Here is a 57,671-nt window from a genome sequence, read left to right on the forward strand (position 1 = left end):
AGGTAAAACTATCATTGAAAATGCGGCAAGAGAGCCTGAAATTGAAGATACAGCAAACTTTCTCAATACATTAGGCGCCAAAATCAGTGGAGCAGGTACTGATAGCATTACTATTGAAGGCGTAGAGCGCCTTGGCGGCGGTACTTATCAAATCCTACCAGATCGTATTGAAACGGGAACTTTCTTAGTTGCTGCTGCGATTTCTCGTGGTCGAGTTGTTTGTCGTAATGCTAAACCAGACACATTAGATGCGGTGTTGGCAAAATTACGTGAAGCTGGCGCAGATATTGAAGTAGGCGAAGATTGGATAAGCCTTGATATGCATGGTAAACGCCCTAAAGCAGTCACATTGCGTACAGCCCCACATCCCGGTTTTCCAACGGATATGCAAGCACAATTTAGCCTTTTAAACCTAGTGGCTGAAGGTGCTGGGATGATCACTGAAACTATTTTTGAAAATCGTTTTATGCACATTCCTGAGCTAATTCGTATGGGTGCTCATGCTGAAATCGAAAGTAATACTGTGTTATGCCACGGTGTTGAAAAACTTTCAGGTGCACAAGTGATGGCAACGGATTTACGTGCTTCTGCAAGTTTAGTCCTTGCGGGGTGTATCGCTGAAGGTACAACCATTGTTGATCGTATTTATCATATCGATCGTGGATATGAGAATATTGAAGCTAAATTACAAGGATTAGGGGCAAAAATAGAACGTTTGCACGCTAATGACTAATTTATTTTAGCTATCATTTTTTAGCCATTTAAAACCATGGTACATTGTTGTGCTATGGTTTTTTTTCGCATTATGCCAATAGAACTCTTAATAGAATAGGAGATTATTTTGATAGAGAAACGCAGTTGTCATCTTCCATTAGAAGTGAGTTGTGTTGCGTGTCATTATCTTGTTTTCAAAGATAAAGATGAGGCATTTTTTGAGATTTGTCCTGTATGTGGTTGGCAAAATGATGGTACTAAAGAAGGACAATATAGTGGCTGTAATCACAGTACCTTAGCGGATTATCGCAATACCGAAAGCTTTAAAGAAAGCTGCTTACAAAGTGCGACGTTTTATATGAAAGCTCCCTACTAGGCAAGAGTAGGGAGGATTTTTGTTAATTATGATTCAGGTTGGTATTCAGAAATAGTTACATCAACACTGATCTCATTACCTTCTCGTAATATCGTGACAGGTAATGCTGTACCTGGGGGGGTTTCTGCAATGTAATCCATCATTTCCATCGCGGAAGTTGCTGGTGCATGATTAATACTTAGGATGATATCGCCTGTTTTTATTCCTGCTTTATCTGCTGGTCCATTGGGTGTGATCCTAAAAATACGTAATCCTTGAATTTGCTTAATATCTGTATTGGATGAGCGAATTCGTGGTAATTCTTTTGCTGTAATACCAATAAAGCCACGGATAACACGACCATCACGAATTAGCTTATTCATAATTTTAACGGCAAGTTCGGTCGGAATGGCGAAGCCTAACCCTTCTGCCGTAGGGCGGTATCCGTTATAGGTTCCTGAGTCAAATGTCATGGTATTAATACCTACTAGTTCACCTTCAGTATTAATGAGGGCACCACCAGAGTTACCTTCATTAATTGAGGCATCTGTTTGTAGGAAATTTTGGTAACGGGTTGGGCTCAATCCAACACGCCCCGTGGCACTGATGATCCCTTGTGTAATAGTTTGTCCAATATTAAATGGGTTACCAATAGCCAGTACAACATCACCAACATGAGAGATCCGTTTAGTATTAATTGGGATCGTAGGAAGTTTATTGGCATCAATTTTTAAAACCGCAAGATCGGTTAAAGGATCGGATCCAACAAGCAAGCCTTCATAAAGATCACCATTTTGGAGCGCGATAAGGATCTGATCAGCATTATTAATAACATGTTGATTCGTCAGAATATAACCACGACCATCCATAATGACACCAGCACCTAAAGATGTTAGCTCTCTACCTTCTTGAGAAAAGCTCCCCATTGTACTGCTATAAACATTAACAACTGCAGGGGCTGCTCGTCGCACTGCTGTGTTATAGCTAAAAGGCGCATTAAGAAAATCGCCATTAAGTAGGCGCTCAATAAAAATAGGGCGAATTGAAGGAACTGCAATCAAAAGAATTGCTGCTGTGAGAAGACCAATTAGGGTTGATCGCAGTAACTTAGCTAACATAAAAATCCTGTATTTATGTCTGACTGTAAGATTATTCGCATAGGAGCGATGAGAATAGCACAGTTTAGCTTATGAAAGCATCGCTCAGCGCATAAAATTCCCTTTTAATCCAATGACTCTAAGTGACTGCTCCCCACGCATTGGGCGAGGGTTTACGGTGTTTATTGCTAAAAATAAGAATAAAAAAAGCCCTATAATGGAAATTATAGGGCTAAAGAAATCAATAAATTAGATAGGTGAAAAGCTTACTTCTTAGCGCGGTGTATTGCGTAACAGCAGGTAAATTTCTTCATTACCACGCTGAATATTCAATGCAAGAACAGGTGGTTTAGCATCAATTGCTTTGCGTAAATCACCGAGTGATGTAATCGGCGTATTATTGATACCAATAATAAGATCGCCTTTCTGTAAACCAGATGCTGCAGCCGCGGAGTCTTTCTCAACTGAATCAACAGCAACGGCTTTCACTTGTTTATTCACATAGTTACTTAATGTAGCGCCTTGTAGTGCAGGAGAGAAATTATCTGCGCGTGTTGCATCTGCTGATTGTTTCTCTAATGTCACTTTAACATCCATTGGCTTGCCTTGACGGATTAAGCCAATCAGGATCTCTTTACCCGGCGGTGTTGTACCCACTTTAGCTCTTAATTCCGCAAAGCTATTGATACGTTTACCATCAACTGAAATTAAAACGTCGCCTGGTTTAATACCTGCTTTTGCCGCGGATGAATCGGGTATTACTTCACTAACAAAAGCACCGCGTTGTGCATCAATATTAAAGGATTTCGCCAGATCAGAATTCATTTCTGTACCACGAATACCTAAGATGCCACGTTTAACTTCACCATGAGAAATCAGTTGTTGGCTAAGATCACGCGCCATATTACTTGGGATTGCGAAGCCGATACCGATGTTGCCACCGCCTGGCGCTAAAATAGCGGTATTAATTCCGATTAACTCACCATTTAAGTTAACGAGGGCACCACCAGAGTTACCACGGTTAATTGAAGCATCGGTCTGAATAAAGTTCTCTAAACCTTCCAGATTTAAACCGCTACGACCTAATGCGGAAATAATGCCGGATGTTGCTGTTTGACCTAAACCAAATGGGTTACCTACCGCAACGGCAAAGTCACCAACACGTAATTGGTCAGAGTCCGCCATTTTAATTGCGGTTAAGTTAGTTGGTTTTTCAATTTGCAGTAATGCGATATCGGTTTGTGGATCGCTACCAATTAATTTTGCACTAAATTCACGACCATCATTAATTTGCAGTTGAATTTTATCTGCACCATCAACAACGTGATTGTTTGTTAATACGTAGCCTTTTTGTGCATCAATAATGACACCAGAGCCTAAGCCTTCAAAAGGACGAATACTTTGTTGCTGTGATGGGAAGTTTGGACCAAAGAAGAATTTGAACTCTTCTGGTACCTGCTGGCTTTGTACTCGTGTTCCAGAAACATGCACACTCACAACAGCAGGTAACACTTTTTCTAACATGGGTGCAAGGCTTGGCAATTGTTCGCCTGATGGCATAACCGCAGGCAGCGCGGCCATACTGGTTGCTGGAATAGTAGAGAGTGAAAGTCCGACACTCATTGCTAATGCACTAAGTAATAATTTTCTTTTTTTAGTCAACATGAATTAGAGTCTCTTGATACAGTTATCAAAATAAAAGTTATTGCTCAAAGTGAGCTCGATGTCACTAAGACCTGTACTGACAAAGGAAAGTTCATTAAGACATAATGTGCTTTGCTTCCTTTTACACGGATTTACAAGACAAAAGCTATCTTTAAAACCATAGCAAATAATTGTCATTTTGTGATGTTTATTAAAATGAAAAACGCCACAAAAAATGTGGCGTTTTTTAACATTAACTGTCTTTTTTCTCTGTGGGTCTGAACAATCCAGATGCGCCTTCGGAGTAATCACGAGGTGGCATTTTTATTGGAGATTGATCATTCGCTGCTTCTGATTCACTTAATCGGTAATTAAATGGGTTTTCTTGAGCAGGCATATCGGGCATGAGCTCATTAGAGCTTTTTGCCATATGTTGATAAAGCTGACGGTAATCTTTCGCCATATTATCTAAGAGTTCAGCACTTCTAGCAAAGTGGCTGACAAGCTCATTGCGATAATTGTCCAGTTCTTCTTTTTTTGTGTCTAATTCTGCTTTGATCGCATCTTGTTGGCGAAGGGTGCTGTTACCGTAACGCATTGCAAGCGCGCCGATAATAAGACCGACAACTAATCCAATCAGTGCATAAACCCAAACCATGGCAACTCCTTTTCATCTAATAGTGAGGACGATGGATTCTTATAACATCATAACCGCTAAAAGGCATGGGTGGAATAATATCCTTAAGCTTAATCTAAAATTCGTGTGTTACGTTGATGTTAAAACAATTCTTAATGCTTATAATAGAGCCATTCGACAGAGACAAATCAGTATGTCAGAAATTAAGGGGAAGAGGGCATTCATGACTGTTAGTACGCCGTTATCACTTTATGAAGCCGCATTGAAGCAAGGTGATTATCAACCTGATGATGTCCAGCGAAAAACGGTTCTCCATCTTCAACAGATATACCATGCATTATTAAAAGAGACTCCACCAGAGAAAAATTCGTTAACACAACGATTATTCGGACGAATTCGCACAAAAAAACAGATTGTTGTACCAGAACGTGGTTTATATATGTGGGGCGGTGTTGGACGAGGTAAAACATGGTTGATGGATATGTTTTATCAAAGTTTGCCGACAGAGCGAAAGCTTCGCTTACACTTTCATCGCTTTATGTTACGTGTTCAAGAAGAACTGAAAAACTTACAAGGCCATGAAAATCCGTTAGAAATTATTGCTGACGGTTTTAAAGCACAAACCGATGTGCTCTGTTTTGATGAGTTTTTTGTTTCTGATATTACGGATGCAATGATTTTAGGGACCTTGCTTGAAGCACTATTTGCCAGAGGTATTACGTTGGTGGCAACATCAAATATTCCACCTGACGAGCTTTATCGTAACGGATTACAACGTTCTCGTTTTTTACCTGCAATAGAACAGATAAAACAGCATTGTGACATTTTAAATGTTGATGCAGGTATTGATTATCGTCTTAGAACATTAACGCAAGCCCATCTTTTTTTATCTCCACTTAACGATGAGAATCGTCAGGAGATGGATAGAATTTTTATGCACTTGGCAACCAACGAGCCACAAGTTGATTGTACCTTAACTATTAATCATCGCCCCATGAAAGTAAGAAAAGCATCTAATGGGGTGCTTGCTATTAATTTTTCAACTTTGTGTATAGAACCACGTAGCCAGCTTGATTATATTGAGCTTTCTAAGCATTACCATTCTGTTTTGTTATATGAGATGGAACAAATGGGGACATTAAATGAAGATGCTGCGCGTCGGTTTCTCGCGCTTGTTGATGAGTTTTATGAGCGTAAAGTGAAACTTATTATTAATGCAAATGTAGAAATGAACGAAATTTACCAAGGTGATTTTTTACGATTTGAATATCAACGTTGCTTATCTCGCTTACAAGAGATGCAAAGTGAAGAATATTTAGTACAACCCCATCTCGCTTAATTTTTAATTCTTGAAGCAAGTCATCTTTCATTATGGTAGGATGGCGCAGGTTAAGTTGCTTGATGTTTTTTCCTATGAAAATAGAAAGCATTAGGCAGCTTGCAAGCGCTCTGGAAAGGAACAATTCTTCTCTTCAGGTAGCAAGAATTTATCAGTCAAATCAGAAAAAAGTGCCAGATTCGTTTTTTTCGCTGAAATATTGAAAAAGAATTCAATTGTTTTTCAATTATGACTCGATTTTTTTTTCTGACTTCTCTATAATCTTGCGACCCCACGTTGCAGCAAGTTTTTTATTTCCCAAAAAACTCGCATTTTAGAGTCAGCAGTGCTACTCGAAGGGGTAGGTTTGCTGGACACAAGAGTCGTGTGAACCTCAATAGTATTTGAACCGAGCGTTCACCAACGTGTAACTAAACATTGGGTAATTTTCAATAATGAAAACTTTTACAGCTAAACCAGAAACCGTAAAACGCGACTGGTATGTTGTTGATGCAGACGGCAAAACTTTAGGCCGTTTAGCAACTGAAATTGCTAGCCGTTTACGCGGTAAGCACAAAGCGGAATACACTCCGCACGTTGATACTGGTGATTACATCATCGTTTTAAACGCTGAGAAAGTAGCGGTAACTGGTCATAAACGTACTGACAAAGTTTACTACCGTCATACTGGTCACGTAGGTGGTATCAAACAAGCGACTTTCGAAGAGATGATCGCCCGTAGTCCTGAGCGTGTAATCGAAATCGCGGTAAAAGGCATGCTGCCAAAAGGGCCTCTGGGTCGTGCGATGTACCGTAAACTGAAAGTTTACGCAGGATCTGAGCACAACCACGCGGCACAACAACCGCAAGTTCTGGACATTTAATCGGGATAATAGGCAATGGCTGATAATCAATACTACGGCACAGGTCGCCGCAAAAGTTCTTCCGCACGTGTCTTCATTAAGCCAGGTAGCGGTAATATCGTAATCAACAAACGTAGCCTAGAAGTTTACTTTGGCCGCGAAACAGCACGTATGGTTGTTCGTCAACCGCTGGAATTAGTTGATATGCTGGGTAAATTAGATTTATACATCACTGTTAAAGGTGGTGGTATTTCTGGTCAAGCTGGCGCGATCCGTCACGGTATCACTCGTGCACTGATGGAATATGATGAGACTCTACGTTCTGATCTGCGTAAAGCTGGTTTCGTAACCCGTGATGCGCGTTCTGTTGAACGTAAGAAAGTGGGTCTGCGTAAAGCACGTCGTCGTCCACAGTTCTCTAAACGTTAATTTGTTATCTTTTAGATATCAATTTGATGTTGAAAACCCGTCTTCACAGGCGGGTTTTTTATTTTTGACTTATTTGTGTTTATTAATAATAAAAACAGAATGTTGCTAATGCATGATACTATTATTGATAAAACAGGCTTTATGTAAGATAACGGTCGTATTGAAAAGTCTATTTTTTAGATGTTATCTCTAAAAAAAATTATTTTTTGATATTATAATCTTACTTTTAAGGCATTATGACATATTGTATTGAATTATTTGCATTAGCCCCCCTAAGTAACATGAATTCTGGTAGAATAACCCGCTTTGGTGTCTTTCTTTCTATGACTTCATCATTGTTGCCAATGGGTATATTGATAGTAATACCTGTGATGAGTTTGAAAGTCATACCAAAATTATTATGACAATAATGATTGTTGAATGATTATTTTGGTATTACTTGATAATGATATGTGCCGCAAAGACAGGTAAGTTTTTAACCCTGTAAAATATGATTATCCCACGATAACACTGTTATACAGGTAGTTACCCAATGCAGTTACTCCTTAAATATTTATTTAGGTCTACTGCGTTTGTGTGCTTGTCTTTTAGGAATGGGGAAATGGAAAAGGCATTGTGCTAATTCATTTCTTTAATTGATTAACTTGGAGGTTTTCATGGCTGTCGCTGCCAACAAACGTTCGGTAATGACTTTGTTTTCCGGTCCGACTGATATTTTCAGCCATCAGGTCAGAATTGTCCTAGCGGAGAAAGGTGTCAGTGTTGAAATTGAACAGGTTGAAGCTGGTAATCTTCCACAGGATCTTATCGATCTAAACCCTTACCAAAGTGTACCGACTTTGGTTGATCGTGAGCTGACTCTGTATGATTCACGTATCATCATGGAATATCTTGATGAACGCTTCCCTCATCCTCCTTTAATGCCCGTTTATCCTGTTGCTCGTGGTAGCAGCCGTTTAATGATGCATCGTATCGAGCATGATTGGTATTCTTTGATGAACACCATTGAAAAAGGCACTGACCAGCAAGCAAATGCAGCTCGTAAACAGTTAGCAGAAGAGCTACTGGCTGTATCTCCTGTGTTTAAAGAATATCCTTACTTTATGAGTGAAGAGTTTAGCTTAGTCGATTGCTACCTTGCTCCTCTGTTATGGCGTCTACCTGTACTCGGTGTAGATTTAAGTGGTGCAGGCGCTAAAGATGTACAAATTTATATGCAACGTGTTTTTGAGCGTGATTCTTTCCTCGCGTCATTAACCGAAGCAGAGCGTGAGATGCGCTTACCTTCAAGAGGGTAAAAGGTATGGAGATTATGGATATGTCTCCGCGTCGTCCGCATTTGTTACGTGCGCATTATGACTGGATCATCGAGAACGATTTAACACCACATTTAGTGGTTGATGTGAATATTGTTGGTGTTCAAGTCCCAATGGAATATGCGCACGATGGTCAAATTGTACTAAATATTTCATCTCGTGCAGTAGATGACTTAGAGTTAACGCCGTATCAGGTTTTATTTAGTGCAAGCTTTGGTGGCATACCTCGCAAAGTGCGAGTGCCTATGGCTGCTGTTATGGCTATTTATGCGAGAGAAAACGGTGCGGGAATGATGTTTGAGCCAGAGCCTGCTTATGAATCTGGTGCATCATTACAGTTTGCTGAAGATGATAGTGAAGAGAACAATATAGCTCCAGCTAGTGAAGGTTTATCTCTTGTCACTGATGAAGCTGTCGAAGCTGATACCTCTTCACCAGATGATGATCCTGAGCCACCTCGTCCAACAGGTCGCCCATCATTGCGTGTTGTGAAGTAAATAGCGTTTTTATTTTCATTGCATAAAGCCCAGTTCAAATGCTGGGCTTTTTTATATCTATTTGATTTTTAAATTAACGCTATTTTTGCACTAGTAAACTAATAGCCGTAAATAAATATTGACCAATCTCAGGTGTCATCCATGTACCTTTAGCGATTTCATGATCAGTTTGATAAATGGTACGGATCTTTGCCTGAATATCGCTATCACCCTGTGTAAACTGATTGAACATATTTAGCCACATCTTAGCGAGATTTTGTACCTGCTCTGAATCCGCTTTTTCTCCTGAAGTGAGTGCATTATATAATCCAGAAATAAGCTCAGGCCAGACACTACCAGCATCAAAATAGTGCTGATGTACGACTGCAAATTGTTCTGGGGTCAGATGAGATTTAAAAACAGATAATTGATATTCGCTAAAGCCTTTAGTAACAAAATCTATCATCTGTTTAGTAATACCAGTAGCAGTCGCAAACTCATCATCAGAAATATGCATTTTATTTAAACGGACAAAAAAGTCCGGATTACCCCCAGTATCTTGCTCTAAAGCTATCATCCACTCTCTTGAAACTTGCATGGCTTCATTTGAATCGGCAGATTTACCCTGTTTAATCAAATTATTGACGGTTGAAATACGCTGTTGCCATGCTTGGCTTTTTAATGTGTGCGCAGTATAGAGTGGTAACTGCGCTAATTCAGAATAAGTAAAATATTTATCGTACATAGACATCATCTCCAATAGAGAAAACCAGTCATGTTGCGTAAATGGCGTGCCTGTTTGTATTTGTTGTTGAACATGCTCTAGCTGATAACGCAATTTGGCAATTTGTTGCATTTGCGTGGTTAATTGGCTAATGCGCTCTTCAATTAAACAAGCTACCTTTGCACTATGACCATTAAGAATATGACCGATGTCTTTCAGTTTGACGCCAATTTGACGTAGCATTTGAATTTGTGTTAATCGCTCTATGCTTTTCATATCGTAGAGTCGATAACCTGCATCGGTTCTTGCAGTCGGTTGCAATAAACCTATCTCTTCATAATGATGGAGAGTACGGACCGTTAATCCCGTCTTTTTAGCGATCTCTCCTACTTGAAATAGCATATCTTCACCTCCTGTATGCCATGCAGGTTAAAACCTCACGTAACGTAAGGGTCAATAGGTTAATTTAAATTTTTTTGTACGATAAAACAGCATAAAAAAACGCCCTATAGTGATATAGAGCGTTTTAATGAGTCAATTAAATAAGAGAGATTATTTCAGCAGCTCTTCTAAACAACCCGTGTAAAGATTAACCGCAGTCATTAATTGTTTTTCGTCGAAATCAAAGCCTGCTTGGTGATGACCTGCTGTTCTATCAGCACCAACAACGAAATACAGTGATTTACCACCACAACGTTGTACTCGTTTCGCTAATACGGTTGCATCTTCACTACCACCGAATGGGCGAGTAGCAACGGCAGTTAGCTCAGGATGTTTACCAACCACTTTGGTCATAACATCAATGAGTTCTTGGTCATTCGTCAGGTCAACGGCTTCACCCATGATTTCGCTTTCCATTTCTAACTGGAAGCTATGTGCTGCACCTTCAGCCATACGCACTGCATTTGCAGCCATAAAGCTGTTGATCTCTTCGTTTTCACCACGCACTTCAATTTGCATTTCAGCATTCGCTGGAGTGACATTACGACCTTCACCGGCTTTTAATACACCGATGTTGATACGTGACATGCCTTTACCATGGCGAGAAATGCCCAGCATTTGTGTTGCTGCGTGGCAAGCACCGGCTAATGCATTACGGCCTAATTCTGGCTCTGCACCTGCGTGAGAGGGGGCACCTTTAAAACGGAAGTCATATTTAGTGGTACATAAGAAATGTGTTGGATTAATAACAATCTCACCACTATTGGCGATAAAGCCTAAGTGTGCACCTAAGAAGTAATCTGCATCATCGGCGATACCGCTTTCAGCCATCGCACGAGCGCCACGAACGCCTTCTTCTGCGGGTTGGAATAAGATTTTAACTTTACCAATGACTTTATCTTTATTTTCAACTAACCAGTGAGCAACGCCTAAACCGATAGAAATGTGTCCGTCGTGACCACAAGCGTGCATTTCACCAGCGTGACATGAAGCAAAGTTTTCGGCATGAGGACGGTGTTTAGTGTCGGTTGCTTCGTTAACACCCACACAGTCGATATCAAAACGCAGTGCAACTGTTGGACCTGCTTTACCGCTATCAAAGATAGCCACACAGCCAGTTAGCTCTTTCATTTCATCAAGTAGAGCTTCATCAACGTTATGCTCTCTTGCAACAGCTAGGCCTTTTTCTACAACTTGACGGCGGCGACCAAAAGCAAACTCTTGATTGATAACATCGGGGCCAACTTTAACGTCTAAACCTAAGCTACGTAGTTCTTTGACGATTTTTGCTGTGGTTAAAAATTCAGACCAACCAATTTCTGGATATTGGTGAAACTCACGACGCCATTTTATTAATTTTTCTAGTGTAATTGCTGACATATTCATTTCTCCACTTATAACATGAATAACGCAACAGCGATGACGCCGATAATCATACCCGGTGCAGTACGTTTTGCGATTTCCATAGGGTTTACATTTGCAAGGCCAGCACAAACAATTGCTGCACCCGCCAGTGGTGACATAGTACGACCTAACGCGCCAGATAATGCCGCAGCCATACCCATATCAGGGATTTCATAACCGAATTGTGCCGCATGAGGTGTGACTGTTTCGTTAAATGCGAATGCTGCTGCGTCACCAGAACCTGTAATAATACCCATTAAGAATGGCCCTAACGTCCCCCCCCAGCGAGCAAATTCAGGAGAATGAGTTAAGAAGTTGATGAACGCGTCGATTAAACCTGAAGCTTTCAAACCTGCTGCGAATACAGCGGCTGCAATGATGATACCTAATACATCACCATAAGCATTACCCATACCTTTAAAGAACTCTTTGGTAATTTGAGCAGGGTTAGTTAATGTGATGAACAGAGCATAGATAGAACCGATTAACATTGCCGCTGGTACAGACAGTTTAAATGTACTGAACGTCTCGAAGAACGGCAGAATTAACAGAATTAATGGAATGAAAGGTGCTGTTGCATATAAGTAGTTAGGGCGAACAGCTTCAGGGGTTGCTTGTGCTGATGAAGATGATGCATCACCAGTAGCAGAAGCCACTTTGAACTCTTTTTTGACTAACGCGACAACTGCCAGTGAAACGGCTGCGATACCACCAGCCATTAAGCTGTATGGGCTATGGCGAGCAATTAAATCAACTACTTCCATATTTGCCATATTAGCAACGAAGGCGTTATGCGACATACCTGGGCTTAACATTGAGCCGATAGTACCACATAACACGGCACCACCCGCGATAGCTGGATGAATACGTGCTGCAATTAATAATGGAATGAGCGTTGCACCTACTGCGGCTGCACAACCTGCTGCTGATGGGATTGCGATATTAATAAAATACGTTACGACAACCGTCGCAGGGATAAGAAAGAAGCCAAGACGAGTCATTACTTTTGATAAAACATGAACCAGATGCATATCACATTTGGTGTATTTCATCACATAAGCAAAACCCATACTCGAACAGATTGCTTGAATTAATGATGAAGATACCATGCGCTCACTAAATGCAGTAAATGCATCTAAGGGGGTTAGACTTAAAATACAGAGTAATAAGCCGGCACCAATGAGCACCATTCGGGTTTCATATTTTTTTATTAGCAAATAGACAGTTACGATAATAACGGCTACTGCTATCAGTTGCATCACCATAGTGATCCCCTAGTTAATTATGACAATAATATTAATTGTGAAAATGAACCTAACATCAATAAATTATATTTTTCTGTAAAGTTATTAGGTGACTCCATTATGAAGTTGGTAGGTTGACAATATTTGATTGTTATCAAATTTAATAGCCGAAATAAAATCTATTTTTTTAGACTGTGATGTTATTAACAAATGCTGTAAAACAATTATCATTAAAAGATGACGGAAAGGTTAAATAAAAAGTGATAAAGTAAAAAATACGGAAATAAATTATATTTAATATAGATCATGAGTGTTATTTTGATACAAAAAAGAATATTGCTTTTTATCAAAATATTATTCTATAAATGAGATTAAATGGTAATGAGAATGATTATTTCGTCTGATATCTTGATGATACTTAAATACTATTTATTAATTTTACCGATATTATTGAAAAATTATCCCACTTAAATTAAATGGGATAATAAATAAGAGAAATTGTTATTTTAAATAACGAATATAAAAAATATTTAACATGATAAATATCGCAATATTCCTTCTGCTGCCTCTCTTCCTTCTGCTATTGCTGTTACTACAAGATCAGAACCTCGTACAATATCGCCGCCAGCAAATACTTTAGGGTTTGTTGTTTGATGTGGTATTTCTTGATTATCTGAAATAATAATTCTGCCTGAAGATGCATATTCAATATTATTTTCATCTAACCATGGATAATGTGCAGGCTTAAAGCCAAATGCGAGGATAACTGCATCAGCAGATAATAAATGCTCACTTCCTTCAATCGGTATTAATGTTTTATCGCCTTGAGTTTTAATAACGTGAATACCAACAACATTATTTTGATTATCGACTTCAATATCTATAGGTTGAAGATTAAATAAAAATTCGCCGCCTTCTTCTTTGGCATTTTTTACTTCACGTTTTGAACCCGGCATATTGCTTTCATCACGACGATATACACAAGTGACTTTATTGGCGCTTTGGCGAATTGCAGTACGCACACAGTCCATTGCGGTATCACCACCTCCTAATATCACGACATTTTTATCTTTAAGGTCGATATAAGGTGTTTGAGGATCTTCATCATAACCCATTAAATAACGTGTATTACCAATTAAATAAGGTAGGGCGCTATAAACACCATTCGCATTTTCATTAGGAAAATGACCGCGTAAATTGTGATAAGTACCTAACCCTAAAAATACAGCGTCATAGTGTGTTATTAGGGTATTTAGAGAGATATCTTTACCTATTTCTGTATTAAGGCAAAACTCGATCCCCATTTCACTAAATAATTCGCGGCGTCGGATCATCAATGATTTTTCGAGTTTAAAAGAGGGGATACCAAACGTAAGTAATCCCCCAATTTCTGGATGTTTATCATAAACAATCGGTTTTACGCCTTGTCGAATAAGAACATCAGCACAGGCAAGACCCGCAGGGCCAGCACCAATAATGGCGACCTTTTTATCGGTCATTGTGACGTGAGAAAGATCGGGCCGCCATCCTTGTGCTAAGGCGGTGTCATTGATGTAACGCTCAATATTGCCGATGGTGACTGCGCCAAAATCATCATTAAGCGTACAAGCACCTTCACAAAGCCTATCTTGAGGGCAAACACGACCGCAAATTTCAGGCAAACTGTTTGTTTGATGAGAAAGCTCAGCCGCCTCAATAATACGTCCTTCGTTTGCCAGCTTTAACCAATTAGGAATGTAATTATGAACAGGGCATTTCCATTCACAATAAGGATTCCCGCAGCCTAAACAGCGATCAGCTTGTGCAGAAGCTTGCTGCGGTGAAAAAGCCTCATAGATTTCAATAAACTCAATTTTGCGAATTGCTAACGGTTTTTTAGTCGGCTCAACACGATTTAAGTCGATAAACTGATACACATTCTGACTCATCATATTCTCCTATTGTGCCTGAACGCGTAATTCAGCAGATGAACGACGGGGATGACCAAGTAACGCATTGACATCACTGGATTTTGGCTTAACCAATTTGAAATGTTGTGACCAATATTCCCACTGTGAAAGTAATTTTTCTCCATGCTGTGAGCCTGTCAGCCTGACATGTTCAGCAATCATGCCTCGTAGATGTTCTGCGAGGATGGCAAAGGATGCAACAGGAAGTAACTCAATCGATGAAGTATTGATACGTTGCGATAACGTGAGATCTTCATCGAGTAGGTAGGCAAATCCCCCCGTCATTCCTGCACCAAAGTTGATGCCTGTTTTACCCAAAACGCAGACAATACCGCCAGTCATATATTCACATCCATTATCGCCAACGCCTTCAACAACAGCAATGGCACCCGAGTTTCTGACGGCAAAACGTTCCCCAGCCAAGCCTGATGCATAGAGTTTTCCACCGGTTGCACCATAAAGGCAGGTATTACCCATAATGGTTGCATGATGACTTTTAAATGCAGAACCAACGGGAGGTGAAATGACAATACGACCACCTGCCATACCTTTACCAACATAATCATTAGCATCACCGACTAAGGTTAATTCAACGCCTTGCGCATTCCATACCCCAAAGCTTTGACCTGCGGTTCCCGTAAAATAAAGTTTAATGGGTGTGGCAGATAAGCCATTTTCACCCCATTTTTTGGCAATAATACCGGATAACGTTGCGCCTACTGAGCGATCTGTATTACGAATATCAAAATAGTATGTTTGGCTTTTTTGTTGCTCCACAGCATCTCTTGTTTGAGCAACAATATGCTGATTTAATTCGCCTTTATCATAAGTATTATTATTTTCCTGACAATAAAGCGCCTTACCTGATGGTGACGTCGCTGTTTCTAATAATCCCCCTAAAGAGAGTTTTTGTTGTTTACTGCTAACACCTTCTAGGCATGAAAGTAGATCGGTTCGACCGATTAAATCGGTGATTTTTCTTACGCCAAGTAATGCCATTAACTCACGGGTTTCTTGCGCAATAAAACGAAAGTAGTTAATAACGCGTTCTGGTAATCCGTGATAATGGTTACGACGGAGCGTTTCATCTTGAGTTGCCACACCCATTGCGCAATTATTTAAATGGCAAATGCGCAGGTATTTACAGCCTAATGCCACCATTGGTCCAGTACCAAATCCAAAGCTCTCTGCGCCTAAAATCGCCGCTTTAATAATATCTAGACCCGTTTTTAATCCTCCATCGACTTGCAAACGAATTTTATGACGTAGATTATTTGCTACTAATGCTTGTTGAGTTTCAACTAAGCCTAGTTCCCACGGGCTACCCGCATATTTTACGGAGGTTAAAGGGCTTGCACCGGTACCACCGTCATAACCAGCAATGGTGATCAAATCTGCGTAAGCTTTGGCAACACCCGTAGCAATGGTGCCCACACCGGGCTCTGACACGAGTTTTACAGAAATCAGTGCTGTTGGATTGATCTGTTTTAAGTCGAAAATAAGCTGTGCTAAATCTTCAATAGAGTAGATGTCGTGATGAGGTGGGGGGGATATTAGGGTAACACCCGGTACCGCATAACGCAGTTGCGCAATATAAGGTGTGACTTTATCTCCAGGGAGTTGCCCCCCTTCACCTGGTTTTGCCCCTTGTGCGACTTTAATTTGTAAAACATCTGCGCTCATTAGATAAGAAGGCGTCACGCCAAAGCGACCTGAGGCAATCTGTTTAATCCGTGAGACTTTATTGGTGCCGTAACGAGCCGGATCTTCGCCCCCTTCACCTGAATTTGAAAATCCCCCCAATGTATTCATTGCTTGCGCAAGCGCTTCATGCGCTTCTCGGCTCAGTGCCCCTATTGACATTGCAGCTGTATCAAAGCGTTTAAATAATTCTGTTTCAGGTTCGACTTCTTCAATCGCGATAGGCGTTGTTTTGTTATTCAGGATTAGCATATCGCGTAAGGTTGTTATTGGGCGCTGTTGCACAAGGTTTGCATAATGCTGATAATCGGTATATTCCCCGCTATTGACGGCTTTTTGTAGTGCTTGAACGACATCTGGATTATAAGCATGGTATTCCCCTTTATGGGCATATTTTAATAAGCCACCCGCTTCGAGAGGATGACGAATTAACCAAGCTCGCTTAGAAAGATTAAATAAATCGTGTTCAAAATCGCTGAAATCAGCGCCATTAATCCGATTATCAACGCCTGTAAAACAGAGCTCGACAACCCTATCATTTAATCCAACGGCTTCAAAAAGTTGAGAGCAACGGTAAGAGGCAATGGTTGAAATGCCCATTTTGGACATGATCTTATACAACCCTTTATTTATGCCGTTGCGGTAATTCAGCATGACTTGGGCATAGCTTGCTTGCAGGATTTTTTTATCAACACGTTGAGCTAACGATTCATAAGCAAGATAAGGATAAATAGCCGTAGCACCAAATCCGAGCAATACGGCAAAATGGTGAGGATCACGGGCACTGGCTGTTTCGACAATGATATTGGCATCACAACGTAAGTTATTATTTACCAATGTTTTTTGCACCGCACCAACAGCCATAGGCGCAGGGATAGGTAATCGCTCTTTAGTGATGTTTCTATCTGATAAAACCAATAATACCGCACCACGATTAACTTCCTGTTGTGCTTGTACGCATAATTGGCGTAACGCTGTTTCTAGGTTGCATTCTGTTGGTTGATAAGTGATATCGAGATGAACGGATTGGTAATAAGGATTTTCTTGATTAATAAGCTGTTGGAAGTCGCTATAAAGTAAAATAGGCGATGTAAAACTCAGTCGATGTGCTTGACCTTCCGCTTCACAAAATACATTCATCTCGCGGCCAATGCAGGTCGCTAAAGACATAACATGCGCTTCTCTCAATGGATCTATGGGCGGATTTGTGACTTGCGCAAATTTTTGTCTGAAATAGTCATAAATAAGACGAGGGCGTTGAGAAAGCACCGCAAATGGCGTGTCATCACCCATTGAGCCAGTTGCTTCTTGCCCATTCTCTGCGAGTACATGCAAAATGTTTTCAAGCTCTTCTTGGCTATAGGCAAATTGCTTTTGATAGGTCGCTAATAAAGTGTCATTAAAGGCACGTTGTCCTGTGGCTTGTTGTTCTGGTAAGTCTTCAAACGGCGTTAAACGTTTGACATTACGCTCTAACCACAGTTTATAAGGGTGGCGTCTTTTTAAATCTTCATCGGTTTCGGCAGAGTGTAAAATGCGCCCATGACGCGTATCAATGACCATCAGTTCACCGGGACCGACTCGTCCTTTTTCTCGCACTTCATCAGGTTGATAATCCCAAATACCTATTTCAGAAGCACAGGTGATGATGTTATCTGTAGTGATAACGTAGCGAGCAGGGCGCAAACCGTTTCTATCTAGCGTACATGCGGCATAACGACCATCTGATAATACAATACCTGCTGGACCATCCCAAGGCTCCATATGCATTGAGTTAAAATCAAAAAATGCCCGTAAATCCTCATCCATTTGTGGATTATTTTGCCATGCGGGGGGCACTAATAATCGCATGGCACGAACAATATCCATACCACCATTGAGAAAAAGCGCTAGCATATTATCGAGTGAACTTGAATCTGAGCCATTTTCATTCACAAAAGGGGCTGCACTTTGTAGATCAGGAATAAGGGGAGTATGGAATTTATAGGCACGAGCTTTAGCCCATTGGCGATTACCTGTAATGGTATTAATTTCACCGTTATGTGCTAAATAACGAAAAGGTTGTGCAAGTGGCCATCTAGGGGTGGTGTTAGTTGAAAAACGCTGGTGGAATAAACAAATTGAAGATTCCATACGTAGATCAGCAAGATCGGTAAAAAAACGGGGTAAATCAATGGCCATACAGAGGCCTTTATAAACTGTCACTAAATTAGAAAGGCTACAAATATAAAAATCATTGTCAGTAATGCGCTTTTCAATACGTCTGCGGGCAACAAAGAGTCGTCTCTCAATGTCATTTATCCGCCAGCCAGCAGGTGCATTAACAAACACTTGTTCGATTAAAGGAAGAGACGAAAGGGCAATAGCGCCTAAAATATCCGTGTTAATAGGCACTTTACGCCAGCCAACAAGAGAAAGTGTTTCACGTTGTAGTTCTTCTTCAACGATGAGACGGCATTGTTTGGCAATATTGGGATCTTGGCTTAGAAATAGCATTCCTACGGCGTAATTTTTAGTTAAATGCCAGCCTTTTTCTTGTGCAACTAATTGGAAAAAACGCGTTGGTTTTTGCAAGAGTAGTCCGCAACCATCGCCGGTTTTACCATCGGAAAGAATAGCGCCACGGTGTTGCATTCTGGCAAGACCATGGATGGCATTTCTGACAATCTTATGGCTGGCTTGTCCTTCAATATGCGCGATCAACCCAAACCCACAATTGTCTTTTTCCTGTGTCTTTTGATAGAGCATTTTTTGATCCCTACTTAGTTTACTGGACACCTCAAAAAAGAGCGCAAAAGGAACGTTTTGGCTCAAAGTATGTAGGTAAATTTATGGGTGCTCAGTCGGATGATGTTGTGTTTGCCTAGCTTGATGTGTTTTTTATATTGCTATGCAATGCCTTTTCAACTTATCGATAAATAAAAATCAGGTCAATGTGTAGGGATAGTTATCTGAGATACAATAGATAAGGAAATTTTTATTTTAATGTATTGATTAATAATCAAATTATTCTATTTTAAAATAGTATGTGATCGGTTTTTTTATGTGAGCTATATCACTTTATTTGAGCTATTTAGCTTTATCTCATCCTTTAATGATAAAAACGGGTAGTGAGTTATTCTAATGATTATTCTTATTTCAGAGTTTTATTGTTTTTGTACATTTTGTATAAAAAAAGACAAATTGCATTTTTTATAATAAGGTCTATTTATTGTTGATATCGCTTTCATTTATGTTGTTTGGTTTTGTATTGTTTTTATTAATGTATCTGTCTCAGATAGGCTCGTTGAGAGAAAATAGCGGAATTAAATCAAACAAAGTAATGAGAAATTACCACTCTTCGCAAGATTTCTGAATGTTCACCACTGCGCCAATTCATTTTTGGGTTATCATTCCATAGATTCAATATATTGGAGTTTTCAATGAAATTGCTCAAAGGGCTTGCCCAATACTACGTTGATTTAATGATGAGGCTGGGGTTAATTCGCTTCTCATTGTTATTAGCTTCTGCATTAGTTGTTTTAGCGATGGTTGTTCAAATGGCGGTGACATTCTTGCTTGCAGGTGATGTCACCAGTATTGACCTTGTTCGCTCTATTTTCTTTGGACTGATCATTACGCCTTGGGCTGTCTATTTTCTCTCTGTTGTGGTTGAACAGCTTGAAGAATCACGACGCCGTTTATCTCGTATGGTGGATAAGCTGGGTGTAATGCGACAGCGCGACTTAGAGTTAAATTCTCAATTAAAAGAGAATATTGAGCAATTGAACTTGGAAATACAAGAGCGTGAAAAAGTTGAAAAAGCGCATCTTGAACTATTAGAAAAATTAAAAAGCGAAATGAAGCGTCGTGAATTGACGCAAATTGAACTTGAGCAGCAATCTTCACTGTTACGCTCATTTTTAGATGCCTCTCCTGATTTAGTTTATTACCGCAATGAAGATAATGAATTTTCAGGATGTAATCGTGCGACGGAATTACTGACCGGTAAAAGTGAGAAACAACTTATCGGTTTAACACCACTTGATGTGTATGACGAAGATATTGCGGTAAAAGTGATGGAAACGGATGAAAAAGTTTTCCGTCATAATGTGTCACTCACTTATGAGCAGTGGCTAGTTTATCCTGATGGACGCAAGGCGTGTTTTGAACTGCGTAAAGTCCCATTTTATGATCGTATTGGTAAACGTCATGGCTTAATGGGCTTTGGACGTGACATTACAGAGCGTAAGCGCTATCAAGACGCGCTAGAGAACGCGAGCCGTGATAAAACCACCTTTATTTCAACAATCAGCCATGAATTGCGTACACCGCTAAATGGCATTGTTGGATTAAGCCGTATCTTATTGGATACCGAGCTTTCACCCGAACAACTCAATTACTTAAAAACGATCCATGTGAGTGCGATTACGTTAGGGAATATTTTTAATGACGTGATTGAAATGGACAAAATTGAGCGTAGAAAAATTCAGTTGGATAACCAGCCAATAGACTTCACAGAATTTATTTCTGATTTAGAAAATCTGTCTGGACTGTTAGTACAGCCAAAAGGATTGAAATTCACACTCGAAGCAGAAGAAACGCTACCGCATAAGATAACCTCTGATGGGACTCGACTACGCCAGATTTTATGGAATCTCATCGGTAATGCCGTGAAGTTTACTCAAGAAGGTGAAATCAAAGTACGTATTTGGCAAGAAGCGCCAGATAAGTTGTTCTTTGAAGTGAAAGATAGCGGAATTGGTATTCCAAAAAGTGAGCTTGAGAAAATCTTTGCCATGTACTATCAAGTCAATGATAGCCAAGGTGGTCGTTCTGCAACGGGAACGGGCATCGGACTTGCCGTCTCAAAACGTCTAGCACAGCATATGGGCGGTGATATTCGTGTCGAGAGTGAGTTAGGTAAGGGATCTACTTTTACCCTCTCTATCGTCGCTCCTGCGATTGAAGAGCATCACGATATCGAAAATGACGATGAGCTCTTATTACCTGCTTTAAATATTCTGCTTGTTGAAGATATTGAACTTAACGTGATTGTTGCCTGCTCTGTTTTAGAAAAGCTGGGTAATACTGTTGATGTTGCGATGACCGGAGCCGAAGCGTTATCGATGTTTAAGCCTAATGAATATGACTTAGTGCTATTAGACATTCAATTACCTGATATGACAGGTTTCGATATTTCAAGAAAATTACGCCAAGAATTCGACAGTAATGAACTCCCTCCTCTTATTGCGTTAACAGCAAATGTTTTGAAAGACAAAAAAGAGTATTTGGATGCGGGAATGAATGATGTGTTAAGTAAACCTCTTTCTGTGGACGCACTTACCGCGATTATCAATAAATTTTGGGGAGATGGTGCGGTTTCTGTGCCATGTAATGAGTCATCGGAATTGTTGAATAAAAATGAAGAATTATTAGATATAGACATGCTGAATCAATACATCGAACTCGTCGGACCTCAATTAATCACTGATGGTCTAGCGGTTTTTGAAAAGATGATGCCAAGTTATATGTCAGTCCTTGAATCTAACCTAACAGCTCGTGATGAGAAGGGTATTTCAGAAGAGGGGCATAAAATTAAAGGGGCAGCGGGTTCTATTGGTTTAAAACATTTACAGCAACTCGCTAAACAGATCCAATCATCAGAATTGCCTGCTTGGTGGGACAATGTACAAGAATGGGTTGATGAGTTAGAAAGAGATTGGAGAAAGGATGTGGAAAGTTTAAGAAACTGGTTATCAGACGCTACAAAAAAATAACCCCAACCGAAGGTTGGGGTGCGCGAATACTGCGCCAACACCAGGGAAACTTTTCTATCCGCTTTTTTGATTCTCATTACATAGGCGAATAGGATGAAACTATTCCATACATCATACAAGCAACAAAATAGCAAAGATAAGTTTTTTTGTTACAAGAAACATTTAAATATGTGATGCCGATTGGTGTTTACACCTATAAATGGGTAACTAGTAATCTACTACAAACGGAGAAAGATATGAAATCAATTGCGGTAATTTTAAGTGGCTGTGGTGTGTTCGATGGGAGTGAAATTCATGAATCAGTACTCACAATGCTTGCTTTAAGCCAAAATAATGCTGAAGTTCATTATTTTTCACCTAATGATTTACAACCAACTGTAATTAATCATATTACAGGTGAGGAAAAACCAGAAAAAAGGAATATGATGGAAGAATCTTCTCGTATTTCTCGTGGAAAAATCTCCCCTTTATCAGAAGCAAAGGCCGAAAACTTTGATGCTGTCATTATTCCTGGTGGTTTTGGTGCGGCGAAGAATCTGTGCGATTTTGCAACAAAAGGGGAGGGCTGTGAAATTAACAAAGATCTCTTAAGATTCGTACAAGCGATGCATCAGCAAAACAAACCATTAGGGTTAATGTGTATTGCACCTGTAATGTTACCAAAAATGTTAAATTCTCCAGTAAAATTAACAATTGGAAATGACGTGGAAACCGCTTGTGTGATTGAAAAAATGGGCGGCGTTCATATCGATTGCCCTGTCGATGATATTGTTGTTGATGAAAAATATCGTGTTGTCACAACGCCTGCGTATATGCTTGCACAATCTATTGCACAAGCACAGGTGGGGATTGAGAAACTGGTTAAGAAAGTCCTTGAAATGGCATAAAGAGTAGGCGAAAACAGCAGATGGTACTGGTGAGAAAGTTAAAGAAAGTATTAATTATTCTAATTGCTTTATGGCTGTTAACAGTTGTGCTGTTTTCTTTTTTACCTGTGCCTTTTTCTGCTGTTATGGTTCAAAGACAAATTTCTGCTTGGAGTGAATTTGATTTCTCTTATGTATCACATTCAACATGGGTAAGTGAAAAAGAGATCGCTCCCGTAATGTATTTAGCGGTTATTGCTTCTGAAGATCAAAATTTTCCTAAACATTGGGGATTCGATTTTGATGCTATTGAGAAAGTTTTCAAAAAAAATAATAACAACGGGAAAACATTACGTGGTGCATCAACGATTTCTCAGCAAACGGTCAAAAATCTCTTTTTATGGGATGGTCGTAGTTGGATAAGAAAAGGGCTTGAGGCAGGAATGACGCCTGTTGTCGAGCTTGTTTGGTCAAAAAAACGTATTTTAACGGTGTATCTGAATATTGTTGAGTTTGGTGATGGGATCTTTGGTGTAGAGCAGGCTTCTCAACACTATTTTAGAAAGCCTGCGAAACAACTTACCCGTCATGAAGCGGCATTATTAGCCGCAGTATTACCTAATCCGCATATTTATCACGTAAATAAACCTTCTGCTTACACCCTCAAACGACAGCAGTGGATCTTAAATCAAATGCGACTAATGGGGGGAACCTCCTTTTTAAAGAAAAATAATTTGTCATAACTTTATAAGGTTTGAAATATTTTTCTATTAGGCTCTGCAATCTTCTCCGATAACTTTGTTATCGCAGAGGGATCGTTAGATTGACGAGACTGGATGCGAAATTGTGAGGGGGTCATACCGTATTTACGTTTAAACGCATCGCAAAAATAAGCATTACTGCCAAAACCACAGCGATGACTTATTTGAAAAACAGAGTAATTGGAAAAGGTCAGGTAATTTAACGCAATACCCATTCTGACATCCAGTAATAGCTGGCAAAATGAGACGCCTTCTTTACTTAAATGTCGACGTAATGTTGATGGCGTTGTGAAAAGTGTTTTAGCCACATCTTCTAAATGCCATTTTCTTTGTGGATCTTGCGTAATTAAATGCGTAATTGCCTGATTTTTCGGCTCATCATAGTTAAATCTAAAGATATTTAAAATATCGATACCTTCTTGATACACCGCCATCAAAATAAAAAATAAGCATTGCTGCATAAACATGGTTTCTTGAGATGGAGAGCCATGTGGTAACGGTAAGCACTGTTTTAAAATGCCAAAATTACTTTTTATCACTTCAGGCGTTGATAAATGGTAAGCAGGAAGGTGGCTTGTCAGTGGCGAGCTAGATTTAATTAAAGGTTTTAGTAAAGAGAAAACAGATTGAAGCTCTGTTTCACATAATACAAGTGTGTGTAGTTCGATAGATTTATGCGTAAATTGACTGACTATGTCGCAAGAAACTTGACTGTATTTCGGAATAATAAGCGTTAAATGGCTAGAGACATCAATGGTTTGTCCATTGATGCAAATCGTACCTTTTGCGCCACTAACCATCGCTATCATCGGGTTTTCGATGTAAAACGTTTTTAAAGACATTTGGTTAGAGGACAGAATGTGTTTGTATTCCATGATTTCCGATATACCGTAGGCAAGTTAAGCATTCATCTTGCTTAAATGAACAATACTCAAAATGAGCGCATTTGTTGTATAAACTGATAAGCCACGACTAGAATAATAAATAGAAAGATTATTCTAATTTAAATTCGTGTTGTCATGCAAAGCAGAACGAGAGTGAAGCAGAATATAATCTTGTTGATAAAGCATGACAATATAGATATCTGCTCATTTTTTACATTTATTTTAAACAGTGTCATTTTTTCTAAATAAATTGTTATTTATTCAAAACGCATTTTTCGTAATAAGGTGTAGAATCGCGCGTCACAGACGGAGGAGATTATCCTGTTCTTAGGATATCACTGTTCGTCTTTTATCCACACCCTATCCAACATTCATTAGCTTATTTTCTATTTGATTTTGAATGATTCAATCTTATGGATAGCGCTGTATGTATTCACGTATTTTCCTGATTTATTGATAAATTTGCCGAGTTGGCAGGAGTGAGTATGTCTGACTTTTCAGGGAAGGGTTGGCTTGCTGAAATCGTTTTACGTTATGAAGTAAAACGCGAAATAACACGTCTTACAGAAAAGCGCCATATCGGCCCATTAATGGTTCAGCGCCCTTTTTACCCTGAGCAAGGTATTGCACACACTTATTTGCTTCATCCTCCAGGTGGCGTGGTGGGCGGCGATAAGTTATTGATTAATATTGATGTGCAGCCCCAAGCGCACGCACTGCTCACCACCCCTGGAGCCACTAAATTTTATCGCAGTGCAGGTGGTGTTGCTCAGCAAGTTCAAACCTTAAACGTGGCACCTAATGGCTTTTTAGAGTGGTTACCTCAAGAAAATATCTTTTTTCCTGAAGCGCAAGTTCGTTTGAAAACGGATATTCATATTGCATCTACGGCCAGATTTATTGGCTGGGAAATCCAATGTTTTGGTCGCCCCGTTTTAAATGAATGGTTTGATAATGGCAATGTAAAAGGGCGTTTAAATTTCTATATCGATGAAAAGTTGACATTAACTGAGTCGATTTTTGTTGATGGTTTACAAAAAAGATCGGCGGCAATGCGTGAATTTCCGATGTTGGGATCACTGTATATTTATCCCGCAACGGATAAGTTAAAAAGCCTTATTCAGCAAAGTATTGAGGCTTTCTCAGCTTCTTACGATCATATTATCGAATATGGTTTAACGGATGTAGACGGTATTTTAGTTTTACGGTTATTAGGCTCTCAAACAGAGCCAATGATGGCGTGTTTTGCCCAAGTTTGGCAAACCGTCAGACAACACTGGTTAGGGTATTGCCCTGAGCCGCCTCGTATATGGGCGACATAATCGTTAATTTTAGGAGCAGAAATGGAATTAACACCAAGAGAAAAAGATAAATTACTGCTTTTTACAGCGGGTCTTGTTGCTGAAAGACGTTTAGCGAAAGGGCTCAAGCTTAATTATCCTGAAGCGGTTGCACTGATTAGTTGCGCCATTATGGAAGGGGCGAGAGAGGGGAAAACCGTTGCCCAATTGATGAGTGAAGGACGCTCTGTTTTGACAGCAGAACAAGTTATGGAAGGTGTACCCGAAATGATAAAAGACATTCAAGTGGAATGTACATTCCCAGATGGTACAAAACTTGTTTCTATTCATGATCCTATTGTGTAGGTAACAACATGATACCCGGTGAAATTAGAGTTAACCAAGCATTAGGTGATATTGAACTTAATGCAGGTCGAGAGACAAAAACAATACAGGTTGCTAATCATGGCGATCGGCCCGTGCAAGTCGGCTCTCATTATCATTTTTATGAAGTGAATGACGCGTTGAAATTTGAACGAGAAGGCACATTAGGTTTTCGTTTAAATATTCCAGCAGGTATGGCGGTTCGTTTTGAACCAGGTCAAAGCCGTACTGTTGAATTAGTGGCTTTTGCAGGAAAGCGTGAGATTTACGGCTTTCATGGCAAAGTAATGGGTAAATTGGAGAGTGAGAAAAAATGAAAACTATCTCACGTCAAGCTTATGCAGATATGTTTGGTCCAACAACAGGTGACCGTCTGCGATTAGCCGATACTGCGCTTTTTCTTGAAATTGAAAAAGACTTCACCACTTATGGCGAAGAGGTCAAGTTTGGTGGTGGTAAAGTGATCCGTGATGGTATGGGGCAGAGCCAAGTTGTCAACGCTGAATGTGTTGATGTACTTATTACCAACGCCATTATTTTAGATCATTGGGGCATTGTAAAAGCGGATATCGGGATCAAAGATGGTCGCATTGTGGGTATCGGCAAAGCGGGTAATCCAGATGTACAACCTAATGTAAGTATTGTTGTAGGACCTGCCACAGAAGTCGTTGCGGGCGAAGGTAAAATCGTTACCGCAGGTGGTGTTGATACACATATTCACTTTATCTGCCCTCAACAAGCACAAGAAGGTTTAGTTTCTGGTGTCACCACGTTTATTGGCGGTGGCACAGGTCCCGTTGCAGGAACTAATGCAACCACAGTAACTCCTGGTATTTGGAACATGCACCGCATGTTAGAAGCGGTTGATGAACTTCCAATTAACGTCGGTTTATTTGGTAAAGGTTGTGTGAGCCAACCTGAAGCTGTTCGTGAACAAATTGAAGCGGGTGCTATTGGTCTAAAAATTCATGAAGACTGGGGCGCAACACCAATGGCAATTCATAACTGTCTTAATGTTGCCGATGAAATGGATGTGCAAGTTGCTATTCACTCTGACACCTTAAATGAAGGCGGTTTCTATGAAGAAACCGTGAAAGCGATAGCTGGCCGCGTGATCCACGTTTTCCACACAGAAGGCGCAGGTGGTGGGCACGCACCTGATGTCATTAAATCCGTCGGTGAGCCTAATATTCTACCCGCTTCCACTAACCCAACAATGCCCTATACCATTAACACGGTAGATGAGCATCTTGATATGTTGATGGTTTGTCATCACCTTGATCCTTCTATTCCCGAAGATGTGGCTTTTGCTGAATCTCGTATTCGCCGTGAAACCATCGCTGCAGAAGATATCTTACATGATATGGGAGCGATTTCTGTTATGTCATCGGACTCACAGGCTATGGGGCGCGTAGGTGAAGTTATTCTTCGTACTTGGCAGTGTGCACACAAAATGAAATTACAACGTGGCACATTAGAAGGTGATACCGCGGAAAGTGATAACCATCGCATTAAACGCTATGTGGCGAAGTATACGATTAATCCTGCTTTAGCGCATGGTATTGCACATGAAGTTGGTTCTATTGAAAAAGGGAAATTAGCTGATTTGGTTTTATGGGATCCGGCTTTCTTTGGTGTGAAACCCGCATTGATCATGAAAGGAGGCATGGTGGCTTATGCCCCAATGGGCGATATTAATGCGGCTATTCCAACGCCTCAGCCGGTGCATTATCGTCCAATGTATGCGTGTTTAGGTAAAGCCAAATATCAAACCTCGATGATCTTTATGTCGAAAGCAGGGATCGACGCAGGGGTGCCTGAAAAGCTGGGTTTAAAGAGCTTAATTGGTCGTGTTAAAGGCTGTCGTACTATTACTAAAGCGTCGATGATCCACAATAGTTATGTGCCTCATATCGAGCTTGATCCTCAAACCTATATTGTGAAAGCAGATGGTGTGCCATTAGTGTGTGAACCTGCAACGCAATTACCTATGGCACAACGCTATTTTCTCTTTTGATAAGCGTTTACCGAGAATATAGAGCATGAAAAGATTTACTCAACTTATTGATAAACAAAAAGCACTTGCAACAGCAACGTCCGAAAAACAGGCTCTTACTTTGTGTTTGACGATGGATGAAAGGACGAAAAGTCGTTTAAAAGTGACATTAAGTGATGGGCAAGAAGCTGGGTTATTTTTGCCTCGTGGTACGGTGCTAAAAGAGGGCGATATCTTACTGTCTGAAGATAATACGCAAGTAACGATTGAAGCTGCAAAAGAGCAAGTTTCAACCGTGTATAGTGACGATCCGCTATTATTGGCTCGTGTTTGTTACCACTTAGGTAATCGTCATGTTCCATTGCAAATTGAAGCGGGTTGGTGTCGTTATTTTCATGATCATGTTTTAGATGATATGGCGAGAGGTTTAGGTGCCAATGTCGTTGTGGGGTTAGAGAAATACCAACCCGAACCGGGCGCTTATGGGGGATCGTCAGGTGGTCATCATCATCATCACCATTCTCATGATGATCATCATCACTAATTATTTGAATAAGGGAGCCTATTGATGCTTGCAGATCTACGCTTATATCAATTAGTCAGTCCTTCTTTACCCGTGGGATCGTTTACTTATTCTCAAGGGGTAGAGTGGGCGATTGAAAAGGGGTGGGTTTGTTGTCCTCAAACATTAGCGGAGTGGCTAAGCACCCAAATGGCCGGTACGTTAGCAACGTTAGAGCTTCCTATCTTACGGCGATTACAAGAAAGTTTGGCACAAGCCAAAATGAGTGAAGTGAAATATTGGTGTGATTTTATTGTCGCAAGTCGTGAAACGAAAGAGTTAAGACAAGAAGAGCGCCAACGCGGTATCGCTTTTGCTCGTTTACTTCCTCAATTAGATATTGAGTTAGATGAGACGTTACAAGCGTGTGTAAAACAGACACAACTCATGGCATTTGCGTTAGCGGCTGTGAAATGGAGTATTTCCTCCGAAAAGTTATGTTGTGCTTACGCTTGGGGTTGGCTTGAAAATACGGTGATGTCAGGCGTAAAACTGATCCCATTAGGGCAGAGTGCGGGACAGAAAATATTGTTTACATTAGCCGAGCAGATCCCAGCAATTGTTGAGCAATCTGCACATTGGCCAACGGAAGATATTGGGAGTTTTACACCCGCGCAAATTATTGCCAGTAGTCGCCATGAAACACAATACACTCGACTTTTTCGTTCATGAGAAATCTATATGCAAGAATATAATCAACCACTACGTATTGGTGTTGGTGGTCCTGTTGGATCAGGAAAAACAGCACTGTTAGAAGTTCTTTGTAAAGCGATGCGCGACACTTATGAAATCGCGGTTGTGACTAACGATATTTATACTCAAGAAGATGCCAAAATCTTAACACGCGCTGAAGCATTAGATGCAGATCGTATTATTGGTGTTGAAACGGGAGGTTGTCCTCATACTGCTATTCGTGAAGATGCATCAATGAACCTTGCGGCGGTTGAAGAATTAGCAATGCGCCATAAACATCTTGATATCGTTTTCGTAGAGAGCGGGGGTGATAACTTAAGCGCGACATTTAGCCCAGAACTGGCTGATTTAACTATTTACGTGATTGATGTGGCTGAAGGGGAAAAAATTCCACGTAAAGGGGGGCCTGGTATTACACATTCAGATCTATTAGTGATTAATAAAATCGACCTAGCACCTTATGTTGGCGCCTCATTAGAGGTGATGGAAGCAGATACAGCAAGAATGCGTCCTGTGAAGCCTTATGTTTTCACAAATCTAAAAGAAAAAGTGGGTTTGGAAACGATTATCGATTTTATCATTGATAAAGGAATGTTAAGACGCTAATAGCTTGTTGTGAGCAAGGGCGAGTTTTAGTCAAGCAAGAAACTGTCAGTATCGGTCATTATTCACAAAGACCGATACTGTCAGGATAAGACAAAACGATATCAAAACGCGGGATTAATTAAGGTAAGTAAATGCGGTGGTGACTTTAACGACCCCTTTGGTTTCACTGGCAATTTTCGCAACAGCAGCGCCTTCTTGGCGGGTTAAAATACCAAATAAGAACACTTCACCATTTTCAGTGATCACTTTTACCGAAGAGGATTTTACTGAATCACTGCCTAAAATTTGAGAGCGAACTTTGGTGGTTAACCACGTGTCTGAAGATGCTGTACCTAATGTCACAGGCTCACCTTGGCGAATTTCGTTGTAGACGTTATTCACCCCTTCAACCTGACTTGCGACTTGTTTTGCCGTATTCGCAACAGACATATCAGGACTTTGACCTGTTAACAGAATATTGCCTTGATAAGCCGTTGCCACAATACGTGAATTGCTTTTCTTGATCTGTTCGTTTTTGTTTAGAGCACCAGAAACACGTGCTTCCAAAGTACCATCGTCAACTTGTTGCCCTAATGAGCGAGGATCGGTTGCCGTTTTTCCTGCAACTGCGGCAGTACCGACAACCGCTGCGCCGATACAACCTTGAAGTAAAAGTGCAGAACACAGCACTGCGGTGATAGGAAGCAATTTCATAGTAACTCCTTAGTCATCCTGATGTGGGAATAATGTATTATCAATTAAATCACAAAGACAATTGACTGTTAGCATCTGAACTTCCTGTATTCTGACGGTGCGTTGAGATGGAATACGAATTTCAACATCTTGAGGGCCTAATAATCCCGCAAGCTCTCCGCCATCATAACCTGTTAATGCCACAATGGTCATATCTCGTGTAACAGCGGCTTCAACGGCTTTAATAATACTTCTACTATTACCGTGAGTTGAGATAGCAAGTAGCACATCTCCAGCTTGTCCTAATGCACGCACTTGTTTTGCATAGATTTCATCATGCTGCTGATTTCCCATAATTGCAGTCATCACAACGCTATCTGTGTTTAACGATAGTGCAGGTAAGCTTGGACGCTCAGTTTCAAAACGATGGATCATGCTTGCGGCAAATCGTTGTGCTGTTGCTGCTGAGCTGCCGTTTCCACAGCTTAATATTTTATGGCCGTTTAACAAAGATTGAACCATCATCATGGCGGCTCTGGAAATGGCATCTGGTAATGCTTCTGCTGCTGCAATTTGAGTTTGAATACTCTCTGTAAAGCAGACTTTGATTCTATCAAGCACGTTAAGACCTATATAATCTAATTTAACGAATAAATTCCGTATAATCGAGAATGTTTTTTAACCATATTAACTGGCGTTGATCAAATGCACAAATATCAAAACGACAGTCTGAAGTCTCGATACTTTCTTGGTGTTGTGCTAACCAACATTTCGCTGTACGCCATAAGCGACGCCGTTTTGAGGTAGTAACAGAGCTTATTGCATCACCAAATAAGATGTTACGTCTAAAACGAACCTCAACAAATACCCATGTCCTCTTTTCCTGCATAATAAGATCAATTTCTCCACAGGGATATCGGACATTACGCTCAATCAATATTAATCCTTGTTGACGTAAATATTTTAGCGCTTTTTGTTCATAGTATCGCCCTAAAAAATAAGGGTTTTTAGAAAAAATCATCCATGATTTCCTTTTTTATCTCACTCATAAAATAAACCGCCTTTATGGCGGTTTATTTTATGATAACGCAATACGTGTATTACTGCGCAACGGGTTCAATCTTACCTTGTTTAAATTGCATCCAAGGAAGTTCTCTATAAACCGTACAGTTATTTTCAACACGTAATGAACCTGAAATACCATTAAAACGTAATGTACCTTTTGTCAGATCATTGTAATTGTTTGCTAATGACCAAGCATCAATTCCCATAGCATAAAGGCGCATTAATGAGTAATCGTTCGCAAATTTGCTTGATGCTTTTTGCATCAACGGCAAATTAGCGCCAGTCATCAATGGAATATCGCTAAATTGAATACCATCCATCTCCATACGGAAATCAGGACCTGTTCCACCTTGGTTACTGCGCGAACTAACATAAATAGGTGGACGCTTTTGGGTACTGATTGCCATATCAATCATTGGCTTAATTAAAGTTAATTCATCGCTAGTCGCAATGATATAAACCGAATCAATGGCACCACCTGTGGAGGGAATAGATTGCGTCTCTAATGGTAAAGGTGCATTAGCCGTCGGTAGAATAGGTGTACCTGTCATACGAATACCCACACCACGGTTAATAGAGGCTTTTAAGCTTTCAACAGAACTAAACGTTTGTTGTAAAACGGTGCCACCCCCTGTGCGTTGCCATTCATCAGCAAAGGTTTGTGCCATTCTTTGACCAAATTTATTATCAGGAACAATAATTAATGGATTAGATTTTTGTTGCTGACGTAAATGTTGTGCCGCATTACGGGTTTCATCTTCTGGTGAAAGAGAGAAGAAACAGACGGTTGTCGCTGAAGGGACATTATCTAATTCATTTAATGCCAAAACAGGTAAGCCACTTTGAAGCTCAATTGTCTTCATGACTTCAGGTTTTAGTAATGGACCAACGATTAGGTTGGCACCGTCTTGCTGTACTTTTTTCAGTAAAACGTCGATAGATTGGCTATTGGTATCATAAACAATCACTTGGCGAGAGTTTTGTGCAATAGGATCAAGTTGAACGGTCATATTACCTGAAAAAGTCTCAGTTTCTTTTTCTTCTTTTACTTGATTTGTTTCACTATTCTCAGCGGTATCTTTAGCTGTATCTGGATCCGTTGCTGGCGTTTCAGTATTGCTAATGCCTAATTCTTCTAAGATTGAGGCTAGGCTATCATCGTTTTTAGGGGCTTGGGGTTCAGGCATTGCTTGTGGTTGTGGTAAGCCACTTTGCGCATCAAGGAAGCCTTGACGAATAGCTTCACCAAAAACTTTCGCTTGTCCTGTTAAAGGTAATAATAATGCGATTTGGCTACTTGCACTGACAGACGGTTGTGAAAGACGTAATAATGATGCTGGAAGTGTTAATGCCGCTGGATTTCGAGGATAGCGAGTTTGCCATTCTCTGACCGCTATTGATAACTTATCAGCATCATCTTTGTTGTATTCATAGGTATTCAGTAAATCTAACCAACCTTGCAGTGTATTTTCATTAGCCTTGATAACAATACCACGGCGTTGTTCTGGTGTAAGTTTGGTTAGCGTGAGCCATGTATCATCAATATTTTTCTGATGCAGTTGAGGATCAGTAATTAATGTTTCTAACCCGATATAGGCTCTAATAACATCCAAAGATGCAAGCCCTTGAGCGTCATCAATCACTTTTTGAAATTGTTTCATCTCCATTTCTGCTTTTGCAGCGGGAGTGAGCGGTTGTTCTTGTTGCCCCGTCAGGGTACAACCTGACATAATCAATGCAGAGAGTATCGCAGTATAGGATAAACCTGTTTTAAAACGCACAAAAATTGAGGAAAGCATACTGTACCCAGTGATGTTTTATAATTATGCTCAATTTTAAATCGGTCATTCGGAATAAACAATGAATCAACCTAATCGAGCAGCGGTAACGACATCCACACTGTACATAGTACCCACACCTATTGGTAATCTGGGCGATATCACCCAGCGGGCACTTGATGTGCTGTCTCATGTCGATTTAATTGCTGCAGAAGATACCCGTCATACAGGGCTTCTATTACAGCACTTTGCCATTAACGCACGTTTGTATGCGTTACATGATCATAATGAACAGCAAAAAGCAGATCAATTAATTAGCAAATTACAACAGGGGCTAAGTATCGCATTAGTCTCTGATGCAGGTACACCATTAATTAACGATCCTGGCTATCATTTAGTCAATCAATGTCGTAAAAATGGCATAAATGTTGTGCCATTACCTGGCGCTTGTGCTGCTATTACGGCACTGTCTGCGGCAGGGCTTCCTTCAGATCGTTTTTGTTATGAAGGTTTTTTACCAGCCAAAACAAAAAGCCGTCAGGACTGTTTACGGGCGTTATCAGAAGAGCCTCGTACATTGATTTTTTATGAATCAACACATCGGCTGTTAGATAGTTTAGCTGATATGGTGACAGTTTGGGGGGAAGATCGCTACGTAGTATTAGCGAGAGAGCTCACAAAAACGTGGGAAACTATTCAAGGTATGCCTGTTGGTGAATTACTTAAATGGGTTCTTGAAGATGAAAATCGCCGTAAAGGTGAGATGGTATTAATTGTTGAGGGTTATGAAAAACCCGTTGATGATGATTTTTCCCCAGAAGTATTACGGACACTCGCGATTTTACAAAAAGAATTACCACTGAAAAAAGCGGCAGCAGTCACTGCTGAAATTTATGGTGTGAAGAAAAACGCACTCTATAAACATGTTATTGAGCAAAATGGCGAAGCTCACGACAAGTAAAGTGATTTTTTAGCTTCTTTTGCTATACATTTTATACCAAAATCCCTATAATCCGCACCCTGAGTTGACTAGACAACCGCTGCTTTATCGTTGTCCCTTCGGGGAGACGGATAGAGGGGAGGAAAGTCCGGGCTCCACAGGGCAGGGTGCCAGATAACGTCTGGGAGGCGCGAGCCTACGACAAGTGCAGCAGAGAGTAAACCGCCGATGGCCTGTTTACAGGATCAGGTAAGGGTGAAAGGGTGCGGTAAGAGCGCACCGCGCAACTGGTAACAGTTTGTGGCATGGTAAACTCCACCCGGAGCAAGACCAAATAGGGGTTCTTATGGTGCGGCCCGCATTGAACCCGGGTAGGTTGCTGGAGCCAGCGCGCAAGTTCTGGCCTAGATGAATGGTTGTCCACGACAGAACCCGGCTTAACGGTCAACTCACCTCATAAAAAACCCTCGATTCACCTTGTGTCTCGAGGGTTTTCTGTTTTTAAGTCCATTTAAATTAACTGTCACGAAATAATATCAATAAACAATCCACGAAACTCAGCCGAGCTTTTTAACGTGATACTATTGCTGTCTTGAATAAAAGCGCCATCACCACACTGAATTTGCCCATTTTCTTGTGTTGATGTTTGCAAATAGGTGCCACCTTTTATGGATTGTAAAAAGCCTTTTTGCCCTTTTATTGGCAGGGTAATTTCATCGCCAGCTTGCAAATGTATATGATAAAGCCAAATTGTTTGCCTTAACATTAACGAGCCATCATCACCGGTAGGTGAAGCTAACAATTGATATTTTAAGTTTTCATCTAATACCAATTTTTGTGAGGCTAAACTTTCTTGCTGTGGGCACGCATTTAACCATAACTGAATGCGGGTTAAAGGCGTATCAGGACTGCTGTTTTTCTCTATATATGTGTCCGTATTATGCGGTGAAATTAGTAAGCACTCATTTTCTTTTGCCGTTACGGTACGCCCCATATTATCAAGGTATGTTGCTTCCCCTTGAAGAATAAGATTAACCACATCAACATGAGGATAGGTCTTTGCTTTAAATTCAGAATTTGGGGCAAGCACTTCTTGGTTGAGAACTCTTAGGGTGCCATAGTCTAAAAAATGAGGGTCAAAGTAGTGGCCAAAGGAAAATGTGTAGCGAGCTTGTAGCCAACCATAATCCGCTTTACCACATTGTTGTGCTGTTCTGTATTTTATCATAGCGGTATTTTTCGAGTAGATTATCAATATATTTATCATAGAGGTATGGACTGTCTATTGTTAGCAAGTTAATCTGGTGCCTATAATCAAATTATTTGATAGAGATAAGTATAATGAGTAAAGACAAAGCCATTACGTTGGAATCTTTACGAGTGATGGATGCCATTGATCGTAGAGGGAGTTTTGCAGCAGCCGCTGATGAACTAAATCGAGTTCCATCGGCACTCAGTTATACCATGCAAAAATTAGAAGAAGATTTAGATGTTGTTCTTTTTGACCGTTCAGGTCATCGAACAAAATTTACCAATGTCGGTAGAATGTTACTTGAGAGAGGGCGCATATTACTTGAGGCGGCTGATAAATTAACATCAGACGCTGAAGCGTTAGCAAGAGGTTGGGAGCCACATATCACTATTGTTTGTGAAGCACTTACCCCTGCATCTCGACTTTTTCCTTTGGTTGATAAACTGGCTGAAAAATCCAATACCCAACTTTCGTTAGTCACTGAAGTACTTGCGGGGGCATGGGAAAGCTTAGAAAGTGGTAAATGTGATATTGTGATTTCACCTGATATGCATTTTCGCACGTCATCAGAAATCAATTTTCGCCCTCTATACAATACGACTAGCGTCTACGTTGCCAGCCCAGATCACCCCATCCATAACGAACCTGAGCCATTAGCCGAAGAAACACGTTTAAAGTATCGTGGTATTGCGATTGCAGATACCGCAAGAGAGCGCCCTGTTTTAACGGTATTATTATTGGATAAACAGCGTCGTTTAACAGTCAGTTCTATTGAAGATAAACGCCGTGCTTTAATTGCGGGGTTAGGTGTGGCGACGATGCCAATTGATTTAATTGAAGATGATATTAAAGAAGGGCGTTTACGTGTTGTTGGTCCTGAATATCATCATGAAAATAATATTATTATGGCATGGCGAAGAGATAGCATGGGAGAGGCAAAATCATGGTGTTTACGTGAAATACCTAAACTCTTTGCTAATGATAAAAAATAATTAAAACACGTTTGAATCATCAATATTTTTTATTTTAAGAAAACAAAAAAGATCCCCTTAGGGATCTTTTTTTAAAATTCGTTATTACCAATTTTTATTGAAAATACGATCTAAACTCCATTTACCAGGACCTGTGATAACCAGCAATAAATATCCGCCTGCAATTGTCATATTTTTCATAAACATTAATTGGTTCATACCTTCAGCAAAATTACTGTGGAACAGTAGCGCGGTTAGAAGTGTAAAGACCGCGGTAAAGATTGCTGTTGTGCGAGTTAAGAAACCAAATAAGATTGCTAACCCGCCGCCTAATTCTAATAAAATAGTCAGTGGTAATAAGAAACCTGGAACGCCCATTGCTTGCATATATTGCTGTGTTCCTTCGTAACCACCAATTTTTCCGTAGCCTGCGCTAATAAATAAAATAGGCATTAAAATACGGGCAACTAATAAGGCAATGTCTTCAAATTTTTTCATGGTGTTTATTCCTAATTAAACTCTATTATTCGCAATGTATATCGATTTGTATTGTATTTTCGTCGGCTATTTTTCTATTTTTAGATTTAATAACCACGGCTACGTTGTGAGATATACAATAATGCGAATTAAACAAAGAGGATATTAAGAAGAATTAACATTCTTAGACAAAAAAATTGAAGATTAATCAGAGGTTTTTTTGAAGGACTTTTGGATTGTACGTATTAAACCAATTGCACCGATAGCACGTTGCCCTAATCGTATGATTTTTTTAGGATGTTTAATGCTGTAAAGAGAAATAAAGCTGGCTCCCACTAAAAATGCAGGTTTTAAAGAGACTAAAATTCGCCATGCTTTATCATAAGGTTCTGTCACATCAAGCCAAGTTTGCGAGCTTTGCCCTAAATCAGAGCGCTGTTGCTGAATTTTATTCAACAACAGCTTTTTACGTCTTGTGAGGATAGCCTGCTTATTTTGTTTGTTCATCATGATATTGCTCCAAAAGACGTTTATCTAATTCCAATTGCTGACGAGTATCGCCTAGCAAGGTGGAATTCCGTGCTTTTCTTAATGTCATGATGGCGCCAATCAGTGCACAGAAAAGTAAAGTCGCGGTTGTGATGGCTAAAGCATAGACTCGATATTCAGGTGGAATAACCCAAAAAAGAAGTATAAGTAGGCTCATTAACCCAAAGGCGGTTAATAATAATGTGATGCCAGCCATTAAAATAAGCTGGATAAGTGTAGTTTTTTCTTCTTCCAGTTCAACGGCAATCAAGTTTAGGCGAGTTTCAACCATGCCTATAACAATAGCGCCAATCCTACTGAGAGAATTCAGAACCCCGGATGCGGGGCCCTGTGGTCTTTGAGTATCGCTCATTATCAATTAGCGTTTTGCTAGTAGAACACCAAGAACAACACCAACTGCGGCACCAATACCGATACCTGTCCATGGATTTTCACGGACATAATTATCTGCTTTTCCTGCCATTTCTTTGGTGTTATCGACAATTTCTCGGCCTGCATCACTGAGTTTTGCACGAGAACCTTTTATCGCAGACTCGGCTTTGGCGCGTAGGCTTTGGAGCTCTTCTTTGGATTTATCTGCAGAGGAGTTGAGTACTTCTTCTAGAGTATCAGCAAGAGATTTCAATTCACCGCGCAGATCTTCATTTGAATGTTGATGAGACATAAGTAACTCCTTTAATAGAGAGATGTGATATCTATAACAATAGACTAATTTTACTACTTAATGAAATTAAATAATGACTTAATAGTAAAAAAAAGAGATAAATCTTAATGGTTATTCATCGTTACAAGAGTGAAAGGGACTTAAGGTAAATTTATAACGAAATAAAACAAAGGCCTGTTCAAATAGATGAAACAGGCCTTTGTCGTTTTTTCTTATTACTTTTTATGGTAGTCGGAAAATCTTTATATTATTTGATAGATCTTATGCTTTTGCTTTTTTCTTTTTAATAACAACCCAGATGCTACCAATTAATCCCATAACTAATAGGCAAACAGGTAATAGCATAAGAATATTCATTAAATGATGTTCATATTGGCGAAATAGTGGGCTATTACCTAACATATAACCTAATGTGGTCAGTATACCAACCCACAAAAGTCCACTTAACCAATTGAAAATTTGAAAACGAGTATTATTCAATCCAGCAAGGCCGGCAATCGTTGGCAACAATGTCCTCACGAACGCTAAGAAGCGACCAATTAATAATGCGGCTAAGCCATGACGATGAAAAAGCCCATGAGCACGCTGGTGATAATGTTCTGGTAGATGTGATAACCAACTGCGTACTATTTTAGTATTTCCAAGCCATCGCCCTTGAAGATAACCCAACCAACAACCTAGGCTCGCTCCCGCGGTCAAAATAAGTAAGGTCAATGGAAAGTCCATTGTATCTTTAGCAATTAACACGCCCACTAAAATTAATAAGCTATCTCCTGGTAAGAAAGCCGCAGGCAATACTCCGTTTTCTAGGAATAGTATGGTGAATAATAAAATGTAGATAATCCATATTAATGAAGGATTAGCTAAGGTTTCGTAATCTTGATGCCATAGCGCCAAGAATAGCTCTCTTACGATTTCCATATAAAAGGCTTCCTAAAACTGAGTCATTGGGGGTAAATATAAAATCAATAGGTTTTGTCATCTATTTACCCGTTTTCTACTTGATCGGGTCTATTTTTCATTGTTTAAAACAGCAACACTCTAACAAAATCAGAAAAAACTAGACAGAAAATTTTTCAACTGGATAACGACACCTCTTACACATGGATATTGTATCTTGAAAAATAGACACCTAATCTCTTTTTGAATTCAGAGTAGGGGATTTTTAAAAAGAAAACCTTAAAAAGAAAACCTTAAAAAGAAAACCTTAAAAAGATAGATAATACCAAGAGGTATTCTCTATTTTATAACAATCATAAAAGATAAATTTTTAATATTAATTGAGAAAAATAAAGCGGTATCTTATTTATATTATTCGTCTTTTCTGTTCGTTATTTATACAAGATAAGAATAATTATAATGGATGATTGTTAGTGATAATGTTAATAAAAAAGACGATCGGTTGATTAAGAAAACGTAAAATAAGAGAAACAAAACAAAAAAATAAACAAGAGGGTTAAGCATAACTTACTGATAACAATAATTTCTTTCATTTCGTGTTGGTATCTTAAAAAGAACAAAACCCTATTATGATCACAGTTATGTTATTTTATTGTTAACAAATACGGTTAATGCTGTATATTTTTCATAATCAGCTTTTCAGCGCGATTCAATTCCTTATACTGGCATGGCAAACACTCAAAATTGCCTTTTTTAAATATTATTTTAAGTAATGGAATAGCTATGGATAAACAACAATCCAGAGTCTTCAGCCTGTTCTTTAAGGGAAGCCTCGTCAAACAAATACTCGTTGGTTTAGTTGCAGGGATCTTACTTGCTTGGTTAGCGCCAGAAGTAGCCAAGATGATGAGTCTATTAGGTACCCTGTTTATTAGTGCATTGAAAGCTGTCGCACCTATCTTAGTATGGGTACTGGTTATGGCTTCGATTGCTAATCACCGTCAAGGGCAAAAATCGAATATTCGCCCTGTATTAGTTTTATATCTGTTAGCAACATTCTTTGCTGCGTTAACCGCAGTTGTTGCCAGCTTTATGTTCCCATCAGTTTTAACGTTAGTTGTTAATGAATCACAACTCTCACCACCTGAAAATATTGCTGAAGTTCTTAAAGGCGTATTAATTAATGTGGTTGCTAATCCTGTTGATGCGCTGATCAATGGTAACTATATGGGCATCCTAGCGTGGTCTATCGGCCTAGGTTTAGCATTACGTCATGCAAGTGATACCACTAAAGCTTTAACGCAAGATTTAGCTGACGCAGTAACAAATCTAGTACGTGTTGTTATTCGTTTAGCGCCTATCGGTATTTTTGGTTTAGTGTCATCAACGATCGCAACAACAGGCTTTGAAGTGCTTGCAGGCTATTTACACGTTCTTGTGGTACTCATTGGCTGTATGCTGTTTGTCGCTTTAGTCGTGAATCCACTGATTGTATTTTGGAAAATTCGCAGTAACCCATATCCATTAGTATTGGCATGTTTGCGTGAAAGTGGTGTCACTGCGTTCTTTACTCGTAGTTCAGCAGCAAATATTCCGGTGAACATGGCAATGTGTCGTCGTATGAATTTAAACGAAGATACTTATTCTGTTTCAATTCCATTAGGTGCAACCATCAATATGGGTGGAGCAGCAATTACTATCACTATTTTGACATTAGCCGCAGTAAATACATTAGGTATGCCTGTTGATGTGCCAACCGCATTATTATTAAGCCTTGTTGCTGCAATTTGTGCTTGTGGTGCATCTGGTGTTGCTGGCGGTTCTTTACTGTTAATTCCACTGGCTTGTAGCATGTTTGGTATTAGTAATGATATTGCAATGCAAGTCGTTGCCGTAGGTGTGATGATTGGCGTGTTACAAGATTCAGCTGAAACGGCACTGAACTCATCAACGGATGTTCTCTTTACTGCAACAGTTTGTATCGCTGAAGATAATCGTATTTCAGATAATCCATTAACTGAAAAAAATAATGGGTAAAAAGGGTAAGTCGTAAGACAGGAAGCGCTGTAAAAATAATCATAATAAAAAAACAGAACCCCACATTTATGTGGGGTTTCTTTTTGCTATTTTAAGTTAATGATTTAGATGGTTAGCGCTAACTCAGTTCCTTGTCTAATAGCGCGTTTGGCATCTAATCCGCGAGCATCTTTTGCGCCACCAATAAGATGAACAGTTTTGTTTTCTTGTTCTAAAGGTGCAAATAGAGGATGGTAAGCGCGTTGCCCTGTACATAAGATAATATTATCAGCCATAAGAAGTCGTTGTTTTCCATCTTGTTCAATCACAAGGCCTTCTGGCGTAATTTTTTGATAATGACAATGTGTTAAGAATTTAACGCCTTTTTTCTCTAATGTGAGTCTGTGTATCCAACCTGTTGTTTTACCCAAGCTTAAACCTATTTTCCCTGCTTTACGCTGCGTCATAATAATGTGTTTAGTCTCGTCTCTAAGGTGGTCAGCGGGTTTAATGCCACCACGAGATGAAAGCGTCGGATCAATCCCCCATTCTTTGTTAAAAGCACAGGGGCTTAGGCTACTGCATTGTCCTTTTTGTGTCAGATAAAGACCCGTATCAAAGCCAATACCTCCGCTACCGATGATCACGACATTTTTACCTACAGGTTGATGGTGTTTTAAAACATCAAGGTAAGTTTTAACGATCTCATTATCTTGCCCTTCAATATCAGGACGATGAGGAGTAACTCCACTGGCTAGAATAACTTCGTCAAAGTTTTTAAGATGATCAGGGGTGGCTTCAATATTATTTTTTACAATCACACCTGTGAGTTGTAGTTGTCGTTTAAAGTAGCGTAAGGTTTCTTTAAACTCTTCTTTTCCGGGAATTTGGCTTGCAATATTCAGTTGCCCACCAATAACATCTTCTTTTTCAAACAGCGTGACATGATGGCCTCGTTTCGCAGCGGTTACCGCAAAAGATAATCCTGCGGGACCGGCTCCAACAACAGCCAGCCTTTTAGGTTGTTGAGTTGGAATAACGTGAAGCTCGGTTTCTCGACAAGCAAACGGATTCACTAAACAAGAGGCGGTTTGACCTGAAAAAATTTCATCAAGGCATGCTTGATTACACGCAATACAAGTATTGATTTCATCTTCGCGTTCCTGTTGTGCTTTACGCACAAACTCAGGATCAGCAAGAAAAGGGCGAGCCATTGAAACCATATCAGCACAGCCTTCCGCTAAAATAGCCTCTGCGGTTTGTGGTGTGTTAATTCGGTTGGATGTAATAAGTGGGATATTCACCTTTCCCATTAATTCACGCGTTACATTTGCAAATTGACCTCTTGGCACCATGGTGGCTATCGTGGGAATTCGCGCTTCATGCCAACCGATCCCTGTATTGATCATTGTCGCGCCCGCTTTTTCAACAGCTTTGGCAAGATAAAGTACCTCTGATGCATCTGAGCCATCTTTAATTAAATCCAGCATAGAAAGACGGTAAATAATAATAAACTGCTCACCGACAGCTTTTTTGATGCCTTCGAGAATACGTAAAGCGAAACGACAACGATTTTCAATATTTCCGCCCCATTGATCGTCTCGCAGATTAGTATGGCTGACTAAAAATTGATTAATTAAATAGCCTTCAGATCCCATAATCTCAACACCATCATAGCCCGCCTTTTGAGCTAATTGAGCACAGTGAATATAGTCATTGATAGTCTGTTCGATTTGTTGATGACTCATTTCTGTTGGCATAAAAGGGGTTATTGGGGATTGAATGGCAGAAGGGGCAACTAAGTTAGGTTGGTAACTATAACGACCGGTATGCAAGATCTGTAAAGCAATTTTACCGCCTTGTTGATGAACGGCGTCAGTAATGAGTTGATGAGTTGGTAGCTGGCTTTCACACATCAATGTTGCAGCGTGCGGTAATAACACACCTTGTTTATTGGGAGAGATCCCGCCAGTCACTATTAATGCAACACCTGCTGCGGCTCTGTGGGCATAAAACTGTGCAAGTTTTGGGGCATCATTCGGATTTTCTTCTAGTCCAGTATGCATAGAGCCCATAAGAATACGGTTTTTAAGTACAGTAAACCCTAAATCAAGAGGTGAAAATAGATGAGAATAATGTGCCATCAGATGCCCTTCTTAGACTGGTCAGATGAGATATCTATTAGCATAACGAGAAGTGAGTGATTAAGAGTTTATTATGTTAATAAGTTGTGATATAAATCATGGAAAAGGTGAGTTGCTGGCTATAAAGCAATAATAATCTAAGTGATTAGCTAATGAGAACAAATAGTGATAATAAAAATTACACTCATTCATAATATTTCATCATATAATGTAATGTACCTATTAATACGTATTAAAAACACACATCACTATTTTGAATTTGGAGACGTTATGATTAATAAATTTAATCAACTTGTTGACTGTTCTGACTTGGGCAAATTGGTATTACGTGTTTCTCTTGGCGTTTTAATGTTATTACATGGACTTCATAAAATGGAACCGGGTGGATTAGCAGGTATTCAGGGGATGTTAGCGAATTTTAATCTACCCGCCTTTATTGCCTACGGCACAGTGATTGGGGAAGTGGTTGCTCCTATCTTACTGATTATCGGTCTATTTACTCGTATATCAGCACTTGTTTTAGCGGGTACCATGTTTGTTGCCGTCTTAATGGTACATTCTGGCGATCTCTTTGCATTAAACCCTAAAACAGGGGGATGGGCACCAGAAAGCGCGGGCTTTTATCTCTTTGCTGCAATTGCTGTCATGTTTTTAGGGAGTGGGCGTTTTGCTGTTAAAAAAGATTAATAAATTTAATTATCAATAAATTTGAATCTTTTCGTTACAACTTGATTAATATTGATGAATAAACACCCAGATCTCACACTCTATGCAAACTGGATCTGGGTGTTATCTTTTAGGTAGCCTTATCGTTTCTCGTTTTCAGCCTAAGCTGTTTTTATTTTTGAGTTGCTGGTGTTAGCTTAAATACCTTTTCATTTTCACCTAACCATTGGCGAGCGACTTGATTTATATCGTTAACATTTAATGTTTTTATAATCGAAGGATCAGTAAGTAAACGCTGATACTGTTGGTCATCCGTGGCGACTTGTGCAAGGGCATCTGTCCAATAGCTTGCACTGTCATTCACCTGTGAATTTTCAGTTAGCCAGATATTTTTAGCCTCTTGTAACTCTTTATCTGTAATGCCTGACTGCTTCACTTCATTCACGACTTTACGAGCAAGAGTAATTAATTCATCTGCACGTTCAGGTGATGCCGTAAAGTTTAAACGGCCAGTATAGTAACTTGTCGGCACTTTCGTTAACATTTCAGAGAAACCCAGTGAATAAATACCCCCTGCTTTTTCTCGTAGATTGAGCCTTAAACGCTGGCTGATCACTGTATCCAGTAAATTTAATGCTAATACGTGTTGCTGTGACCATTGAGCAGGTGCAGCATATTGAATGCTAATCATGCTCTTATCACTACTTGCAATAGGGTATGTTTTATTAAACGAGGTCAGTTTAGGATTAATTGCGGGATCTGCCCAAAATAAGCGTTTTTCTGAGCGTGTTGGGAGACTTGCAACCCAGCGTTCAACCAGAGGTTTTACCTGATTAATATTGACAGGGCCACTGATGACTAATGTCATATCAGCCGGTTGCCCTAAAATCATTTGGTTTGTCTGCTGTAATTGTTGGACAGTAAAGTGCTTCCAAGCCCCTTGAGGTGAAACGACAAGACGTTCACCATTTTGATAGCTTTCTTTATTGATATTATCCAAGAAGGTACGTTCAACCGGTGTTTTTGAAATACCTAATGCCATGGCTTGCTTTTGTTGCTCTAACTTCTCGCCATTAAACTGCGGTGATGTCACTTTTAGATGCATTAATGTGAGTAAGGTTTCCAATTCATCAATCGGTGCTTCGCCTCGAAAGCCATGGAATAACAGTTCGCTATAAGGGCGTAAACTAATTTGGTGTTGCTTAGTAAATAACGCCAATTCACGCGCATTATAATGACCATATCCACTGACTTCAGGTAATTTTAATGCCCATTGCACCATGCCTAAGCTTTGATGTGTTTCAAGTGAAGAGCCACCCGGAATGCGCAGTGAAACTTGAATATTATCTTTGAGATAACTGTCATTTTTCACAATCACTTTGACGTTATTGCTTAGTGTCCACGCTTGTGTTTTTTCAATCGGCAGTGATTGCGTTGAAACAACTGAACCTGTGAGTTCAGGTTTAACATCTAATACAACGGTTTGCGTTTTTAGGGTAAATGCGCCGGGATTGGATCGCCTAATTTCTTGCCAGCGTTGTGCTGCTTTAGTTGCATTAAACAAACTCGCATCATTATCTGGGCCAATCACAGCAACTCGTGGCGATGACTGTTTTAGATATTGGGCAAAATAAGCTGACAATGTTTCAGGAGCCACTTTATTGATTAATTGATAGCTTAAATTTAGTGCCTGTTTTTTAGTTTGAATTGGCATATCCAACTCAATAGCCGTCGTGATTTGGTTGGCTAAATAATCGTGCTCGTAACGTTCTTCTCCTGCTGCTTGTTGACTTAGACGTTTTAGCATCGCGTTGCGCGCATTATCTAACTCTTCTTGCGTTACTGGAACAGAGGCTAGGCGTTGAACTTCGGTAAATAAGATATCTAATGCGCCTTGGTAATCATTACCTTTGGGATGCGCAATCATCAATTGTTGTGAACGACGAGCGTCTAGCATTGCACCTTGAGTATTGGCGCTAATAGAAGCTATTAGTCCATTATCAACAATAGTAGAGAAACGTTGATTTAAAATTGATAACCATAGTGAATCCATTAAGTCTTCATATTGGCCTTGGCGACTGTTTAAAGGGGCTGGCAAAGTTCGTTGTAAGGTAAACTGCAAAATACGTGAACCTTGTTCTTTATCGAAAACCGTTTTAACCAGTAGATCTTTATGATCGATAAAATGGTGCCACGATGGGTCGTCAATCCCTTTATTCTCGCTGTTTTTGGCGTTAAATAGTTGCTTAATATCGGCAATAGCATCGCCTTGATTAAAGTTACCGACGAGTACTAATGCCATTCTTTCTGGTTGATACCAAGTATCGTAATAGCGTTTTGCATCTTTCACATCGCCATGTTTAACGATTTCTAAATCACCAATAGGATCACGATCCAGATAACGGCTACCATAATAGCGCAACTCTTCTAACTGGCGGTTAATGCGAAAACCGATCCCTTGACGCAAACGCCACTCTTCAACAATAACGGGGCGCTCTTTATCAAACTCAATAGGGTCAAAGGTCATTTCAAATGCCCAGTCAGATAAGATCTGTAATCCCGTTTTAATTTGGATTGGGTTTGCATTCGGCAATGACAGCTTATAAGTCGTCGCATTTAAACTTGTTGCTGCATTTACATGACTCCCTAACTTCATGCCTAGACTTTCAAGTTGTTTAAAGCCCGTAGTTCCGGGAAAATGAGTTGTACCTTTAAATGCCATATGCTCAGTAAAGTGTGAAAAACCAAGCTGCTTTTCATCTTCTTGAACAGAGCCGCTTTTGACTAAAAGACGCATTTCTACCCCAGTCTGTGGGCGTTGCAGTAAGTAGACGTCTAAACCGTTATCGAGGGTAAAATGGCGAATATCAGGACGCAGGAGTAGCGTATTTTTGTCATTTTGATTAGAGCTGCTTGCCGCACACCCTAAAAGAGAAAGACTGACTGAAAGGATCAGTAAGTTACGATACATATTCGGTAACTCCAGTAGGTTGAGAGGAGGACACGGTAGGGGCTTTGAGTGAAATCACATGATCTGCAATCACATGGATGAAGCGCTGATGGCTGACTAAGGCAATCCCCGCGGTTGGCAGATGTTGTTTTAGCAACTGCAACATATTCAGTGCATTTTGTTCATCGAGTGCAGAGGTGGTTTCATCTAATAAAATAAGATCAGGTTTATTGAGTAATAAACGAGCAAAAATAAGGCGTTGTTGCTCACCACCAGATAGGCGTGTTGTCCAATCCGTTTCCAGTGAAAGTTGATTTTTTATTTTGTCTAAACCGACTAACTGAAGCACTTCTTCATACTCTTTAGAGGAAAATTGATTCGGCTGACAAGGATAAGCGAGCAAGCTGTCTAAACGTGCAAAAGGTAGATACATACGCTGTGGGATCCAACACACATTGGGTGAACGTTGAATTTCCCCTTTGAAATAAGGCCAATGTCCACTTAATGCTCTAAGTAGTGTTGATTTACCTAAACCAGAACAACCTTCAATAACGGTTAATTCACCTGTTTTTATAGTGAAGTGAATATCTTGGATTAACAGGCTGTTATCTTGCATAAATAGAGAAAGATTAGCTTTTAATTTAGTTTGTTTATCATTTAAATCAGAGACTTCTTGCTCATGATCGTGCTCTAAAAGCACCACGAAATTATAAAGACGCGTCACTGTGGCTTGCCATGCGGCAATCTCTTTATACGAGAAAATAAACCAACTTAATGCGCCTGCAACACTAGAGAATGCTTGTCTTAATTGCATTAATCCCCCTAGCATTAACTCGCCAGCAAGGAATTTAGGTAGGGCAAAAATAATGGGCGCCATTGCCGTCGCTTGTTGATAACCCACAGTGAAGAAAGCCAAATTTCTTTCGTAGCGGATAAGGTTATTCCAGTTACGAATAACCCCTAAAAAGCGACCCATTAATTCGTTGCGATCGCTGATTTCACCACGTTGACCTGCAATCGCATCGCCATGTTGTTTGCGAGTGATAAGCGCAGTACGGTAATCCGCTTCTTTGCGTTGTTTATCCATATTAATTTTACGCAATGGCGAACCAATAAACTGCGTAATGGTGATCCCAATAATGGTATAGATAATACAAGCCCAGAACATATAGCCGGGAATTGTCCATTCACTCCCCCCTAAGGTGAAAGAGATAGCGCCAGACAGCGACCAAAGAATGGTGGCAAAAGAGATAAGTGTGAGTAACGAGTGTAAAAATGTCACCGTTAAACGCATGGTGGATTCGATCAGTAAACGAATATCTTCTGCAATACGCTGATCCGGGTTATCAGGCTCTTGAGAAGTCAGTCTTAACATATAGTGTTTACTGTTTTTTGATAACCAGCGATCAAGCACTTGTTCAGTCATGCCTTCTCGCCAGCGAATAACCATTTTTTGGCGTAAGAAATCGCCCATTACTACCACAGTAATTAATCCCGCAATAATAATGACAAATTGTTGAAGAAGCTTGTACAGTGCTTGTCCATCAAGTTGTTGTAATGCGTTATAAAAACTACCATTCCATTCATTCATTTTGACGTTAAACCAAACGGAAGACAGGGTTAAGGTCAAAGAGACAATCAATAGAAACCAGCAGTAAAGGGCGGCACGCCGCCCCCAAAAAGGTGAAACTAAATAGAAAAATTGTTTTATTGTTTTCATTGCTTATTGGTCATATTTTTATTGTGTATCGACTTGGTTGCTCACATTAACTTCGTCAATTTATTAATAGTCGTAGCTGACTTGTAACCAGAACTGACGACCTGGTTCATACGATTTGTAATCTTTGTCTTGATAAGTGAAGTAGTCAGACACATTTTTAGTGTTAAGGACGTTATTGACTTCAACAGAAATACCTACACCATAAGCAAATTCAGGTTTCCAACCCAGTTTGGTATCCCAAGTAAAACGGCTACTGTAATTACGTTTTTTGTATTCAAATAATGGGCCATATTCACTTGGTTTTGGGGAACCATTATTGGCTTTTTCTGCTTGTGAACGAGCGCCATTCCATTGAAGGCGGTTATACCAAGTCAGATCTAAATTATCCCAAACACTAGTGAGTTCAGCCGTGACTTTTAATGGAGAGTTAAAGTTGCCAGAAGGTAAGTCTTTTGCATTGATGATTTTTCCGTCATACCACACTTTGTCGTAGTTCATCCCTTGTACACTAGGATCGAAGTTGGCATAGCCAGAATCTTTAGGTGTATTCGTTTTGCTTTGTTGCCAGCTAATAGAAGCATTAAAAACATGGTCAGCTTGCGCTAATTCCCACGGCTGACTATTTTTCACAGAAAGTGTTACGGTATCGTGAGTACTACGTCCATTGTTATTAAATTGACGAATTCTTATTTTATCTTTGTCATTTGGATATTTGGTATCACTACGCACTTCGTCACGACCTTCACGATGAACATATTGTAAACGCCATGTCGTGGATGCGATTTCTTGTTGTAAACCTAAAGTAATTTCATCGTTATAAGGTGTTTTTAGCGAATCGACGCCTTCAAAGTCAGTACGATTTTCCCAATCATTCGGATTGTCGTTATCACAAGAGTAATAGCAGTGCTGTAAGCCCGCATTCTGTGCGCCATAAAGCGCATAAGTCAGCATGGAGCGACCGTAGTAACGGTTTACACCACCAATAATTAAAGTATTACCAGTGCCCCAAATATCATAAGTTCCGCTTAAACGAGGAGCGATATTGTTTTTTTGAACAAAATCATCACGATCTAATCGAACACCTGGGCGTAACGTTAAACGTTTATATTGGATATTATCATCAAGATAAATCGAATAGTTTGTATACGAAGCATCATGTGTACCAGCAAGGAAACGTGTTGTTTGCTCTAATGAACCCATCCACTGATCATCCCAAGTGGAGCCAGTATAGGTATAGTTGTAGTAGGTTTTGTCGCGAATATAAGAGCCTTTAGTACGGCTGATCTCAAATCCTGTGGTTGGCTGATGGCTTACAGCACCCCATTCAACAGGATTAAATCGCATAATACTTTTGGCGTTATAGGTTTCTTGTTTGCTCTTCAAATCACCTTGACCACCACTACTTATCTGCTGTGGATTTTTCCAATCGGTGTAGTCCTTGATGGTCACAAATTCGTCTTGATCGTTAGAACGTTTATCTTCCAGATTTTGATAACCTGCCGTTAATTCTAATGAACCAAGATCAAGCTGATGTTTATAAAGTGCGGTAAAACTTAAACCATTATGCTCGTTGTCATAACCTGAGTTATAGACAGAGCCGGAGAATAAATAGCTTTTATATCTAGCAATATTACTTGATAAATCAAAAGTTTGCTTTTCCGAAATATCCCAAGAATATTTAATAAAATAGTTATCTGAGGTACGGGTTTGATCTTTATAATGAGGTGTTTGCTCAACTTGTTCCAGTTCACCATCAGGATGACGGATCACTCCACCTTCAGAGCTAATCATCATTGGGATCGTTGATTCACGACGAGATGCAGAGAAAATAAGCCCAGTATTGTCTGTTAAGCTTGTTTCAAACCAACCACCAAAGTTTTGTTTATCGTATTTTTTCTGGAATCGGGCTGGATTACTGAAATCATTATTTGCAGTATCAAAATTTAGTTTTGGATCGGTGAAAATATTGTTCCAGCTTGAACGAGTTGTACGATAATAGGCGTTGGCGTGTGTTTCACCAGACCAACGACGGCTTTGTACTTCAACGGTGCCACCCGTAAATCCGCCAAATTCCACAGGAATATTGTTATCGTAAACGGCTACGCTATCAATTAGGCGACTATCAAGGTACATCCCTTGTTCGTCACTACTAATGCGTGTGTTGGTTTCACCTAAATCTGATTTTGCAGGGTCAAAGTCATTGTTAAAACTGACACCATCAAGCTTGTAAGAGTTTTGATAACTACTAGAGCCGTGAATAGAAATACGAGAAGGTTTAATTTCACCCTGATTCATTGAGGTGCTGTCGTTATTGGAAAATTGAACAGCAGGGTTACTTTTTAGTAAGTCAGTAACGTTTCCATCACCTGTATTACGCTGTTTTATCTCTTCTGCGGTGATGTATTGCGGTGCGGAAACGACATCGGTAGCTGGATGATAAGCATTACCGACACCTGTGACTCTAACTTCAGGAATAACAATCTTGTTAGCCGTTGCGAGAGGACGAATAACAAATCCACTTCCTTGTGGAATAATTTCTAATCCACTCCCAATTAACACTTTTTGTAATGCGGTTTGGGTTTCAAATTGACCTGAAAGTGCTGGAGCACGTAGGTTTTTAACCGAATTCGCATCAAATAAAATTTGTACTTGCCCTTGTTTTGCAATGGCACTTAATGAATCAGCTAAAGACTGTTCTGGTAACGCCACAGAAACGGTAGATGCATAAGCGCAAGGTGCGGCAATAGTGGTACTTATTAGCAACGCTAGCAGAGACCTCTTAAGGATCCCTTTTTTATTATTCATTTTCATTTCACCAATCCCATTCACTAACTTAATAATTGTTGTTACTAGGGAAGAGGGTGAAATGAGAATTATCCTCACCTGTAAAAAAGAATATTTTTCATATTTCTTTTTACTTATTGATAATTAACGCATTATTTTTATCAGTAAAAACAACATTAACCGGTAATATAAGTGGCATTGCGGTAATAAAGTCTTTGGCATTGTTTATGTTAGCGATCCCTGAGACTTTCATTTTGGCAATTTCGGGAGAGGAAATTTGAATATTGATATCAAGATAAGGCTTGAGTTTGGTGATCACCTCATTCAGTGGACGCTCAAAGAAATGCAGTTGGCCAAAACGCCAACTTCCCACGGAATCAATATCAACGGAAGAGATAACAAAATGGTCACTTGCTAATGTGCTGGTGGCCTGAGAGCCTGCATACAAATAGTCTGGAGAAGATTTTGCTGTTGCTTTTACTTCGACGATCCCTTCATGAACAGCAACGTTAATTTGATTGTTATCGTAGCGACTAACTTCAAATTCGGTACCAACCACTTTAATTAATCGGCTATCAGCATGAACATAAAAAGGGCGATACGGATTTGATTTTACTTTGAAATAAGCTTGTCCTTTATCTAGCCATAATCGTCTCTCTTCTTGCACATAAGCCACTCTTACCTGTGTATTTCTGTCTAAATAGACTTTAGAGCCATCGGCTAAGGTCATTTCTTTCGGTAAGTCACTGGTTGCAAGTGTCATATTGTCCATCAATAATGCAGGCAAATGACTGTAAGGAAGGTATAAAACAGTGAGTAAACAAAGAGTCGCCGTGGTGTGGAGCATGGGACGCCAAAGGGCGCGTTTTTTCTTTTCAACTGTGGCTATTGTCGGTCGTGGTAATGCATCGCATTGACGCCAGATCCCTGCAATCTCTTGATACGCTTGTCGGTTTATATCATTTTCTATCCATATCTTAAACGCTTGGCGTTGTTTGGGCGTCATTCTTTGGCTGTGTTGTCGGGTAAACCAAAGTGCGGCTTGCTCATCAATCGATTCATTGAGTAATTCATCATTAGTCTCCAAAAAAAGGGAGTCTATATCCTCATCTGTGTGAGGTTTAGTTTCCGGGATATTTTTTTCCGGCTTACTCATCATTCGTGCATTTCTCCTGTCCTGCATCGACATATCTTTTGCAATGTAATAGGGCAGCCGCAATATGTTTTTCCACCATACTGATTGATATTTCCATTTGTTCTGCAATTTCGCTTTGTGATAGTCCATCAAAACGATAAAGAACAAAGGCTTCTCGACGGCGTGGAGGTAATGTTTCAATTGCTTCGCTAAGTAGATCTAAACGCTGTTGATGCTCAAGGACATATCCCGGATCAAGCTTCGTAGTATAATTTTGAGCGGCGTCATCTAGTTCACAATCATCCTGATAGATATCTTTTTGCTTTTGATTTTTTTTCCAATGGTCGATCAACACGTGGTTCGCTATTTTAAACAGAAAAGCACGCTGTTCTTGCACAGGTGTTTGTTCTTTTCTGTTTAGCCATAGCGTAAACACATCTTGAGACAAATCATCTGCATCATGGTAATTCCCCGTACGTTTGTGGAAAAAACGCACAAGTTGCCCGTAGGTTGATTGATAGGCACAACTAATTTTTTGTGCCAATGATTTATCGCTAGCCATATTCTCTGGTGTCTAAAAAAGAGTGAAATAATAAGCTCTTACTGCTTCTGAAGCGAACAAGTTATGATAATTATCAAGCTAATTTTTTATTGTATTATTAATAATAAGCAATATCATTTGTGTTTGTATTATGCCTATAATTCATCAGAAAGAAAATCAGAGGCAAGAATTATGAGTAGTATGTCGGCGACTTTTTCACGCCGTAGATCATTTTCTATTGGTGGATTAACCGCCAGTATTTTATTTCATGCGACCTTAGCCGTTGTCGCGATCGGCTGGATAACCTCTAAAGATGAACGCTATGGCGTTTTACCACCCGCGATGACAATGGATCTTGGTATTTATCAATTAGCGCAAGCAGAAACAAAAGAAGTCCCTGTTGGGCCTGAGAAAGTGATGTCTGTTCCTGAACCCGCAGAGACAGAGCCTGAACCTATCAAAGAAGTGTTAGATTTACCTAAAATGCCAGTAGTAGAACAAGGTACTTATGAGCGTGTTCCAGAAAAACCGAAAGTAAAGCCCGTGGTGAAGCCAAAACCTGTTGTGGTGAAAGTCCCTGATGATCTTCCTGTTTCAGAAGCACCATCAGATATAACAAGCGCACCTATTTCTGGCTCTAATTCAAGCAGTCGTGCTCAATTTAATAGTTTATCTTCCTCTTCAGTGAGCGGACAAATTGGGTGGGAAAGTTTAATTCATAGCCATATTAATGCCTATAAACGTTATCCACGAACAGCATTGCGCTTTAAAGCAACGGGGGTGACACAAGTTGCGATTGTGTTAAATGCAAAAGGTGAGTTATTAGATTCGAAAGTGGAAACATCGTCAGGTAATCGTATTCTTGATAAAGAAGCGTTAAATACCATTAAACGCGCTTCGCCATTTCCAGCCCCAGACAGCGATCGTTTAGAAAATGGAAATATTTCGTTTACCGTACCTTTAAGTTTTGATTATAGGCAAGAGAGCTAATTCATACCTCTTCTACCGTTATTTATTACATTTCAGACTAATTAAATAAAAAGGCAGAGAATAATCTCTGCCTTTTTATTATAGAATAGAGTAAATAAATTAATTATTTACTCATACGCTTGTACTTCATACGACGAGGCTGAATAGCGTCGTTGCCTAATGTCCGTTTTTTGTATTCTTCGTATTCAGTAAAGTTACCTTCGAAGAACTCCACTTTACCTTCATCTTGGTAATCGATGATATGTGTCGCAATACGGTCAAGGAACCAACGGTCATGGGAAATAACCATGGCACAGCCTGGGAACTCTAACAGGGCATTTTCTAATGCACGTAAAGTTTCAACGTCGAGGTCATTGGTTGGTTCATCGAGCAGTAACATATTGCCGCCAACTTGTAGCAGTTTAGCAAGGTGTAAACGACCACGTTCACCACCAGAAAGCTCACCAACACGTTTACCTTGATCCACACCTTTAAAGTTAAAGCGACCAACATAGGCACGGCTTGGAATTTCAAAGTTACCAATGCGCATAATGTCTTGGCCACCTGAAACTTCTTCCCAAACCGTTTTACTGTCGTCCATACTATCGCGGAACTGATCAACCGATGCCAGCTTAACAGTATCACCCAGTGTTAAAGTGCCTGAATCGGGTTGTTCTTGACCTGAGATCATACGGAATAGTGTTGATTTACCGGCACCGTTGGGACCGATAATACCGACAATCGCCCCTTTGGGGATCGAGAAGCTTAAATCATCAATCAGAACACGATCACCATAAGACTTTGTTAGATTATTAATTTCTAATACTTTATCCCCTAAACGTGGTCCAGGTGGAATAAAGAGTTCACTGGTTTCATTACGTTTTTGATAATCAACGCTGTTAAGTTCTTCAAAGCGAGCAAGGCGAGCCTTGCCTTTTGCTTGACGACCTTTAGGATTTTGGCGGATCCACTCAAGTTCTTTCTGAATAGATTTATGGCGAGCCGCTTCAGTTGCTGCTTCTTGTTCAAGACGCGCATCTTTTTGCTCTAACCAAGAAGAGTAGTTACCTTCCCATGGAATACCTTCACCACGGTCAAGTTCTAAGATCCAACCCGCTACGTTATCAAGGAAATAACGGTCGTGCGTGATTGCTACGACGGTACCTTCATAATCGTGTAGGAAGCGTTCTAACCAAGCCACTGATTCGGCGTCTAAGTGGTTAGTCGGTTCATCTAATAACAGCATATCTGGTTTTTCTAACAGAAGACGACAGATAGCAACACGGCGGCGTTCACCCCCTGAAAGTTTCTCAATCTTAGCGTCCCATTCTGGTAAACGCAGCGCCTCTGCTGCACGCTCTAATTGGTTTTCAAGGTTATGACCATCATGAGATTGGATAATCGCTTCTAACTGACCTTGTTCTTTTGCTAATTTATCGAAATCAGCATCAGGATCGGCATAAGCCGCATAAACTTCATCAAGGCGATTTAATGCATTTTTCAGTTCACTGACGGCTTCTTCAACGGCTTCACGTACAGTATGTTCAGGGTTTAATTTAGGTTCTTGTGGTAAGTAACCAATTTTAATACCTGGCTGTGGACGTGCTTCACCTTCGATATCAGTATCAATACCTGCCATGATGCGTAGTAATGTCGATTTACCGGCACCATTAAGACCAAGCACACCAATTTTCGCGCCCGGGAAGAAGCTGAGTGAAATGTTTTTAAGGATATGTCGCTTAGGCGGGACAATTTTCCCGACACGCAACATACTATAAACGTATTGAGCCACTATAATTACCCTTTGATTATAAAAGAGATTTTATCTTAGGTGCCACTTTTTGCGCTAAAAACAAATTTTTTGTGATTAAGTCGCGTGTTTATGGCACCAAAATGAACAATAGCAAAGTCAATGTCAGTATTTGCCAAAGACCCGAAAATGATGAAAGTCGCCAGTATACCCGATTTATAAAAGAAAACCTTAGTCAAAAGCGAGGTTTTTATCTACCTTTCGCACTTCCTCTAAAAGTAATGAAAATTTCGCTTAAAGAGGGGAACTTACATTGTTAATGATTATCATATTAGCTAATGTATTCACTCTTTGGTGGTTCTATTTGAAGTGGGAGAAATTACGTGGTAAAGCAAACATGGTCATTAGCAATAGCAATAGGAACATTGTGTTTTTCTACATGGACACAAGCAGATTCATTAAGTGAACAACGTGTTCGTTATCAAGAAATTAAAGCTGCATGGGATCTTAAAAAAACAGATGAAGTAGAAAAATTACTGCCTACATTGCAAAGCTACCCACTTTATCCCTATTTGGAATACCGTCAAATTACGGACAACCTTGATGTGATTGCACCTGCTGTGGTCACTGAATTTGTTGCTAAATATCCTACATTACCGCCAGCAAAAGCACTGCCTTCATTATTTGTGAATGAATTGGCAAAACGTCAAGAGTGGAAAAACTTACTGACGTTTAGTCCAAATCCGCCGAATCCTAAAGCCGCAAGATGTAATTACTATTATGCAAAATGGGCAACCGGTGATATTCAAACCGCATGGGTAGGTGCTAAAGAAGCATGGCTAAATGGCACTTCAATGCCATCAAGTTGCGATCCTCTTTTTGATGAATGGCAAAAGGCGAATCAATTAACACCAGAATTAGTATTAGAGCGAATTAATTTAGCGATAAAAAAAGGCAATACGGGGCTGGCTGCTTATTTGGCTCGACGTCTTCCTCAAAATTATCAAACTATCAGTGATGCTTTGGTTGAATTACAAGACTATCCAAGCTTAGTAGGACGCTATGCAACCGCGCTGTCACCGACAGATTTTTCTCGTGCCATCATACAATCTGCATTTTCACGTTGGGCAAGAAAAGATGCAGATGCAGCACGAGCACAGATTGATAATATTGCGCATGCACAAAAAATGACGGCGAGTGAACGCCAGTTAATGCGTGATACTGTGGCGTGGCAATATATGCCTTATGCGACACCCGAGCAGGTTAAATGGCGTGATAGCGTTATTCAAGATACGGCATCGGATACATTACGTGAACGCCGTGTGCGCTTAGCATTAAGCCAAAACCAACCGGCTGAATTGGCATTGTGGCTAGAAAGACTTTCTCCTGAAAGTAAAAATAAGGAAGAATGGCGTTATTGGCGAGCAATAGTGTTGCAATCACAAGGTAAAAAGAGTGAAGCACAAGCCATTTTAGAAGCGCTAACACAAAATCGAGGTTTTTATCCGATGGTTGCAGCCGCCAAATTAGGTAAGCCTTATGTGATGGTGATAGATAAAGCCCCAAGTGTTTCATCAAGCATCCCTAATCAACCAGAAATACAGCGTGTTCGTGAATTAATGTAT

General features: G+C 39.9%; 49 protein-coding genes and 1 other RNA gene (2 of these 50 cut by a window edge). 24 read left to right on the top strand and 26 right to left on the bottom strand.

Annotated elements, in window-relative coordinates:
* On the top strand, positions 1-733 hold the 3' portion of the coding sequence (gene murA, locus SB028_RS02910) for a UDP-N-acetylglucosamine 1-carboxyvinyltransferase (RefSeq protein WP_069368704.1). The gene continues 530 nt to the left of window position 1, outside the view; 733 of the gene's 1,263 nt are visible here — the last part of the coding sequence; its start codon lies off the left edge, out of view; its stop codon occupies positions 731-733.
* A 108-nt stretch (positions 734-841) separates the two neighbouring features.
* A complete protein-coding gene (locus SB028_RS02915) occupies positions 842-1,090 on the top strand; it encodes a CPCC family cysteine-rich protein (RefSeq protein WP_069368703.1) in 249 nt (82 codons plus the stop codon).
* A gap of 26 nt (positions 1,091-1,116) precedes the next feature.
* Here SB028_RS02915 and degS read toward each other — a convergent pair whose 3' ends face one another.
* The 3 genes from degS to zapG all read right to left on the bottom strand — a co-directional run bounded on the left by degS (position 1,117) and on the right by zapG (position 4,468).
* Complete coding sequence (degS, locus tag SB028_RS02920) at positions 1,117-2,187, bottom strand: outer membrane-stress sensor serine endopeptidase DegS (RefSeq protein ID WP_069368702.1); 1,071 nt, start codon at positions 2,185-2,187, stop codon at positions 1,117-1,119.
* A 252-nt stretch (positions 2,188-2,439) separates the two neighbouring features.
* The gene (degQ, locus tag SB028_RS02925; protein WP_069368701.1) at positions 2,440-3,831 is read right to left on the bottom strand and encodes a serine endoprotease DegQ; all 1,392 of its coding nucleotides are present in this window, start codon (positions 3,829-3,831) and stop codon (positions 2,440-2,442) included.
* 232 nt (positions 3,832-4,063) lie between these two features.
* Complete coding sequence (zapG, locus tag SB028_RS02930) at positions 4,064-4,468, bottom strand: Z-ring associated protein ZapG (protein ID WP_069368700.1); 405 nt, start codon at positions 4,466-4,468, stop codon at positions 4,064-4,066.
* A 202-nt stretch (positions 4,469-4,670) separates the two neighbouring features.
* Between zapG and zapE the strand changes: the two genes are divergently transcribed.
* The 5 genes from zapE to sspB all read left to right on the top strand — a co-directional run bounded on the left by zapE (position 4,671) and on the right by sspB (position 8,870).
* Positions 4,671-5,786 (top strand): cell division protein ZapE, encoded by a 1,116-nt coding sequence (zapE, locus tag SB028_RS02935; RefSeq protein WP_069368699.1) that lies wholly within the window; start codon positions 4,671-4,673, stop codon positions 5,784-5,786.
* Positions 5,787-6,220: 434 nt separating this feature from the next.
* Positions 6,221-6,649: a 50S ribosomal protein L13 gene (rplM, locus tag SB028_RS02940; protein WP_006535327.1), complete on the top strand. Its 429-nt coding sequence runs from the start codon at positions 6,221-6,223 to the stop codon at positions 6,647-6,649.
* A gap of 15 nt (positions 6,650-6,664) precedes the next feature.
* The gene (rpsI, locus tag SB028_RS02945) at positions 6,665-7,057 is read left to right on the top strand and encodes a 30S ribosomal protein S9 (protein WP_004245284.1); all 393 of its coding nucleotides are present in this window, start codon (positions 6,665-6,667) and stop codon (positions 7,055-7,057) included.
* A gap of 656 nt (positions 7,058-7,713) precedes the next feature.
* On the top strand, positions 7,714-8,355 hold the full coding sequence (gene sspA / locus SB028_RS02950; protein WP_069368698.1) for a stringent starvation protein SspA: 642 nt from the start codon (positions 7,714-7,716) through the stop codon (positions 8,353-8,355).
* 5 nt (positions 8,356-8,360) lie between these two features.
* Positions 8,361-8,870, top strand: coding sequence for a ClpXP protease specificity-enhancing factor (sspB, locus tag SB028_RS02955; RefSeq protein WP_069368697.1), 510 nt, complete (start codon positions 8,361-8,363; stop codon positions 8,868-8,870).
* Positions 8,871-8,949: 79 nt separating this feature from the next.
* Here the strand turns inward: sspB and SB028_RS02960 are convergent, their stop codons facing one another.
* From SB028_RS02960 to gltB, 5 genes are all read right to left on the bottom strand, one after another.
* Positions 8,950-9,975: a MerR family transcriptional regulator gene (locus SB028_RS02960; RefSeq protein WP_069368696.1), complete on the bottom strand. Its 1,026-nt coding sequence runs from the start codon at positions 9,973-9,975 to the stop codon at positions 8,950-8,952.
* A 150-nt stretch (positions 9,976-10,125) separates the two neighbouring features.
* A complete protein-coding gene (locus SB028_RS02965) occupies positions 10,126-11,394 on the bottom strand; it encodes an amidohydrolase (RefSeq protein WP_069368695.1) in 1,269 nt (422 codons plus the stop codon).
* A gap of 14 nt (positions 11,395-11,408) precedes the next feature.
* Complete coding sequence (gene dcuC / locus SB028_RS02970; RefSeq protein WP_069368694.1) at positions 11,409-12,683, bottom strand: C4-dicarboxylate transporter DcuC; 1,275 nt, start codon at positions 12,681-12,683, stop codon at positions 11,409-11,411.
* A 509-nt stretch (positions 12,684-13,192) separates the two neighbouring features.
* Positions 13,193-14,590 (bottom strand): FAD-dependent oxidoreductase, encoded by a 1,398-nt coding sequence (locus SB028_RS02975; RefSeq protein WP_069368693.1) that lies wholly within the window; start codon positions 14,588-14,590, stop codon positions 13,193-13,195.
* Positions 14,591-14,599: 9 nt separating this feature from the next.
* The gene (gene gltB, locus SB028_RS02980; RefSeq protein ID WP_318859803.1) at positions 14,600-19,060 is read right to left on the bottom strand and encodes a glutamate synthase large subunit; all 4,461 of its coding nucleotides are present in this window, start codon (positions 19,058-19,060) and stop codon (positions 14,600-14,602) included.
* Between the two features lie 674 nt (positions 19,061-19,734).
* Between gltB and arcB the strand changes: the two genes are divergently transcribed.
* The 3 genes from arcB to mtgA all read left to right on the top strand — a co-directional run bounded on the left by arcB (position 19,735) and on the right by mtgA (position 23,680).
* Positions 19,735-22,071 carry an aerobic respiration two-component sensor histidine kinase ArcB gene (arcB, locus tag SB028_RS02985; RefSeq protein ID WP_069368691.1) on the top strand — a complete coding sequence of 779 codons (2,337 nt, stop codon included), beginning with the start codon at positions 19,735-19,737 and terminating at the stop codon, positions 22,069-22,071.
* 236 nt (positions 22,072-22,307) lie between these two features.
* Positions 22,308-22,958 (top strand): isoprenoid biosynthesis glyoxalase ElbB, encoded by a 651-nt coding sequence (elbB, locus tag SB028_RS02990; RefSeq protein ID WP_069368690.1) that lies wholly within the window; start codon positions 22,308-22,310, stop codon positions 22,956-22,958.
* 20 nt (positions 22,959-22,978) lie between these two features.
* Positions 22,979-23,680, top strand: coding sequence for a monofunctional biosynthetic peptidoglycan transglycosylase (gene mtgA / locus SB028_RS02995; RefSeq protein ID WP_069368689.1), 702 nt, complete (start codon positions 22,979-22,981; stop codon positions 23,678-23,680).
* A gap of 2 nt (positions 23,681-23,682) precedes the next feature.
* Here mtgA and SB028_RS03000 read toward each other — a convergent pair whose 3' ends face one another.
* Positions 23,683-24,573, bottom strand: a complete 891-nt coding sequence (locus tag SB028_RS03000) for an AraC family transcriptional regulator (protein ID WP_069368688.1) — start codon at positions 24,571-24,573, stop codon at positions 23,683-23,685.
* A gap of 494 nt (positions 24,574-25,067) precedes the next feature.
* Between SB028_RS03000 and SB028_RS03005 the strand changes: the two genes are divergently transcribed.
* The 7 genes from SB028_RS03005 to ureG are packed head-to-tail and all read left to right on the top strand — an operon-like array spanning position 25,068 to position 30,103.
* Positions 25,068-25,904: an urease accessory protein UreD gene (locus tag SB028_RS03005; RefSeq protein ID WP_248620552.1), complete on the top strand. Its 837-nt coding sequence runs from the start codon at positions 25,068-25,070 to the stop codon at positions 25,902-25,904.
* A 21-nt stretch (positions 25,905-25,925) separates the two neighbouring features.
* A complete protein-coding gene (locus SB028_RS03010) occupies positions 25,926-26,228 on the top strand; it encodes an urease subunit gamma (RefSeq protein ID WP_069368687.1) in 303 nt (100 codons plus the stop codon).
* A gap of 8 nt (positions 26,229-26,236) precedes the next feature.
* Complete coding sequence (locus SB028_RS03015; RefSeq protein ID WP_069368686.1) at positions 26,237-26,563, top strand: urease subunit beta; 327 nt, start codon at positions 26,237-26,239, stop codon at positions 26,561-26,563.
* Positions 26,560-28,263 carry an urease subunit alpha gene (gene ureC / locus SB028_RS03020; protein WP_069368685.1) on the top strand — a complete coding sequence of 568 codons (1,704 nt, stop codon included), beginning with the start codon at positions 26,560-26,562 and terminating at the stop codon, positions 28,261-28,263. Before SB028_RS03015 ends, ureC begins: the two co-directional genes overlap by 4 nt.
* Positions 28,264-28,288: 25 nt before the next feature.
* Positions 28,289-28,786 (top strand): urease accessory protein UreE, encoded by a 498-nt coding sequence (gene ureE, locus SB028_RS03025; RefSeq protein WP_069368684.1) that lies wholly within the window; start codon positions 28,289-28,291, stop codon positions 28,784-28,786.
* A 24-nt stretch (positions 28,787-28,810) separates the two neighbouring features.
* Positions 28,811-29,476 carry an urease accessory protein UreF gene (locus tag SB028_RS03030; RefSeq protein ID WP_069368683.1) on the top strand — a complete coding sequence of 222 codons (666 nt, stop codon included), beginning with the start codon at positions 28,811-28,813 and terminating at the stop codon, positions 29,474-29,476.
* Positions 29,477-29,485: 9 nt separating this feature from the next.
* Positions 29,486-30,103: an urease accessory protein UreG gene (gene ureG / locus SB028_RS03035; RefSeq protein ID WP_069368682.1), complete on the top strand. Its 618-nt coding sequence runs from the start codon at positions 29,486-29,488 to the stop codon at positions 30,101-30,103.
* A gap of 114 nt (positions 30,104-30,217) precedes the next feature.
* On the opposite strand, the gene dolP is transcribed toward ureG, so the two are convergent.
* The 4 genes from dolP to SB028_RS03055 form a co-directional block, all read right to left on the bottom strand.
* Positions 30,218-30,796 carry a division/outer membrane stress-associated lipid-binding lipoprotein gene (gene dolP, locus SB028_RS03040; protein WP_069368681.1) on the bottom strand — a complete coding sequence of 193 codons (579 nt, stop codon included), beginning with the start codon at positions 30,794-30,796 and terminating at the stop codon, positions 30,218-30,220.
* 9 nt (positions 30,797-30,805) lie between these two features.
* Positions 30,806-31,396: a DnaA initiator-associating protein DiaA gene (gene diaA, locus SB028_RS03045; RefSeq protein ID WP_004245257.1), complete on the bottom strand. Its 591-nt coding sequence runs from the start codon at positions 31,394-31,396 to the stop codon at positions 30,806-30,808.
* A gap of 22 nt (positions 31,397-31,418) precedes the next feature.
* Positions 31,419-31,796, bottom strand: coding sequence for a YraN family protein (locus SB028_RS03050; protein ID WP_069368680.1), 378 nt, complete (start codon positions 31,794-31,796; stop codon positions 31,419-31,421).
* A gap of 79 nt (positions 31,797-31,875) precedes the next feature.
* Positions 31,876-33,639 carry a penicillin-binding protein activator gene (locus SB028_RS03055; RefSeq protein ID WP_069368679.1) on the bottom strand — a complete coding sequence of 588 codons (1,764 nt, stop codon included), beginning with the start codon at positions 33,637-33,639 and terminating at the stop codon, positions 31,876-31,878.
* A gap of 61 nt (positions 33,640-33,700) precedes the next feature.
* Here SB028_RS03055 and rsmI point away from each other — a divergent pair, with 61 nt between their 5' ends.
* The gene (gene rsmI / locus SB028_RS03060) at positions 33,701-34,579 is read left to right on the top strand and encodes a 16S rRNA (cytidine(1402)-2'-O)-methyltransferase (protein WP_069368678.1); all 879 of its coding nucleotides are present in this window, start codon (positions 33,701-33,703) and stop codon (positions 34,577-34,579) included.
* 60 nt (positions 34,580-34,639) lie between these two features.
* Positions 34,640-35,014: RNase P RNA component class A (gene rnpB, locus SB028_RS03065), an RNA gene on the top strand.
* Between the two features lie 67 nt (positions 35,015-35,081).
* On the opposite strand, the gene SB028_RS03070 is transcribed toward rnpB, so the two are convergent.
* Positions 35,082-35,786: a pirin family protein gene (locus SB028_RS03070; RefSeq protein WP_069368677.1), complete on the bottom strand. Its 705-nt coding sequence runs from the start codon at positions 35,784-35,786 to the stop codon at positions 35,082-35,084.
* Positions 35,787-35,899: 113 nt separating this feature from the next.
* Here SB028_RS03070 and SB028_RS03075 point away from each other — a divergent pair, with 113 nt between their 5' ends.
* The gene (locus SB028_RS03075; RefSeq protein WP_069368676.1) at positions 35,900-36,802 is read left to right on the top strand and encodes a LysR family transcriptional regulator; all 903 of its coding nucleotides are present in this window, start codon (positions 35,900-35,902) and stop codon (positions 36,800-36,802) included.
* 84 nt (positions 36,803-36,886) lie between these two features.
* Here the strand turns inward: SB028_RS03075 and SB028_RS03080 are convergent, their stop codons facing one another.
* The 5 genes from SB028_RS03080 to SB028_RS03100 form a co-directional block, all read right to left on the bottom strand.
* Entirely contained in the window at positions 36,887-37,279 is a 393-nt protein-coding gene (locus tag SB028_RS03080) for a DoxX family protein (protein WP_069368675.1), read from the bottom strand.
* A gap of 183 nt (positions 37,280-37,462) precedes the next feature.
* Positions 37,463-37,768 (bottom strand): YqjK-like family protein, encoded by a 306-nt coding sequence (locus SB028_RS03085; RefSeq protein WP_248620555.1) that lies wholly within the window; start codon positions 37,766-37,768, stop codon positions 37,463-37,465.
* Positions 37,749-38,159 carry a phage holin family protein gene (locus SB028_RS03090; protein WP_069368674.1) on the bottom strand — a complete coding sequence of 137 codons (411 nt, stop codon included), beginning with the start codon at positions 38,157-38,159 and terminating at the stop codon, positions 37,749-37,751. Before SB028_RS03090 ends, SB028_RS03085 begins: the two co-directional genes overlap by 20 nt.
* A gap of 6 nt (positions 38,160-38,165) precedes the next feature.
* Positions 38,166-38,471, bottom strand: coding sequence for a DUF883 family protein (locus SB028_RS03095; RefSeq protein WP_069368673.1), 306 nt, complete (start codon positions 38,469-38,471; stop codon positions 38,166-38,168).
* A gap of 261 nt (positions 38,472-38,732) precedes the next feature.
* Positions 38,733-39,392 carry a DedA family protein gene (locus SB028_RS03100; protein WP_069368672.1) on the bottom strand — a complete coding sequence of 220 codons (660 nt, stop codon included), beginning with the start codon at positions 39,390-39,392 and terminating at the stop codon, positions 38,733-38,735.
* Positions 39,393-40,154: 762 nt separating this feature from the next.
* Here SB028_RS03100 and sstT point away from each other — a divergent pair.
* Positions 40,155-41,408, top strand: a complete 1,254-nt coding sequence (sstT, locus tag SB028_RS03105) for a serine/threonine transporter SstT (protein WP_069368671.1) — start codon at positions 40,155-40,157, stop codon at positions 41,406-41,408.
* A 104-nt stretch (positions 41,409-41,512) separates the two neighbouring features.
* Here the strand turns inward: sstT and SB028_RS03110 are convergent, their stop codons facing one another.
* On the bottom strand, positions 41,513-43,531 hold the full coding sequence (locus SB028_RS03110; RefSeq protein ID WP_069368670.1) for an NADPH-dependent 2,4-dienoyl-CoA reductase: 2,019 nt from the start codon (positions 43,529-43,531) through the stop codon (positions 41,513-41,515).
* Between the two features lie 270 nt (positions 43,532-43,801).
* Between SB028_RS03110 and SB028_RS03115 the strand changes: the two genes are divergently transcribed.
* Positions 43,802-44,218: a DoxX family protein gene (locus SB028_RS03115; protein ID WP_069368669.1), complete on the top strand. Its 417-nt coding sequence runs from the start codon at positions 43,802-43,804 to the stop codon at positions 44,216-44,218.
* 151 nt (positions 44,219-44,369) lie between these two features.
* On the opposite strand, the gene SB028_RS03120 is transcribed toward SB028_RS03115, so the two are convergent.
* From SB028_RS03120 to SB028_RS03140, 5 genes are all read right to left on the bottom strand, one after another.
* Positions 44,370-47,168: a M16 family metallopeptidase gene (locus SB028_RS03120; RefSeq protein WP_069368668.1), complete on the bottom strand. Its 2,799-nt coding sequence runs from the start codon at positions 47,166-47,168 to the stop codon at positions 44,370-44,372.
* Positions 47,158-48,867 carry an ABC transporter ATP-binding protein/permease gene (locus SB028_RS03125; RefSeq protein ID WP_069368667.1) on the bottom strand — a complete coding sequence of 570 codons (1,710 nt, stop codon included), beginning with the start codon at positions 48,865-48,867 and terminating at the stop codon, positions 47,158-47,160. The genes SB028_RS03120 and SB028_RS03125 overlap by 11 nt, the downstream gene beginning before the upstream one ends.
* Positions 48,868-48,930: 63 nt before the next feature.
* On the bottom strand, positions 48,931-51,678 hold the full coding sequence (locus tag SB028_RS03130) for a TonB-dependent receptor (protein ID WP_069368666.1): 2,748 nt from the start codon (positions 51,676-51,678) through the stop codon (positions 48,931-48,933).
* 103 nt (positions 51,679-51,781) lie between these two features.
* Positions 51,782-52,810, bottom strand: coding sequence for a FecR family protein (locus SB028_RS03135; protein ID WP_286138905.1), 1,029 nt, complete (start codon positions 52,808-52,810; stop codon positions 51,782-51,784).
* The gene (locus SB028_RS03140; protein WP_069368665.1) at positions 52,800-53,348 is read right to left on the bottom strand and encodes an RNA polymerase sigma factor; all 549 of its coding nucleotides are present in this window, start codon (positions 53,346-53,348) and stop codon (positions 52,800-52,802) included. The genes SB028_RS03135 and SB028_RS03140 overlap by 11 nt, the downstream gene beginning before the upstream one ends.
* 171 nt (positions 53,349-53,519) lie before the next feature.
* On the opposite strand from SB028_RS03140, the gene SB028_RS03145 reads away from it, so the two are divergent.
* The gene (locus tag SB028_RS03145; protein WP_069368664.1) at positions 53,520-54,317 is read left to right on the top strand and encodes an energy transducer TonB; all 798 of its coding nucleotides are present in this window, start codon (positions 53,520-53,522) and stop codon (positions 54,315-54,317) included.
* Between the two features lie 103 nt (positions 54,318-54,420).
* Here the strand turns inward: SB028_RS03145 and ettA are convergent, their stop codons facing one another.
* Complete coding sequence (ettA, locus tag SB028_RS03150; RefSeq protein ID WP_069368663.1) at positions 54,421-56,088, bottom strand: energy-dependent translational throttle protein EttA; 1,668 nt, start codon at positions 56,086-56,088, stop codon at positions 54,421-54,423.
* A gap of 341 nt (positions 56,089-56,429) precedes the next feature.
* Between ettA and sltY the strand changes: the two genes are divergently transcribed.
* Positions 56,430-57,671, top strand: the 5' portion of a protein-coding gene (sltY, locus tag SB028_RS03155) for a murein transglycosylase (RefSeq protein WP_069368662.1). It continues 678 nt past the right edge of the window; only the first 1,242 of its 1,920 coding nucleotides appear in the window; it begins with the start codon at positions 56,430-56,432; the stop codon falls past the right edge of the window.

It is taken from the genome of Proteus vulgaris, assembly GCF_033708015.1.
GTDB lineage: Bacteria > Pseudomonadota > Gammaproteobacteria > Enterobacterales > Enterobacteriaceae > Proteus.

What these genes read in the sequence shown, in the direction of transcription:
- SB028_RS03050 (WP_069368680.1), bottom strand. Translation starts at nt 31,796, where the DNA reads ATGATTTTTTCTAAAAACCCTTATTTTTTAGGGCGATACTATGAACAA.
- SB028_RS03015 (WP_069368686.1), top strand. Translation starts at nt 26,237, where the DNA reads ATGATACCCGGTGAAATTAGAGTTAACCAAGCATTAGGTGATATTGAA.
- SB028_RS03075 (WP_069368676.1), top strand. Translation starts at nt 35,900, where the DNA reads ATGAGTAAAGACAAAGCCATTACGTTGGAATCTTTACGAGTGATGGAT.
- gltB (WP_318859803.1), bottom strand. Translation starts at nt 19,060, where the DNA reads ATGCTCTATCAAAAGACACAGGAAAAAGACAATTGTGGGTTTGGGTTG.
- ureC (WP_069368685.1), top strand. Translation starts at nt 26,560, where the DNA reads ATGAAAACTATCTCACGTCAAGCTTATGCAGATATGTTTGGTCCAACA.
- SB028_RS03005 (WP_248620552.1), top strand. Translation starts at nt 25,068, where the DNA reads ATGTCTGACTTTTCAGGGAAGGGTTGGCTTGCTGAAATCGTTTTACGT.
- SB028_RS02975 (WP_069368693.1), bottom strand. Translation starts at nt 14,590, where the DNA reads ATGAGTCAGAATGTGTATCAGTTTATCGACTTAAATCGTGTTGAGCCG.
- SB028_RS03135 (WP_286138905.1), bottom strand. Translation starts at nt 52,810, where the DNA reads ATGATGAGTAAGCCGGAAAAAAATATCCCGGAAACTAAACCTCACACA.
- SB028_RS03120 (WP_069368668.1), bottom strand. Translation starts at nt 47,168, where the DNA reads ATGTATCGTAACTTACTGATCCTTTCAGTCAGTCTTTCTCTTTTAGGG.
- sspA (WP_069368698.1), top strand. Translation starts at nt 7,714, where the DNA reads ATGGCTGTCGCTGCCAACAAACGTTCGGTAATGACTTTGTTTTCCGGT.
- rpsI (WP_004245284.1), top strand. Translation starts at nt 6,665, where the DNA reads ATGGCTGATAATCAATACTACGGCACAGGTCGCCGCAAAAGTTCTTCC.
- SB028_RS02965 (WP_069368695.1), bottom strand. Translation starts at nt 11,394, where the DNA reads ATGTCAGCAATTACACTAGAAAAATTAATAAAATGGCGTCGTGAGTTT.
- SB028_RS03110 (WP_069368670.1), bottom strand. Translation starts at nt 43,531, where the DNA reads ATGGCACATTATTCTCATCTATTTTCACCTCTTGATTTAGGGTTTACT.
- SB028_RS03140 (WP_069368665.1), bottom strand. Translation starts at nt 53,348, where the DNA reads ATGGCTAGCGATAAATCATTGGCACAAAAAATTAGTTGTGCCTATCAA.
- SB028_RS03000 (WP_069368688.1), bottom strand. Translation starts at nt 24,573, where the DNA reads ATGGAATACAAACACATTCTGTCCTCTAACCAAATGTCTTTAAAAACG.
- SB028_RS03090 (WP_069368674.1), bottom strand. Translation starts at nt 38,159, where the DNA reads ATGAGCGATACTCAAAGACCACAGGGCCCCGCATCCGGGGTTCTGAAT.
- degQ (WP_069368701.1), bottom strand. Translation starts at nt 3,831, where the DNA reads ATGTTGACTAAAAAAAGAAAATTATTACTTAGTGCATTAGCAATGAGT.
- degS (WP_069368702.1), bottom strand. Translation starts at nt 2,187, where the DNA reads ATGTTAGCTAAGTTACTGCGATCAACCCTAATTGGTCTTCTCACAGCA.
- dolP (WP_069368681.1), bottom strand. Translation starts at nt 30,796, where the DNA reads ATGAAATTGCTTCCTATCACCGCAGTGCTGTGTTCTGCACTTTTACTT.
- SB028_RS03080 (WP_069368675.1), bottom strand. Translation starts at nt 37,279, where the DNA reads ATGAAAAAATTTGAAGACATTGCCTTATTAGTTGCCCGTATTTTAATG.
- arcB (WP_069368691.1), top strand. Translation starts at nt 19,735, where the DNA reads ATGAAATTGCTCAAAGGGCTTGCCCAATACTACGTTGATTTAATGATG.
- SB028_RS03115 (WP_069368669.1), top strand. Translation starts at nt 43,802, where the DNA reads ATGATTAATAAATTTAATCAACTTGTTGACTGTTCTGACTTGGGCAAA.
- SB028_RS03130 (WP_069368666.1), bottom strand. Translation starts at nt 51,678, where the DNA reads ATGAAAATGAATAATAAAAAAGGGATCCTTAAGAGGTCTCTGCTAGCG.
- ureG (WP_069368682.1), top strand. Translation starts at nt 29,486, where the DNA reads ATGCAAGAATATAATCAACCACTACGTATTGGTGTTGGTGGTCCTGTT.
- zapG (WP_069368700.1), bottom strand. Translation starts at nt 4,468, where the DNA reads ATGGTTTGGGTTTATGCACTGATTGGATTAGTTGTCGGTCTTATTATC.
- sstT (WP_069368671.1), top strand. Translation starts at nt 40,155, where the DNA reads ATGGATAAACAACAATCCAGAGTCTTCAGCCTGTTCTTTAAGGGAAGC.
- zapE (WP_069368699.1), top strand. Translation starts at nt 4,671, where the DNA reads ATGACTGTTAGTACGCCGTTATCACTTTATGAAGCCGCATTGAAGCAA.
- SB028_RS03055 (WP_069368679.1), bottom strand. Translation starts at nt 33,639, where the DNA reads ATGCTTTCCTCAATTTTTGTGCGTTTTAAAACAGGTTTATCCTATACT.
- SB028_RS03070 (WP_069368677.1), bottom strand. Translation starts at nt 35,786, where the DNA reads ATGATAAAATACAGAACAGCACAACAATGTGGTAAAGCGGATTATGGT.
- SB028_RS03085 (WP_248620555.1), bottom strand. Translation starts at nt 37,768, where the DNA reads ATGATGAACAAACAAAATAAGCAGGCTATCCTCACAAGACGTAAAAAG.
- mtgA (WP_069368689.1), top strand. Translation starts at nt 22,979, where the DNA reads ATGGTACTGGTGAGAAAGTTAAAGAAAGTATTAATTATTCTAATTGCT.
- rplM (WP_006535327.1), top strand. Translation starts at nt 6,221, where the DNA reads ATGAAAACTTTTACAGCTAAACCAGAAACCGTAAAACGCGACTGGTAT.
- SB028_RS03030 (WP_069368683.1), top strand. Translation starts at nt 28,811, where the DNA reads ATGCTTGCAGATCTACGCTTATATCAATTAGTCAGTCCTTCTTTACCC.
- SB028_RS03145 (WP_069368664.1), top strand. Translation starts at nt 53,520, where the DNA reads ATGAGTAGTATGTCGGCGACTTTTTCACGCCGTAGATCATTTTCTATT.
- rsmI (WP_069368678.1), top strand. Translation starts at nt 33,701, where the DNA reads ATGAATCAACCTAATCGAGCAGCGGTAACGACATCCACACTGTACATA.
- SB028_RS03100 (WP_069368672.1), bottom strand. Translation starts at nt 39,392, where the DNA reads ATGGAAATCGTAAGAGAGCTATTCTTGGCGCTATGGCATCAAGATTAC.
- SB028_RS02960 (WP_069368696.1), bottom strand. Translation starts at nt 9,975, where the DNA reads ATGCTATTTCAAGTAGGAGAGATCGCTAAAAAGACGGGATTAACGGTC.
- SB028_RS03125 (WP_069368667.1), bottom strand. Translation starts at nt 48,867, where the DNA reads ATGAAAACAATAAAACAATTTTTCTATTTAGTTTCACCTTTTTGGGGG.
- sspB (WP_069368697.1), top strand. Translation starts at nt 8,361, where the DNA reads ATGGAGATTATGGATATGTCTCCGCGTCGTCCGCATTTGTTACGTGCG.
- ureE (WP_069368684.1), top strand. Translation starts at nt 28,289, where the DNA reads ATGAAAAGATTTACTCAACTTATTGATAAACAAAAAGCACTTGCAACA.
- SB028_RS03010 (WP_069368687.1), top strand. Translation starts at nt 25,926, where the DNA reads ATGGAATTAACACCAAGAGAAAAAGATAAATTACTGCTTTTTACAGCG.
- SB028_RS03095 (WP_069368673.1), bottom strand. Translation starts at nt 38,471, where the DNA reads ATGTCTCATCAACATTCAAATGAAGATCTGCGCGGTGAATTGAAATCT.
- dcuC (WP_069368694.1), bottom strand. Translation starts at nt 12,683, where the DNA reads ATGGTGATGCAACTGATAGCAGTAGCCGTTATTATCGTAACTGTCTAT.
- elbB (WP_069368690.1), top strand. Translation starts at nt 22,308, where the DNA reads ATGAAATCAATTGCGGTAATTTTAAGTGGCTGTGGTGTGTTCGATGGG.